The sequence below is a fragment of the Sporosarcina sp. HYO08 genome (assembly GCF_001563475.1).
Classification (GTDB): domain Bacteria; phylum Bacillota; class Bacilli; order Bacillales_A; family Planococcaceae; genus Sporosarcina.
The window spans coordinates 519,042-576,712 of the sequence record NZ_LPUT01000001.1 but is presented as its reverse complement, the minus strand read 5'-3'; the positions used below and the strand labels follow the sequence as shown (position 1 = coordinate 576,712).

General features: G+C 42.4%; 64 protein-coding genes (1 of these 64 only partly in view). 3 read left to right on the top strand and 61 right to left on the bottom strand.

All coding sequences use genetic code 11. The features are described from left to right. Positions 1 to 219: 219 nt before the first annotated feature. The 19 genes from AU377_RS02885 to mce form a co-directional block, all read right to left on the bottom strand. Entirely contained in the window at positions 220 to 420 is a 201-nt protein-coding gene (locus tag AU377_RS02885) for a cold-shock protein (RefSeq protein WP_025783429.1), read from the bottom strand. Between the two features lie 254 nt (positions 421 to 674). Continuing rightward, the gene (locus AU377_RS02880) at positions 675 to 1,214 is read right to left on the bottom strand and encodes a hypothetical protein (RefSeq protein WP_067403784.1); all 540 of its coding nucleotides are present in this window, start codon (positions 1,212 to 1,214) and stop codon (positions 675 to 677) included. A 135-nt stretch (positions 1,215 to 1,349) separates the two neighbouring features. Further along, positions 1,350 to 1,757 (bottom strand): hypothetical protein, encoded by a 408-nt coding sequence (locus AU377_RS02875; protein WP_067403782.1) that lies wholly within the window; start codon positions 1,755 to 1,757, stop codon positions 1,350 to 1,352. A gap of 250 nt (positions 1,758 to 2,007) precedes the next feature. After that, positions 2,008 to 2,691, bottom strand: a complete 684-nt coding sequence (locus tag AU377_RS02870) for an MOSC domain-containing protein (protein ID WP_067403780.1) — start codon at positions 2,689 to 2,691, stop codon at positions 2,008 to 2,010. A 63-nt stretch (positions 2,692 to 2,754) separates the two neighbouring features. Continuing rightward, the gene (locus AU377_RS02865) at positions 2,755 to 2,934 is read right to left on the bottom strand and encodes a hypothetical protein (protein WP_067403777.1); all 180 of its coding nucleotides are present in this window, start codon (positions 2,932 to 2,934) and stop codon (positions 2,755 to 2,757) included. A gap of 194 nt (positions 2,935 to 3,128) precedes the next feature. Continuing rightward, on the bottom strand, positions 3,129 to 4,127 hold the full coding sequence (locus AU377_RS02860) for an anti sigma factor C-terminal domain-containing protein (RefSeq protein ID WP_067403774.1): 999 nt from the start codon (positions 4,125 to 4,127) through the stop codon (positions 3,129 to 3,131). Then, positions 4,114 to 4,626 (bottom strand): RNA polymerase sigma factor, encoded by a 513-nt coding sequence (locus AU377_RS02855; protein ID WP_067403771.1) that lies wholly within the window; start codon positions 4,624 to 4,626, stop codon positions 4,114 to 4,116. Before AU377_RS02855 ends, AU377_RS02860 begins: the two co-directional genes overlap by 14 nt. Before the next feature lie 215 nt (positions 4,627 to 4,841). Then, complete coding sequence (locus AU377_RS02850) at positions 4,842 to 5,408, bottom strand: TetR/AcrR family transcriptional regulator (RefSeq protein WP_067403767.1); 567 nt, start codon at positions 5,406 to 5,408, stop codon at positions 4,842 to 4,844. Between the two features lie 26 nt (positions 5,409 to 5,434). Next, a complete protein-coding gene (locus tag AU377_RS02845; RefSeq protein ID WP_067403764.1) occupies positions 5,435 to 6,835 on the bottom strand; it encodes an RND family transporter in 1,401 nt (466 codons plus the stop codon). Beyond that, entirely contained in the window at positions 6,822 to 7,937 is a 1,116-nt protein-coding gene (locus AU377_RS02840) for an MMPL family transporter (protein WP_067403762.1), read from the bottom strand. The genes AU377_RS02845 and AU377_RS02840 overlap by 14 nt, the downstream gene beginning before the upstream one ends. 378 nt (positions 7,938 to 8,315) lie before the next feature. Further along, the gene (locus AU377_RS02835) at positions 8,316 to 8,933 is read right to left on the bottom strand and encodes a hypothetical protein (protein WP_067403759.1); all 618 of its coding nucleotides are present in this window, start codon (positions 8,931 to 8,933) and stop codon (positions 8,316 to 8,318) included. 548 nt (positions 8,934 to 9,481) lie between these two features. After that, on the bottom strand, positions 9,482 to 9,874 hold the full coding sequence (locus AU377_RS02830) for a hypothetical protein (RefSeq protein WP_156450354.1): 393 nt from the start codon (positions 9,872 to 9,874) through the stop codon (positions 9,482 to 9,484). A gap of 74 nt (positions 9,875 to 9,948) precedes the next feature. After that, positions 9,949 to 11,055 (bottom strand): DUF2325 domain-containing protein, encoded by a 1,107-nt coding sequence (locus AU377_RS02825; protein WP_067403753.1) that lies wholly within the window; start codon positions 11,053 to 11,055, stop codon positions 9,949 to 9,951. A 204-nt stretch (positions 11,056 to 11,259) separates the two neighbouring features. Then, positions 11,260 to 12,207, bottom strand: coding sequence for a ribonuclease Z (gene rnz, locus AU377_RS02820; RefSeq protein ID WP_067403750.1), 948 nt, complete (start codon positions 12,205 to 12,207; stop codon positions 11,260 to 11,262). 17 nt (positions 12,208 to 12,224) lie between these two features. Further along, entirely contained in the window at positions 12,225 to 13,409 is a 1,185-nt protein-coding gene (locus tag AU377_RS02815) for a DNA polymerase IV (protein WP_067403746.1), read from the bottom strand. A 90-nt stretch (positions 13,410 to 13,499) separates the two neighbouring features. After that, on the bottom strand, positions 13,500 to 13,976 hold the full coding sequence (locus AU377_RS02810) for a chemotaxis protein CheW (protein ID WP_067403744.1): 477 nt from the start codon (positions 13,974 to 13,976) through the stop codon (positions 13,500 to 13,502). 42 nt (positions 13,977 to 14,018) lie between these two features. After that, complete coding sequence (locus AU377_RS02805; RefSeq protein WP_067403741.1) at positions 14,019 to 15,140, bottom strand: M20/M25/M40 family metallo-hydrolase; 1,122 nt, start codon at positions 15,138 to 15,140, stop codon at positions 14,019 to 14,021. 12 nt (positions 15,141 to 15,152) lie between these two features. Beyond that, positions 15,153 to 16,700, bottom strand: coding sequence for an acyl-CoA carboxylase subunit beta (locus AU377_RS02800; RefSeq protein ID WP_067403738.1), 1,548 nt, complete (start codon positions 16,698 to 16,700; stop codon positions 15,153 to 15,155). Next, positions 16,684 to 17,115: a methylmalonyl-CoA epimerase gene (mce, locus tag AU377_RS02795; protein ID WP_067403735.1), complete on the bottom strand. Its 432-nt coding sequence runs from the start codon at positions 17,113 to 17,115 to the stop codon at positions 16,684 to 16,686. Before mce ends, AU377_RS02800 begins: the two co-directional genes overlap by 17 nt. Positions 17,116 to 17,230: 115 nt before the next feature. On the opposite strand from mce, the gene prli42 reads away from it, so the two are divergent. Continuing rightward, a complete protein-coding gene (prli42, locus tag AU377_RS15430) occupies positions 17,231 to 17,329 on the top strand; it encodes a stressosome-associated protein Prli42 (RefSeq protein WP_156450353.1) in 99 nt (32 codons plus the stop codon). A gap of 150 nt (positions 17,330 to 17,479) precedes the next feature. Here prli42 and AU377_RS02785 read toward each other — a convergent pair whose 3' ends face one another. The 13 genes from AU377_RS02785 to AU377_RS02725 form a co-directional block, all read right to left on the bottom strand. Further along, positions 17,480 to 17,872: a hypothetical protein gene (locus AU377_RS02785; RefSeq protein ID WP_067403729.1), complete on the bottom strand. Its 393-nt coding sequence runs from the start codon at positions 17,870 to 17,872 to the stop codon at positions 17,480 to 17,482. 193 nt (positions 17,873 to 18,065) lie between these two features. After that, positions 18,066 to 18,506, bottom strand: coding sequence for a BrxA/BrxB family bacilliredoxin (locus tag AU377_RS02780; protein WP_067403726.1), 441 nt, complete (start codon positions 18,504 to 18,506; stop codon positions 18,066 to 18,068). A gap of 89 nt (positions 18,507 to 18,595) precedes the next feature. After that, the gene (gene meaB / locus AU377_RS02775; protein ID WP_067403957.1) at positions 18,596 to 19,636 is read right to left on the bottom strand and encodes a methylmalonyl Co-A mutase-associated GTPase MeaB; all 1,041 of its coding nucleotides are present in this window, start codon (positions 19,634 to 19,636) and stop codon (positions 18,596 to 18,598) included. Positions 19,637 to 19,677: 41 nt separating this feature from the next. Further along, entirely contained in the window at positions 19,678 to 21,825 is a 2,148-nt protein-coding gene (gene scpA / locus AU377_RS02770; RefSeq protein WP_067403724.1) for a methylmalonyl-CoA mutase, read from the bottom strand. Beyond that, positions 21,825 to 23,495: a methylmalonyl-CoA mutase family protein gene (locus AU377_RS02765; RefSeq protein ID WP_067403721.1), complete on the bottom strand. Its 1,671-nt coding sequence runs from the start codon at positions 23,493 to 23,495 to the stop codon at positions 21,825 to 21,827. The genes scpA and AU377_RS02765 overlap by 1 nt, the downstream gene beginning before the upstream one ends. Before the next feature lie 129 nt (positions 23,496 to 23,624). Next, positions 23,625 to 24,926: a dihydrolipoamide acetyltransferase family protein gene (locus AU377_RS02760; RefSeq protein ID WP_067403718.1), complete on the bottom strand. Its 1,302-nt coding sequence runs from the start codon at positions 24,924 to 24,926 to the stop codon at positions 23,625 to 23,627. Between the two features lie 19 nt (positions 24,927 to 24,945). Next, on the bottom strand, positions 24,946 to 25,929 hold the full coding sequence (locus AU377_RS02755; protein ID WP_067403714.1) for an alpha-ketoacid dehydrogenase subunit beta: 984 nt from the start codon (positions 25,927 to 25,929) through the stop codon (positions 24,946 to 24,948). Continuing rightward, positions 25,929 to 26,936: a thiamine pyrophosphate-dependent dehydrogenase E1 component subunit alpha gene (locus AU377_RS02750; RefSeq protein ID WP_067403711.1), complete on the bottom strand. Its 1,008-nt coding sequence runs from the start codon at positions 26,934 to 26,936 to the stop codon at positions 25,929 to 25,931. The genes AU377_RS02755 and AU377_RS02750 overlap by 1 nt, the downstream gene beginning before the upstream one ends. Before the next feature lie 31 nt (positions 26,937 to 26,967). Beyond that, positions 26,968 to 28,395 carry a dihydrolipoyl dehydrogenase gene (gene lpdA, locus AU377_RS02745; RefSeq protein ID WP_067403708.1) on the bottom strand — a complete coding sequence of 476 codons (1,428 nt, stop codon included), beginning with the start codon at positions 28,393 to 28,395 and terminating at the stop codon, positions 26,968 to 26,970. After that, positions 28,385 to 29,503, bottom strand: coding sequence for a butyrate kinase (gene buk, locus AU377_RS02740; RefSeq protein ID WP_067403705.1), 1,119 nt, complete (start codon positions 29,501 to 29,503; stop codon positions 28,385 to 28,387). Before buk ends, lpdA begins: the two co-directional genes overlap by 11 nt. Positions 29,504 to 29,607: 104 nt before the next feature. Further along, complete coding sequence (locus AU377_RS02735; protein WP_067403702.1) at positions 29,608 to 30,711, bottom strand: Glu/Leu/Phe/Val dehydrogenase; 1,104 nt, start codon at positions 30,709 to 30,711, stop codon at positions 29,608 to 29,610. Positions 30,712 to 30,756: 45 nt separating this feature from the next. Continuing rightward, the gene (yqiS, locus tag AU377_RS02730) at positions 30,757 to 31,680 is read right to left on the bottom strand and encodes a phosphate butyryltransferase (protein ID WP_067403699.1); all 924 of its coding nucleotides are present in this window, start codon (positions 31,678 to 31,680) and stop codon (positions 30,757 to 30,759) included. A 23-nt stretch (positions 31,681 to 31,703) separates the two neighbouring features. Further along, positions 31,704 to 33,743, bottom strand: a complete 2,040-nt coding sequence (locus tag AU377_RS02725; protein WP_067403695.1) for a sigma 54-interacting transcriptional regulator — start codon at positions 33,741 to 33,743, stop codon at positions 31,704 to 31,706. Positions 33,744 to 33,898: 155 nt separating this feature from the next. On the opposite strand from AU377_RS02725, the gene AU377_RS02720 reads away from it, so the two are divergent. Further along, entirely contained in the window at positions 33,899 to 34,132 is a 234-nt protein-coding gene (locus AU377_RS02720; RefSeq protein ID WP_067403693.1) for a DUF2627 domain-containing protein, read from the top strand. 60 nt (positions 34,133 to 34,192) lie between these two features. On the opposite strand, the gene AU377_RS02715 is transcribed toward AU377_RS02720, so the two are convergent. The 23 genes from AU377_RS02715 to AU377_RS02610 all read right to left on the bottom strand — a co-directional run bounded on the left by AU377_RS02715 (position 34,193) and on the right by AU377_RS02610 (position 53,254). After that, on the bottom strand, positions 34,193 to 34,900 hold the full coding sequence (locus tag AU377_RS02715; protein ID WP_067403690.1) for a glycerophosphodiester phosphodiesterase family protein: 708 nt from the start codon (positions 34,898 to 34,900) through the stop codon (positions 34,193 to 34,195). Positions 34,901 to 35,016: 116 nt separating this feature from the next. Beyond that, on the bottom strand, positions 35,017 to 35,820 hold the full coding sequence (spo0A, locus tag AU377_RS02710; RefSeq protein WP_067403688.1) for a sporulation transcription factor Spo0A: 804 nt from the start codon (positions 35,818 to 35,820) through the stop codon (positions 35,017 to 35,019). Between the two features lie 283 nt (positions 35,821 to 36,103). Next, positions 36,104 to 37,057, bottom strand: a complete 954-nt coding sequence (locus AU377_RS02705) for a SpoIVB peptidase S55 domain-containing protein (RefSeq protein WP_067403685.1) — start codon at positions 37,055 to 37,057, stop codon at positions 36,104 to 36,106. Between the two features lie 244 nt (positions 37,058 to 37,301). Then, a complete protein-coding gene (recN, locus tag AU377_RS02700) occupies positions 37,302 to 39,005 on the bottom strand; it encodes a DNA repair protein RecN (protein ID WP_067403682.1) in 1,704 nt (567 codons plus the stop codon). Between the two features lie 51 nt (positions 39,006 to 39,056). Beyond that, on the bottom strand, positions 39,057 to 39,506 hold the full coding sequence (gene argR / locus AU377_RS02695; RefSeq protein WP_067403678.1) for a transcriptional regulator ArgR: 450 nt from the start codon (positions 39,504 to 39,506) through the stop codon (positions 39,057 to 39,059). Between the two features lie 88 nt (positions 39,507 to 39,594). Beyond that, positions 39,595 to 40,416: a TlyA family RNA methyltransferase gene (locus tag AU377_RS02690; RefSeq protein WP_067403674.1), complete on the bottom strand. Its 822-nt coding sequence runs from the start codon at positions 40,414 to 40,416 to the stop codon at positions 39,595 to 39,597. Then, on the bottom strand, positions 40,413 to 42,314 hold the full coding sequence (gene dxs, locus AU377_RS02685; RefSeq protein ID WP_067403671.1) for a 1-deoxy-D-xylulose-5-phosphate synthase: 1,902 nt from the start codon (positions 42,312 to 42,314) through the stop codon (positions 40,413 to 40,415). Before dxs ends, AU377_RS02690 begins: the two co-directional genes overlap by 4 nt. A gap of 115 nt (positions 42,315 to 42,429) precedes the next feature. After that, a complete protein-coding gene (locus AU377_RS02680; protein ID WP_067403668.1) occupies positions 42,430 to 43,314 on the bottom strand; it encodes a polyprenyl synthetase family protein in 885 nt (294 codons plus the stop codon). Continuing rightward, entirely contained in the window at positions 43,307 to 43,549 is a 243-nt protein-coding gene (locus AU377_RS02675; protein WP_082731881.1) for an exodeoxyribonuclease VII small subunit, read from the bottom strand. The genes AU377_RS02680 and AU377_RS02675 overlap by 8 nt, the downstream gene beginning before the upstream one ends. After that, positions 43,550 to 44,905, bottom strand: coding sequence for an exodeoxyribonuclease VII large subunit (gene xseA / locus AU377_RS02670; protein WP_067403664.1), 1,356 nt, complete (start codon positions 44,903 to 44,905; stop codon positions 43,550 to 43,552). It abuts the gene before it with no gap. A 71-nt stretch (positions 44,906 to 44,976) separates the two neighbouring features. Beyond that, the gene (gene folD / locus AU377_RS02665) at positions 44,977 to 45,846 is read right to left on the bottom strand and encodes a bifunctional methylenetetrahydrofolate dehydrogenase/methenyltetrahydrofolate cyclohydrolase FolD (RefSeq protein WP_067403661.1); all 870 of its coding nucleotides are present in this window, start codon (positions 45,844 to 45,846) and stop codon (positions 44,977 to 44,979) included. A 23-nt stretch (positions 45,847 to 45,869) separates the two neighbouring features. Then, positions 45,870 to 46,247, bottom strand: a complete 378-nt coding sequence (gene nusB / locus AU377_RS02660; protein ID WP_067403658.1) for a transcription antitermination factor NusB — start codon at positions 46,245 to 46,247, stop codon at positions 45,870 to 45,872. 145 nt (positions 46,248 to 46,392) lie between these two features. Next, a complete protein-coding gene (locus AU377_RS02655; RefSeq protein ID WP_067403656.1) occupies positions 46,393 to 46,797 on the bottom strand; it encodes an Asp23/Gls24 family envelope stress response protein in 405 nt (134 codons plus the stop codon). Between the two features lie 15 nt (positions 46,798 to 46,812). Next, positions 46,813 to 48,159: an acetyl-CoA carboxylase biotin carboxylase subunit gene (gene accC / locus AU377_RS02650; protein WP_067403653.1), complete on the bottom strand. Its 1,347-nt coding sequence runs from the start codon at positions 48,157 to 48,159 to the stop codon at positions 46,813 to 46,815. A gap of 14 nt (positions 48,160 to 48,173) precedes the next feature. Continuing rightward, complete coding sequence (accB, locus tag AU377_RS02645) at positions 48,174 to 48,674, bottom strand: acetyl-CoA carboxylase biotin carboxyl carrier protein (protein WP_067403650.1); 501 nt, start codon at positions 48,672 to 48,674, stop codon at positions 48,174 to 48,176. A 128-nt stretch (positions 48,675 to 48,802) separates the two neighbouring features. After that, positions 48,803 to 49,351 carry a SpoIIIAH-like family protein gene (locus tag AU377_RS02640; RefSeq protein WP_067403648.1) on the bottom strand — a complete coding sequence of 183 codons (549 nt, stop codon included), beginning with the start codon at positions 49,349 to 49,351 and terminating at the stop codon, positions 48,803 to 48,805. Then, positions 49,338 to 49,763 carry a hypothetical protein gene (locus tag AU377_RS02635; protein WP_067403645.1) on the bottom strand — a complete coding sequence of 142 codons (426 nt, stop codon included), beginning with the start codon at positions 49,761 to 49,763 and terminating at the stop codon, positions 49,338 to 49,340. Before AU377_RS02635 ends, AU377_RS02640 begins: the two co-directional genes overlap by 14 nt. 70 nt (positions 49,764 to 49,833) lie before the next feature. Then, on the bottom strand, positions 49,834 to 50,010 hold the full coding sequence (locus AU377_RS15425; protein ID WP_156450352.1) for a hypothetical protein: 177 nt from the start codon (positions 50,008 to 50,010) through the stop codon (positions 49,834 to 49,836). Then, positions 50,007 to 50,906 carry a hypothetical protein gene (locus AU377_RS02630; protein ID WP_067403642.1) on the bottom strand — a complete coding sequence of 300 codons (900 nt, stop codon included), beginning with the start codon at positions 50,904 to 50,906 and terminating at the stop codon, positions 50,007 to 50,009. Before AU377_RS02630 ends, AU377_RS15425 begins: the two co-directional genes overlap by 4 nt. 16 nt (positions 50,907 to 50,922) lie before the next feature. Continuing rightward, the gene (locus AU377_RS02625) at positions 50,923 to 51,300 is read right to left on the bottom strand and encodes a hypothetical protein (protein WP_067403640.1); all 378 of its coding nucleotides are present in this window, start codon (positions 51,298 to 51,300) and stop codon (positions 50,923 to 50,925) included. Then, the gene (locus AU377_RS02620) at positions 51,301 to 51,510 is read right to left on the bottom strand and encodes a SpoIIIAC/SpoIIIAD family protein (RefSeq protein ID WP_067403637.1); all 210 of its coding nucleotides are present in this window, start codon (positions 51,508 to 51,510) and stop codon (positions 51,301 to 51,303) included. Between the two features lie 107 nt (positions 51,511 to 51,617). Further along, positions 51,618 to 52,175, bottom strand: a complete 558-nt coding sequence (gene efp, locus AU377_RS02615) for an elongation factor P (protein WP_067403634.1) — start codon at positions 52,173 to 52,175, stop codon at positions 51,618 to 51,620. Between the two features lie 20 nt (positions 52,176 to 52,195). Further along, entirely contained in the window at positions 52,196 to 53,254 is a 1,059-nt protein-coding gene (locus tag AU377_RS02610) for a Xaa-Pro peptidase family protein (protein WP_067403632.1), read from the bottom strand. Positions 53,255 to 53,512: 258 nt separating this feature from the next. Here AU377_RS02610 and AU377_RS02605 point away from each other — a divergent pair, with 258 nt between their 5' ends. Further along, entirely contained in the window at positions 53,513 to 54,493 is a 981-nt protein-coding gene (locus AU377_RS02605) for a DUF1385 domain-containing protein (protein WP_067403952.1), read from the top strand. A gap of 122 nt (positions 54,494 to 54,615) precedes the next feature. Here the strand turns inward: AU377_RS02605 and AU377_RS15615 are convergent, their stop codons facing one another. From AU377_RS15615 to AU377_RS02580, 6 genes are all read right to left on the bottom strand, one after another. Beyond that, positions 54,616 to 54,789, bottom strand: a complete 174-nt coding sequence (locus AU377_RS15615) for a hypothetical protein (protein ID WP_172794010.1) — start codon at positions 54,787 to 54,789, stop codon at positions 54,616 to 54,618. Between the two features lie 106 nt (positions 54,790 to 54,895). After that, complete coding sequence (locus AU377_RS02600) at positions 54,896 to 55,231, bottom strand: hypothetical protein (RefSeq protein WP_067403629.1); 336 nt, start codon at positions 55,229 to 55,231, stop codon at positions 54,896 to 54,898. Between the two features lie 128 nt (positions 55,232 to 55,359). Next, entirely contained in the window at positions 55,360 to 55,794 is a 435-nt protein-coding gene (locus AU377_RS02595; RefSeq protein WP_067403626.1) for an SMI1/KNR4 family protein, read from the bottom strand. A 94-nt stretch (positions 55,795 to 55,888) separates the two neighbouring features. Then, a complete protein-coding gene (locus AU377_RS02590; protein WP_067403624.1) occupies positions 55,889 to 56,272 on the bottom strand; it encodes a hypothetical protein in 384 nt (127 codons plus the stop codon). A 127-nt stretch (positions 56,273 to 56,399) separates the two neighbouring features. Further along, a complete protein-coding gene (locus tag AU377_RS02585; RefSeq protein WP_067403621.1) occupies positions 56,400 to 57,041 on the bottom strand; it encodes an HD domain-containing protein in 642 nt (213 codons plus the stop codon). A gap of 246 nt (positions 57,042 to 57,287) precedes the next feature. After that, on the bottom strand, positions 57,288 to 57,671 hold the 3' portion of the coding sequence (locus tag AU377_RS02580) for a peptide-methionine (S)-S-oxide reductase (protein ID WP_067403620.1). It continues 87 nt past the right edge of the window; 384 of the gene's 471 nt are visible here — the last part of the coding sequence; the start codon falls outside the window, past its right edge; its stop codon occupies positions 57,288 to 57,290.

Here is a 57,671-nt window from a genome sequence, read left to right as displayed (position 1 = left end):
ATAAAATTGACAATCTCCTGTATAACTCATCGCTTTCCTCATTTTTTCTAACGTCACTGTGACCTGCTTAAATCTTATTTTGATCATATTCAGATGGTGAAAAGCGTAAAAGCCAACAGTGAATGGAAACTGTTCGCTCAATGATGACTTTATGTTAAACCCCATTTAAAACAAGTACATAAAAAAGACCCTACGAGTAGGGTCTTTTCCTAGCTATTATTAAGCTTTTTGAACGTTTGTAGCTTGTAGGCCACGTTGTCCTTGCTCAATTTCAAATGTTACACTTTGACCTTCGTCTAAAGATTTGAAACCTTCGCTTTGAATTGCTGAGAAATGTACGAATACGTCTTCTCCTGCTTCACGCTCGATGAATCCAAAACCTTTTTCTGCATTAAACCACTTAACTGTACCTTGTTCCATAATTATTGCCTCCTAGTGCGGATCTCCACACAAAATGTTACTATCCTTGCTCAAATACCTTAGACGAAAAACAAAATATATTCTCGATCTGATAAACAAAAATAATTCTTCTTAAGAATAACACCTGGATGACGAAATAGCAAATAGAATGAAGTTCGTTTTTTTATAACGCCTATAAAACCAACTTGTTTCCCTTGCTTCCATCAACTTTTGAAACTCTTTCTTTAACGATTTGGCGATTGTTTAACTTGTGTTTAATAATCAATAGAATTAGCTATCCGAACTAAAGTTTCAGGAGTAATCTTTTCGGACATTCTTTTATCTACACTAAACCTGTATTGCAAATTATCTTTTTCAAAAACCAATAAGATTGTACCTCCTGTGCTCAACAAGTATGCAGTGTTTCCACCCTTGAGTCTAAATTCCTTTGTAACTTCTTTATCCAGTATCTTGAAACTATCCTTGACTGCCACATTAATCATGAAATTATTCTTTGGTGATTGTTCATTTATGAACTCCATTTCAAAAATATCTTTGCCGTCCCCTTCATTAAATCGTGCAAATACGTGAGTAAAGATAACAGGAGAGACTCTTAATGGCAACTGTAAATTCTGTTTATAATGGTGTTCAAAATCTCTTAAAGCTTCCCCGACAGGTTTATATCCAATTTCAAGATAACTTTCTTCAATAGTTCGAGGTTGGAATTTAGAGTTTGCATGTACTTTTCCGTAATATGCTCCACCAATCACAGTACACATAAGTATAAGCAGAATAAACTTGTTCAGGTAAATCACCCTTTATTCATTTTTTGTATTATTTTACCCATGTCTATTCGTACTATCCTTATTCAAGTAAGTCGCCCATTTGTGGAGAATTATGAACCATGCCTTCAAAAACGGTGTCCTGATAAATGGCTAAAAACGCTGCTACTACTTGATAAACTTTTTTATTAGTGCCAATACGGAAAAATGAATGACTCCACCTAACATACCGAATATGAACATGAAAATTGTCGGAAAAAGATCATATAGAACAACGCTCGCTAGAAGCCCCGCCAAACTGCCGAAACCTGCATATAAAAGTGTCTTTACCCTATTCGAGTAATTTTTGGTTCTTGCGGAAAAGTCGATGTACAATGAAACGGGAAATGCTGCAAACGCAAAGAACGGAAACGAATAAAGAGCTACTACCAAGACAGTTGGACCAAAACTCCAAGAGTCTTGAAAAGCTATAATCGAATAAGTTGCCAAGATCCCTCCAAAGAGTACGGGAGAAATTAAAATCGCTAAAAAGTAGAGAGAAAAACGGTCAAATGTCTCTTTATAGTTTGTTGTCATATTGAATTGCCTCTCTTTCCTTCCCTATGCACTCAGGAAATCATTTCGAAGAATTCCTTTCTCAGAGATTTACATTTAATTTCCAAAAAAGTCTGATCATTCATAGCTGTTTCATTAATAATCACGCTCGATTATTGAAGTATGACCTACTTATCTATTGCTGCTTTTTGTTTGTTTATTTAGCTCATCGATTTTCTTTTCAATTCTATCGAGTTGTTGTTTTCGCTTATTGTTAGTTCGGAACTTTTCATCATTTATTCCCCGTCAATCGTTCGCTCGTATCTACCTCATTGCCACTAAGTCGTTTTTGAAATGTTTTTCTCCAACTTTCCGACAACTCATTCACCTCTAGCAACTTCCGAATTCCCTCCAAGTTGTTCTGATCATGATACATGAGCTGGTTCGCCTCTGTCACAGTAATCGTCAAAGCTGGCTGTGAAATACGCACCAACACGTCTGTTGGGGAGACCATTCCTTCTTTTAATACACGGAAATAGAATCCGGTATACCCTGTATGTTGGACAAGTAAAGACATGTCTTTCCGTTCGTGGACGAGTGATAATTTGTAGCAAGGTTGACGCGGCTGACTTACTTGTACGACCGCTTCGCCAATTTTGAAAGAATCCCCGATATGCACCTCATCCTCCGTCAACCCCTGAAGCGTCAAGTTTTCGCCGAATGCCCCTGCATCCAATGGCTTTCCTAACGTCTTTTCCCAATATGGGTAATGCTCTGACGGATAAACACAGACAGCTTTTTCGACACCGCCGTGATGAACCAGATCGCCTTGACCGTCGCCGGTAAAATTCAATGTGGACAAAAAAACGGGCGACGAAACCGGAGTTTTATGAATACCCGTCGTCACTTCCCTTTTCCCGAACTGCAAATTACGTGGTTTGCCGATATTTAATGAAAGAATCCCAATATTTTGCAACGGTCACTCCCCCTTAAAATAAGTATAATCTTGAAATTAGGGTTTATTAAATGAAACTCCCCATTAGTAGGAACATCGAGAAAGGATCAACAATCCAATAACAAGAATAACCAATGTAATAATTTTCGTAAGACAGCCACCATTTCCTAATGCATTTGGGTCACCAACCATTGAACGATTAACGGCATCAGCAAAAATTATCATAGGATTTCTTTCCCGTTTTTCTTTTTTGTCTCTCGCCATCAAGTTAGACCTCCTGTTCATTGAAGCCAATATCTATTAGAAGTTTAGCAGAACATTCGATTTTTTACCGCAACAAATTTCCACTTAAGTTCTTCACTAGTTTTCCGCAACACAAAAAGGAGCCCAAAGAGCCCCTTTACTTGAACTAAAGCACCTGTTACTTTAATTACAAACTTTGTTATAAAAATAGATCTTCAGTCTGGTTTAATCGTGACCCCCAGCACAGATGCCCGAATCATATCTACACCATTTAACTCGACTAAATCCGATGCTGTTCCTGTGATCACCACACCTATGATCCCAATGTTTTCTCCAACTATTTCGGCAGAATCTCCTTTTAGGTTGTTCGATATACGATTAAATTCCCTAAAATATTTTCCATTTTTATAAGTTAAACCCCTTTGTACATTCTCAATAAAATCTTCTTCACTCATTGAAGAATGAACAGGGTTTGCTGCAAACCCATAAATTTGAGTAGCGAGTTCAGGTAAATCATCATTCTTATCATTTAACCATTCAATGTCTTTTTCCGAATAAGTATCTACCCAGTACCATTTAAGCGTTAGATTCTCTGGAATTAATTTACGTACTTCTTCCGGTGTATATTTTTGGTTAAATGAAACCCCTAGTTCGACCAAAGCGTCATCTGCGAAATGATTTAAGCTATTTAAGTCGTTACGAATTTGACTGTATTTCACATCTGGATGATAAAAACTCATCATCCTTTGCTTTGTCTCACGGTCGTAGTACCTTACGAGCCCATCCACTTTATCTTCTATCTGGATAGGAGAATGATTACCCGTAAAACGACTTACTCCTCCAAACAGGCTATACGTCAGTATGTAATTACTCCAATCTACTGGAATTCCTTCAACCTCTTTGTAGCGATTAAAAGTTAAAATCCCCTCAAATACACCATTCGATTCATTCTGGCTGCCTAATTCCTCAACGTTTGGATTCGTAATTTGACCAAACAATTCAATATCACGCAATGCTTTTTCTTGACTCCCTCTTATCGTAAATAGCCAAGAAAAACTTACAGTGAAACAGAGAAAAAGTACCACTAATAAAGAGATCAGGATATTGCGTAAAATGGTTTTTCTTTTTGCCTTTTTCACTATCCCAGCAATATTACCTACTGAATTCCCTTCGAATAAATCATTCAATTCCTGTTCCTTTTTAGTCTCTGTCATGTTTTCCCTCCTCCTCATACAGTTTTTTAAAAGATTGTCTGGCACGAAATAAATAGGTTTTCAACGTTCCAGGATTTAAATCAAGCATCTGGGCAATTTCTTTGTAACTTAATCCAAGCACGTACTTCAACAGGAGTAATTGTTTATGTAAGGGAGAAAGCCGATTCAGTATGTTATAAATTTCCTTTTTCATCTCCGTCTGTTGAACATATTCTTCTGGTAAGAATGAATCGTCTACGAGATCAAAATCCTCGAAAGACACATTCACCTCTTTTTGCTGCTTGCGACATAAGTCATAGTACTGGTTAATTGCTACTCGAAATAGCCAACTATAAGCTTTGTTCGGATCGACTGAATCAATATATAAAATAAATTTATATAAAGCTTCTTGGATAATATCCTCAGCATCCCGGGGATTTGCGCCATTTTTAATTAAATACTTAAAAATAATTGCTGTTTTTTCATGCAAAAATAAGTACAGTTCCTCCTGCCTGCTCAATTACACACCTCCCATTCAGTTATAAGACCCTTAACAAACAAAAAAGTTAACACTTATTATGAAAAAATAAAAAGTATGATTCTAAAATCGAACCATACTGAGTCTGGACTTGAAAAAAGACAGTTGAAGAAGCTTTGTGAAAAGTAAAAGAGCGAACAGTAAATAGGCACGGCTCGCTCTTTATAGTTGCTATACATTTTTGTGACTCGTGCTAGTTACCCATCGATCGCCGCAAACACTGTTTTGGCATGCTTCCTCGCAATGTCCTTTTTCGCTTCTGCCGTTAACTCATTAAATGATTGTTCGTTCGGCAAAATGACAGTACTGAGAAAAATCCCGCCCAACTGTCTTGCACAAAAATCGGTATCGACTTGCTGATTTTTCAGTTCAAAATGAACGTCCAATCCTTTTTTTAAGCTTGTGAAAATTATTTCCGGCAAGTTAATTTCATCGACAAGATTTCCCCTTAAACTTTCAGACAAAAGCATCTTCACCAAATCGGAATTCTTGGATAACAATTCTAGCCGATCTTCAATAATTTTCATGAAAAACAGTTCCGTATCTTTCTCTTTTGCCATTTCCAGCACATGGGAGTCAAACTTTTTTTCCAGAACGTTTTTAATGACTGTAATAAAAAGATTTTCCTTTGTCGAATACCTCCGATACAACGTCACTTCCGCAACGCCTGCTTCTTTCGCAACTTCTTGTGTTGTTGCCTGCAATCCTTTTTTTATAAAAACTGAAATTGCACCTTGAAATATTCGTTCGGTTACATTTCGCAACTTTCATCACCGCCACTATGATTAAATTATGTCGTCTGTTTCATTTTCACATATCGATCTAAAATAATCAAAATGGGTGGCAGTACGACAATTGTAGAAAACAGTGCAAGTGAAATATTGATCAAAGTCATCAAACCAAAATCTCTTAAAATGATAAAATCGGAAGCAACTAATGCGCTAAATCCTCCAATGCTTGTGAGTGCCGTTGCAAAGATCGCTTTACCAATCGTTCGATTCGTCATTTGTATTGCCTGCTCTTTCGGATGTCCTTTTTCCCGCTCTTCAAAATAGCGCTCCATGATTAAAATCGTAAATTCTGTGCCAACTCCAATAATGAGTGCACCTAGTGTAGCAGTAAGCGGCGTGTAACTAATCCCAAGAGCATACATGATCGCACCCGACCAACCGACAATGAAAAGGATCGGCAATAACGGGATCATTGCTTTTACTGGATGTCTGTATAAAAGGAGTAACCCTAAAAACACAAAAGCAGCCCCGAGCAACGTCATTTGATATCTTCCACTCACTAATCCATGGATCATCTCCACATCTAGCACCGCTTTGCCTGTTACGGTTGTATCCAGTTCATCGATCGCGTGTTTCTTCAAGTAATGATTCAATTCCCCTAAAAACTTTTCAAGATCCGCTGCTTCTAAATGTTTGATGCTGACCGTAATGACCCCTTTTGAATGATCTTGATTCACAAAAAGCTTTGCTTGGTCTTCCGGCAGTTCAGAAAATTGTTCACGGGCCTCATCGCCGCTTGGGAGCTCACCTTCATTCATTTTCTTCAGAATACCTGTCATCGACTTTGTATCGACAACGACTTCTGGAAATTCTGTCGGCAAGGTCTTTGTCATTTGATCAATCCATACGAGAGACGCATCGGAAAGAACGTCCTCACCTTCGTAGACAAGGGAAACTTGATCCGTCGACCCTAAAATATCGCGTAGCTTATGAATGTCTGCCAGTTCTTTAGAATCTTGCGGCATAAAAGTTTCTACATCTGTTTGTACTTTCGCATCTAAATCTACAAAAATACCAAATGCCGCAGCCGCAAAGGCTAAAAGGATAATCCCCCACCTAAAGACAAGTGTTTTTTTCGTAAACCATTCTAGAAAACGATCAATAGCAATGACTCGTTTAGCCTTTTTTCGTTTCGCCTGCCCTTTTTTCTTTGTTGAAAAAAAGTGATCGCGAACGAAAAGAATGGGTAACAAGAGAAACAGCGCGAATAGAAAACTAATAACCATCCCGACTGTTAACATTTTCCCGAAATCTTGGATCATCGGCACAGGCGATGTGGAAAGGGCAATGAATCCTAAAACCGTTGCAACCATCGCAGTGAAAATAGCCGGTACCATTTTTTGAATCGTTACTGCTAAACTTTTTTTCGCTCGATCACGAGCGTTGTTAAAATTCGTCATTGTTAGCCTCCTCACCAGTCATCTCTTCGTTGTAACGGTTTTGAAATTGAATGCCGTAATCGATGCCAAGTCCGATTAAAATTGGGAATACGGCCATCGAAACCATTGTAATCGGGATATTGAGCCAGCCCATTGTGCCAATTGTCGCAATGACCGCAACTAAGACAGTCGCTAAAGATAGCAAGCGCCAACTAACATTGAAGACTAAAAATAAAACAATGACCATAAACGTTAAGGCAAGAACGAGCATCTTTTTCATACTGTCTTGCATGGAGGAACGAATCGCATTGTCCAGTACAGGTTTACCCGATACGATTATTTTTGCTGTGTCAATCTTTTCTGCATGTAAATAGTCATTGATCGTCGCTACCACTTCACTTTTCCCAGCATCCGCCGTATTTCCTTTAAAGCGAATCATCATGAGCATATGCCGGTCGTCCACAATCACTTCTTCAAACATCGGTCGAAGTTTGCCCTCATCGTAGACGATATTGTCGAGCGTTGCTTGTTTCGTTGGTAAACCAGGTGTCATGATGTCTGAGTACCCGTGGGTCATGTGCATATTTTCACTAATCGTTTGTAACTTCCCGCCCATTTTTGGAAGTTCTGCCTCTGCGAGGCCGGGCTGCTTCAAGCTTTCTTGCTGCGGGATTTCAAGCCCCGGATTACGTTGGAGATTTTCACCCATCTCTGTTAATTTACTCCCCATTGTATCTAAGCCGTCTCTGATTTCTTCGATCCCTTCCCCAAATTGCACTGCTTGCTTCGATGCAATTTCTTCCACAAGTGTGACGGGACTTACAATACTGTAAATTGAATCATTTGTTTTTAGGGCATTCTCCAACCCTTTCATGTGCGCCAAATTTTCAGGCGTCAGTAACTGATCCGACTCATAAAGCACAATGATCGATTCCCCGCCAAACTCTTTTTCTAGCATAACATTATCTTTGTAAACGTCTGTGCTGCTATTCACTAACGTATCGTTCCCTGTCGCCATCCGTACATTCCTAACCCCGCTTGCCAATAAAATGATGACAATTACGGTAATAAAGATTGACTTCATCGGAAACTTTTGCAATAAACTTGCAAGCCTTTTTAACACATGCCCTTCCCCCTCGTATATGAGTATTAGCAATAACTAACCTATATCGCCACCTCAATTGTAAGTTACCACTAACACTCATGTTAGCAATAAGTATTTCGGTTGTAAAGAAAAAATCTTGTGGGTCACTCAAACAAAAACAGCCCCCAGACCGAATCATCGATCAAGGGGCACATTTCTTTGGCGTCACCGCTTCCGCCATTTAGATGTATTTTCTAACATCCTCAATATCCTCATACCTAAAAATATTAAAAAGCAAAATTTTTAAAGTAACGTTGTCTACAGTTAAAATACCATCTTTAATGTCTTGCGGCACCTTGCCAAACTTTTGAGTTAACAATTGAATAGCTGTTTCGGATAAAACTACCGCCTCTCCTTTTATTTTGATGTTACAAGATGCTTTCCATTTGTAGCATTAAAATAAACCGCTACCATTTTTTCTTTATCGGCATTCCAACCGATTACTAATATCAGGGTGATTTTTGTCTCTGGATCTCTTCTAATCATAAAATTATAGCCTTTTGCCCAATCTTTACCTGGATGAATATCACCTAATTCTATTGCTTTTTTGATTAATTGAGGAGAGTCGTAGTTAATATCTTCCAACTTTATAAACTCTTCTGCGGGATAAGGAGAATCACCTTCCCCGGTTACATCCTTTGCTTCAACAATTTCCCCCTCGTAGATCGTGACTAAAAATATTTTATTGGTATCAGGCACCCCAAAATCAATATTCCAGTATTTTCTTTTACCATTGCCCCCAATTGCTTTCCCAGGCTTATCTCTGTCTATATTAACTCCCTGTAATAATTGAGCGTTTTCATTCCATTCCAAAGCAGAAGGATAAGCTAAATCAATTGCTTGCTTTATTGATAATTCTTGGTGCCCAAAGACTTCTAATGGATCTTCAGCTGATTTTATAGAACGAGTAGTTGCGTTCCAAACAGGAACAATAGAAATGAACATAAGCAGAATAACAATGATTATTTTCCTCATTATTTCACACCTTTTTTCAAGGTGTACTCTTTCCAAATTTCATTCAATTATCCTGCCCCTTTAGTTCAATAAGAAAATGGCTTTACTCCTTCTTGAAGTAAAGCATCACGTTAGTGGAACATACTAAATACTAAAGCAATTAGGTAGAGTGGGACTCCGACAATTAACATCCCAGCAACAAGATAACAAATACTCGTAAAAATAAACTTAAAGAAATCGTAGATAGCTCCGGCTAAATCATCAATAAACCTTGCCATTTCTCTCCTCCATAATCTGCTCCATTAGCACAATAAGAAAAGCATTACTGTTGTTTCAGTAAAGCGTCCGTTAATTATAAGTCGAATAACAACTTATCTACTGTTACTGTAATATGTCATACATTCATCCTCACTATGAACGGCGTTGACAAGAATGTCAATGACAATAAAACACCTATTGTTAACCTCATATGATATTCTTTTAGTAGTTGTATTTCAATCGACTCCTTCAAGTAGAATAATCAGATGGGGAAGATTATTGCAGTACAAGCTTACCGAATAAAACAACCATTATTCCAATCCCCACTCCAAATGCTGCAAATCATTGATCGAAGTCACTTCCGTTCGGATCCACCGCAAATTACCCGCAAATGTTTCGGAGCAGGGAAAGTCAATTCTGCATGCCCGATCCCCTTGTACACATCGAATATGCGCTTTAAAAACTGTCCATTGTTCGGCATCCAGAATGGCCGTTTCATACGGCAGTAATTCAAATCGATACTGTTTCGCTAATGAATCAAAATAATTTCTTGAAACTGTTTTCTTCATGTTTTCGTAGGTATATTCATCCAAGCCCCAACGAATGATAATGGGGCCATCAGACAGGTTGAGTTTAACTTTACAATACCCACCCTCCACATCTTTTGCCACTTTCAATAACTCATAATTCTGCAAGTTAATCACCTAACAGCTTTCTCGATATATCGTAGCGCCAGGCACTTCTAGAACAGCCTCATATAAATATTTTTATTCATTATTCAAAAAAACGAATGAAAAGGAATATACGATTCTTTAATCCCATGCACAATGGCTTTTTTGATTGATGATTGACTTGTTGGTGCAGCACGAAATGGGATGTTGTATTTTTTCGCATAGTCTTTTGCGATTTTGCTGCTTCGGTGAGAGGAATGGGCACTTGCGGAAATAATGAGATCGACGTTGCGAACAGCTGCTTCAAACCGCGATCGATTCTCATCACCGCTTAATGTATGAATGGTGAAATCTGCTTCGTCTGCGAGCGCGATGAAGTCGGAAGATCTGAAATCTGCACCAACAATGACAATGTTCTTATCTTTTAATAGTTGCTCTTCCGCAATATTCCATTTATTTTCCTTATGGTTACTTGATTCTTTGTAATAACTTGAAGGTTTTGGGGTCTGTGTTGCGAGTTCATCGGTATAATCGGGGTATTGCCAAACGACGCGGTAGCTGCTCGGATTATTGCGGAAATAAGCGATCGCTACGACGCTGCCTTGTTGTAGTTGATAACTTTGGATTTCATTGTCTTTAATTAAAAATTGATAAGGCGTTTCGCCGTCGAGTTTAATCGTTTGGATTTTACCATCCATAATCCTTTGATTTGCGACTAAATAGCCGTCAGAAGTCGTTGATAATAGACAATAAGATAATTCTACTCGATTGCATTCATGTGCAGTTGTGCTCTCCCTTCGTTTAATGAAATATAAATTATGGGGATCGTCGCCGATCGCTTCAATATAATCGCCGTGTACAAAACCATGCGTTCGAATAAGTTTTTCAGGGATAAAGACATCGCCGTTTTTCCCTTTCAAAATACCGCCTTTTAGTTTACGATCAAGTGGCACGCCAAGCTCGGCATTCGATTCATTGGTGACAGCTGTCGCTATTATTTTTTGTGAAGAATCTTGCAAAGTAGTCATCGTTTCACTAGAAGTTTCTGTCTCTACCGTTTCGCTTGGCTTTACAATATCCGGTACAGTGCCCCAAATCGAATGGGATAACTTGATGAATTCAAATAGCTGATCCACTTGTTGTTTTGTTTCTTCGATCGATTCATCGGACATTTTTTCAATGAGATGAATGATTTCTTGTTTTATCATTTCCATATCCTGTACACTCCTTTCGATAGGTTTTTGGTTAATCAGTGAAGAGTATAATATCAGTATATTAAAAGCTTAGCATATTTAAGTCTTAATCATCTGATAATTCATCATGCCATTATGAAAACATTCGTGTTGCCCTACCAAAACTCCTTTTGAAAATATAAAAAGCTCCCACCTTTTTGTGAGAGCTCAATCTTCTATAGCGATTCAATCGTCATCAGCCCGAATCACTTCCCCATTTTTCCATTCAAATCTTGCGAAGTCTTCCGCAATATAAAGCGTTGGGAAAATCGCTCGTCCCTGTTTTTTTAAGTTTGCCACGTCACTTGGTAAAAAGCGGGCGCTAATATGATTGGCGATTAACGTTTTGACATCGGCTTTTTTCGCAACAGTTGCTGCATCTCCGATTGTGGAATGACCGAATTCCTTCGCAAGATTTCCTGTTTCATTATCAAATGTTGCCTCATGGACGAGGATATCTGCACCACTTGCTAATTCAACGGCCGCGGCGCAGTAGCTTGTATCTCCTAAAATCGCGACGGTAAACCCTTTTTGCGGTTCCCCGGTAACGTCTTTACTTTGGATCAACCGCCCATCTTCCAACGTAACGTCCTGTCCGTCTTTTAACTGTTTAAGCAGCGGACCTTTCGGCACACCGAGTTCATGGACACGATCGATGAGTAATTTACCGGGCAGCGGTTTTTGTTCGATTCGATAGCCAAGGCAAGGTAAGACGTGCGCTAAGTTCTTCGCAGTGACACGGAAGTTGTCGTCTTCAAAAATAGTTCCTTCCCCAATCTCATGGATGGTGAGCGTATAGTTCAAATGGGTTTTTGTAATCCGAAGTGTTGTGAGCAGCCATTCTTTCAGTCCGACTGGCCCATAAATCTCAAGCTTTTCCTCCCCGCCAAGGAAAGAACGAGAGCCAATCAACCCCGGCAAACCAAAAATATGGTCGCCATGTAAATGGGTAATGAAGATTTTGCTAACCTTTCGTGGTTTTAACGATGTATGTAAAATTTGATGCTGCGTTGCTTCCCCGCAGTCGAAAAGCCAATACCCTTCTCCTTCTGCGGCTAAATTTAAAACAACAGCCGAAGTGTTGCGCATTTTGGACGGCATACCTGCACCAGTTCCTAAAAATTGCAGTTCCATAACAACCTACCATCCTTTCAAAGTTTGCCTCGTTTGACGGACCCAAGCCCAAACTTTTTCTCTAATTGTGAAACCAAATTGTCTAGTTGTTCCTCTTTGGCATGTTGCTCGAAATTATCGATCGACAGCTGTTCGAATATTTCATTCACCGGAATGACATTGGAGACCGTGATCCCAAGGAGCCGAACGGGTTCTTCATCCCAATGGTGTTTGAATAATTCGGAAGCGACACTGTAAATATCTTGTGCTTGATAGATTGGATTTAATACAGTCCGGCTTCGTGTATGATTGCGCCAATCGGCCGAACGTATTTGAATCATGACAACGGAACCGGCGAGCTGTCTTTGTTCGAGCCGCCCCGCAACTTTTTCCGCCAGCCCTTTTAACACCGTTAAACAGCCTGCCATTTCTGTTTCATCGACTGGTAAAGTTGTTGAACTGCCAACGCTTTTCATTTCAGCTGCCGCTTCGGGATCGACGGGACGATAGTCGATGCCGTTTGCCCGTTTCCTTAGACGCTGTCCATTTTTACCAAGTAATGCTTTGACGATCAATTCTTCTGACTGCGCCAACTCGCCAATTGTATAAATACCAAGTTCGTTCAGCTTTTGCTCCGTGCTTTTCCCAACACCATGCATCTCTATGACCGGCAGCGGCCAAAGTTTCGATGGCACTTCCCGTTTACGCAAAATCGTAATACCCATTGGCTTTTTCATATCAGAAGCCGTTTTGGCGAGAAACTTGTTCGGCGCGATCCCAATGGAGCAAGGTAAATCAAGTTCGTTATAAATCCGCTGCTGCATATTTTTCGCGATATCGACCGCATTCGTTAAACCGCCAATATTAGTAATATCAATATACGCTTCATCGATTGAAACAGGTTCTACAAGGTCCGTGTACGAGCGCAATAAAGTGAAAACAGCAGCAGACGCGGTTCGATACTTGTCAAAATCCGGCGGGACGATGACAAGATCCGGACAAAGCCGTTTCGCTTCCCCGACCGTCATCGTTGTGTAAATGCCAAGCGCCCGTGCTTCGTAGGAGCAAGTGACCAAAATGCCGCGCCGTTGTTTCGGATTTCCCGCAACCGCCATCGGGATTCCTTTTAAAGAAGGATCATGCGCCTGCTCGACCGATGCAAAAAAACTGTTCATATCCAAATGTAAAATGACTCTTGTCTGCACTTTGCGATTCGATAGCATTTCATGTCCTTCCTTTCTTCATTTCGGAATTTTCCACAAGAATCAAGCAAAAACCGGGCGGAAGACCCCGACCGGTTTCGCGTATAGTAATTATAGGGCCGCCGCTGCTTGCGTCTCTACATACTCTTCAATTTCATCCATAGCCGTTATCGTTTCCGACAAAATTTCCGGGTCAATCATAGTAATCATTCGGTTTTCTAAATTCGCCACAGCTGTAAAGTAAGGCGTTTTGGAATAAGCGAGCAGCCCTGTCTTCGTTAATGAACTTGTTGGAATATCGAGTATTTCTTTCGCATCAGGGACAAGCAGGCCAATATGGAGACGATCCGTTTGGACGACAACAACACGTGTTTCATCATGCGTTAATGCGCTTTTGTTATATAAAATTTGCTCAAAATCTAAAATTGGAACGAGTTCCCCGCGAATGTTCATGAGTCCTACGACAAAACTTGGAAGATGCGGGATCGGCGTAACTTTTTCTAACCGTTCGATCGAGACGACCGATGCAATGTCCAATGCGTATTCTTCATTGCCACATTGCACGATGACTGTTTTTAAATAGCTCATCAGTTGAACCTTCCTTTTTTATCAATTCGTTTTAGATGGCGATTACTGCTCCGCTGTTACGCGAACAATTTCAAAGAGCAGCTCCGTCAATTTTTCCAGTTCTTCAACGGGCATCCGTTCCTTCGTCGTATGAATTTCTTCATAGCCGACTGATAAAGTCACTGTCGGAATGCCAAATCCATTAAAGACGTTGCCGTCACTCCCACCGCCACTTGTCATTAATTTCGGTGTCCGGCCAATCTTTTCAATCGCTTGAATAGCAGTTTGAATGACTTGTGCTTCTTCTCCAATGCGAAAACCTGGGTACATCAGCTGCACTTCCGTTTCAGCTTGTCCGCCCATCCGCCCTGCAGTTTCTTCGAATGTTTCTACCATGTGCGCCGTTTGTTTATTGAGCTTGTCTTCTTGAAGGGAACGTGCTTCCGATAAAATATGCACTTCATCACACACAATATTAGTCGCGCGTCCGCCTTCAAAACGGCCGATATTCGCGGTCGTTTCTTTGTCGATTCGACCGAGTGTCATTGCCGCAATCGATTTCGCTGCGATATTAATCGCTGATACACCTTTTTCCGGCGCAACGCCCGCATGCGCCGTTTTGCCTCGAATAATCGTTTGAAGTTTTGCTTGGAACGGTGCAGCGGTCACAATGCCGCCCACTTTGCCGTCGCTATCTACGGCGTAGCCATATTTCGCGGTAATGACAGCCGGATCCATTTCTTTCGCACCCGCTAAGCCGCTTTCCTCACCTGCTGTAATGATGAACTGTACATCACCATGCGCTACCTTTTGCTCATTCAGCATCCGTGCCATTTCAAATAATGCAGCGATGCCGGCTTTATCATCCGCACCGAGAATCGTTGTGCCGTCCGAGTAAATATAGCCGTCTTCCCGCAACTCGGGCTTAATGTTTAACCCTGGAACGACTGTATCCATATGACAAGTAAAATAAATTGGGTCTGCAGTCGAAACGGTTCCTTTTTTCGTGGCAATTAAGTTCCCCGCGCCATGTCCATTTTCGTCATCCGAATTATCTTCTTCCACGTCGAAACCGAGTGCTTCCATTTTCTTTGTTAAGACGTCTGCAATTTGCCGTTCGTCCTTCGTTTCAGAATTAATTTGTACTAGTTCCATAAATTCTTCAATTAATCTTTGCTGATTCATCCGAGCATCTCCTTATAGTGGAATATTTCCATGTTTCTTTGCCGGTCTCGTTTCTTGTTTGTTACGCATCATTTCAAGCGCTTGCAGCAGTTTAATACGTGTTTCCCGCGGATCAATGACATCGTCAACCATACCATGCGAAGCGGCGACGTAAGGATTCGAAAACTTATCCCGGTACTCGACAATTTTTTCGGCACGTGTCGCTTCAGGATTGTCGCTTGAATCAATTTCACGTGCGAAAATAATATTGGCTGCCCCTTCCGCACCCATCACAGCAATTTCCGCATTTGGCCATGCAAATACGACATCGGCACCGATCGACTTGGAATTTAACGCAACATAAGCGCCGCCAAATGCTTTTCGTAAAATAACCGTCATTTTTGGCACAGTTGCTTCCGAATACGCATACAAAATTTTTGCGCCGTGACGAATAATACCGCCGTGCTCTTGCTTAACGCCAGGGAAAAAGCCAGTGACATCTTCAAATGTGATGAGTGGAATATTAAACGAGTCGCATGTACGGATAAACCGCGCAATCTTATCGGAGGAATCGATGTCGAGTCCGCCTGCCATCACTCTCGGCTGATTACAAACGAGTCCAACCGTTTCGCCTTTCATCCGCGCAAATCCAACGACGGCATTGCGTGCAAATTCCGCCTGCACTTCCATAAATGATTCGCTGTCTACCACTTGTTCAATGACGCGGCGAATATCGTACGGACGCGTAGTTTCAAATGGGACAACATCCGCTAAATCTGGACGGTAATCGTCTTGCTCATCAAATGGAAGGATCGGCGTTTGTTCTTTGTTATTTTGCGGCAAATAACTAAACAATTTGCGCACATCGGCTAAAACCGTCGCTTCATCTTTTCCGCGGAAATGTGCATTCCCGCTAATTGTATTATGTACTTTCGAACCTCCAAGATCCTCGGAAGAAATTTTTTCACCCGTTACCGTCTCAATGACTTTCGGTCCTGTAATGAACATTTGGCTCGTTTCATCGGTCATAAACACAAAGTCCGTAATCGCCGGGGAATAAACAGCACCGCCTGCACAAGGACCAAGAATAACTGAAATTTGCGGAATGACACCCGAGTAAATAGCATTCCGATAAAAAATCTCGCCATATCCGTCGAGGGACACAACCCCTTCTTGAATGCGCGCGCCGCCGGAATCATTCAGACCGATAAAAGGTGCACCGTTTTTGGCGGCTAAATCCATCACATTGGCGATTTTCATCGCATGCATTTCACCTAAAGCACCGCCAAAAACAGTAAAATCTTGGGAGAATAAATAAACGGATCTGCCATCGATTTTCCCGTAACCCGTCACCACACCATCGCCGGGACCCACTTGCGTATCCATGCCAAAGTCGCGTGTTCGATGGGTAACAAATGGATTTAATTCCACGAACGAATCTTTATCTAACAGTAAATCAATTCGTTCTCGTGCCGTTAATTTCCCTTTTTCATGTTGCTTGGCAATGCGTTCATCGCCGCCGCCCAGTTCAATTTCTCGTTTTTTGTCGTATAACTCATTAATTTTATCGTAAATATCCATTTAAGACCCCCCCTTTGCCACTTTTCTCACACAGTTCATACAAAACGCCGAATGATGATTTCGGATGGAGGAAAGCCACTTCTGCCCCGCCTGCTCCTAATTTCGGCTCTTCTTGCAAAAGTTGAACCCCTTTTTCTTTTAACTCCGCCATTCTCGTGCGAATATCAGGTACGCCAAATGCGATATGGTGAATACCTTCACCGCGCTTTTCAATAAAAGTTGCAACTGGACCCTCTTCCCCAATCGGTTCCAAAAGCTCCAACTTTATATTACCCGCATCTAGAAAAGCGACCCGTACTTTTTGACTTTTCACTTCTTCAATCGCCAGGCATGACAAGCCTAGCGTCTGTATATAATAGTCTAACGAACGATCGATACTTTTTACGGCAATCCCAATATGATCCACTTTTTTCATCGCCCATTCCCCCTTCTTTCCTATTGTACAATTTACTGGAAGCATTCGCTAGCTGTTGAGAAATTCGGGATTTCTGCTAAAATAGAAGTATCTTTGACGTGAGGTGTCTTGAAACATGAGCAATAAAAAAATTCAAAAAATTGTTGTCTATTTAATGATCATCGCAATGGTAGCCTCTAGTTTATTATTTGGGCTTAGCGCAATGTTAGGATAAGTTGATACAAGTGCAAAAACAGTCCTAAACATGTGATTACGTACATGTTTAGGACTGTTTTTGTGTTGATAAAGATCAATGAGAAACTTATATAGTTTCGCTGTTTTTATAATTTGTATCATTTCAGAGCGAAAAACCTTCCTAACTAGTTTACGCCCTCTGTTTTAATTTAAAAATCTCTCGATCATGTTCGGAAATTTTTTTATCGAAATATTCCAGATCTTCCTTCGTCGCAAGCTGTTCAAATTTAGTCATAGTTTCCGAATGGTATTCACTTAATCTAGCCGTTTGCTCGTACATAATTTGTTGTTTGGCACCCATGACGATGACAGTTTCTTTTACTTGCCCTAAATCTTCTTTTACTTGTCCTAGCTCTTCTTTTACTTGCCCTAACTCTTCTTTTACTTGTCCCAAATCTTCTTTTACTTGCCCTAGATCCTTTTCAATTAAATTAACACGGTTGTTTAATTGCTTTAGTTCCTGCTGGATAGGTTGCAATTCTTCTCTTAAAACTGACCTCAAAATTTGCGTGATATCATCCATAATATAATTTCATTCCCTTCGATTATGTTGGCATAGGGGATTCCAAAGAGAATTCTAGAGATCTTATTCATTGGAGATGATGCTAAAATTATAGCATATCCACTTCATCCGGTCGATCACGTGATGAAGCATCAAAATGAATAAAAACAGCCTGTTAATCTGTGCAGATTAACAGGCTGTTTTACATTTGTGATTATACTTCCTCACAGAACTCCTCAAATTGGCTTTGTAAGTTTGCTACTACAGACATTGGGTCATGCCCTTCGATTTCGTGGCGGCCAATTTCCGCAACGAGCTTGCCGTCTTTTAGTAAAGCAAATGACGGTGAGGATGGCAGATGATCTTCGCCGAAGTGCATACGTGCTTGCGCTGTTGCTTCTTTATCTTGTCCAGCAAATACCGTAACAAGATGATCCGGGCGCTTATCATAATGAACTGCATGCGCAGCTGCAGGACGCATAATGCCGCCCGCACATCCGCAAACGGAATTGACTGCGACTAATGTCGTACCAGGTCTTTTGAAAGCTTCTTCTACCTGTTCTGGCGTTTGAAGCTGCTCATATCCGCTAGCTTCCATTTCACCGCGCCCTTGCGTTAAGATTTGGTCCATATATAAATTGAAATCCATGCTCATTGGTGTTGTATCCCCTTTCTTTTTTCATTTTCATCATAGCAAAAGGAAACATTTCCCGCAATCGATGAATCCCCTAAGATCGATTTAAATCATCCCTCATCAAATAACTGATCGATTGCGCTGGTCACCGTTAATTTACCATCCATTAATTCCCTTTCAAGCCCCGCAACTTTTTCTTTCCGATGAGGCTTTGAGAAAAACGAATCGATCAATCGATCATGGATCATCGCATGGAACCAATCTTTCGTCTGCGCTTGTCTTCGTTCTTCCCAGTATGCACTTTCTTCCATCGCTGCTTTAAACGATTGAATCGTTTCCCACACCACATCAAGCCCTGTTTTTTGAATCGATGAAACGGGCATTGCGACCGGTGTCCATCCCGGTGATGCGGGATGCAAAAATCCCAGCAACTGGCGGTATTCTCTCACCGTTTTTTTTGCCAATTTTAAGTTATCGCCATCCGCCTTATGCACAATGATCGCATCGACAAGTTCCATAATTCCTTTTTTCATCCCTTGTAATTCGTCTCCGGCTCCTGTTAGCGCGAGCATGAGGAAAAAGTCCACCATGCCGCGAACGATCGTTTCGCTTTGTCCCACACCAACCGTTTCGATTAACAATACATCGTATCCAGCCGCTTCACATAATAACATCGTTTCCCTCGACTTCTTATGGACACCCCCCAATGTACCAGAAGAAGGCGAAGGCCGAATAAAAGCATTCGGATGCTTCGCAAGCGTCTCCATTCGGGTTTTATCCCCAAGAATACTTCCGCCTGAAAGCGTCGAGCTTGGATCAATCGCGAGTACTGCAACTTTATGTCCTGCTTCCGCGAGCATTAAACCGAAAGCTTCGATAAATGTACTTTTACCAGCTCCTGGTACACCAGTGATCCCGATTCGAATGCTATTGCCTGTATGCGGCATGACATTTAGCAATAATTGCTGTCCCGCTTCCCGGTCAATCGATTTTGTACTTTCTAACAGCGTAATGCCTTTTGCGAGATCGAGCCGTGAACCGCTTAAAATGTTTGTTGTCAGCTCATCGATAGGAATCGAGCGGTCTTTTTTCACAAATCGTTTGCGCGTTGTTTTGTCCATGCCATCATGCGACGCGGGCAGGCCGCCCATTACATGGAGGGCACTCTCTTCAGTCTGTTTGCGATTTTCCGTCACTCGACCACTTCCTCATACCCAAGACGACGATAAATTTCTTCAATCACTTTCTCGGCAGCAACCGGAATAACGGTTCCCGGACCGAAAATCGCGGATGCACCATTTTCACGAAGAAATGCGTAATCTTGTGCAGGAATCACACCGCCGACAACGATCATGATATCTTCCCGCCCAATTTTCACAAGCTCTTCACGAAGGGCAGGAACGAGCGTTTTATGTCCTGCTGCCAGCGAACTAACGCCGATGACATGGACATCATTTTCCGCTGCCTGCAATGCTGTTTCAGCAGGCGTTTGGAACAATGGGCCAATGTCCACGTCGAAACCAAGATCCGCGAATGATGAGGCGATCACTTTCGCACCGCGGTCATGGCCGTCCTGTCCCATTTTAGCGATCAGAATTCGCGGTCTGCGCCCTTCATTTTCGAGAAATTCTTCTGCCATTTCTTTCACATCTTCAATTTCTTCTTGATTTGAAAAATTGGAACTGTAAACCCCGCTCACTGATCGAATCACCGCCTTATGTCTGCCCGATACTTTTTCAATCGCATCCGAAATTTCACCAATCGTCGCACGAGCCCGGGCTGCATCGACTGCCAACGCTAATAGATTGCCAATTCCGCTGCTTGCGGCATCCTTAATCGCCGCAAGCGCTTTCGCTACTTCATGATCGTCACGTTTCGCTTTCATTTCTTGAATGCGGTTCACTTGCTTCTCTCGAACGAGTGTATTATCGATATCTAAAATATCGATCGGTTCTTCCTCAGCTAGACGATATTGATTCACCCCAACAATTGTTTCTGCATTCGAGTCAATTTGCGCTTGTCGTTTCGCCGCAGCCTCTTCAATTTTCATTTTCGGCAAGCCGGTTTCAATTGCTTTTGCCATGCCGCCGAGGTCTTCAATTTCTTCAATTAACTGCCACGCTTTTTCCATGAGCTCGTCTGTTAATTTTTCCACATAATACGAACCGCCCCATGGATCGATCACTTTTGTCATCATCGTTTCTTCTTGCAAGAACAGTTGTGTGTTCCGCGCGATGCGCGCTGAAAAGTCGGTTGGCAGCGCAATGGCTTCGTCTAATGCATTTGTATGAAGCGATTGTGTATGCCCCATGGCGGCCGCATTCGCCTCGATCAATGTTCTAGTGACATTATTGAACGGATCTTGTTCGGTTAAACTCCAGCCCGACGTTTGCGAATGCGTGCGCAGCGCAAGCGATTTCGGATTTTTCGGATCGAAGGACTGCATCATTTGTGCCCAAATTTTACGCGCGGCACGCATTTTGGCAATTTCCATAAAATAATTCATACCGATTGCCCAGAAAAACGATAATCTAGGTGCAAATGAATCAATATCAATGCCAGCTTTTAATCCCGTTCGAACATACTCCAATCCATCCGCCAGTGTATAGGCAAGTTCAATATCCGCCGTTGCCCCCGCTTCCTGCATATGATAGCCAGAAATCGAAATCGAGTTGAATTTCGGCATATTTTGTGAGGTATATTCGAAAATATCAGCAATAATTTTCATCGACATGTCGGGCGGGAAAATATACGTATTGCGTACCATATACTCTTTCAAAATATCATTCTGGATCGTCCCTGCGAGCTTTTCTGGCGTAACGCCTTGTTCTTCCGCCGCAACAATATAGAATGCCATAATCGGCAAGACGGCACCGTTCATCGTCATCGATACGGACATTTGATCGAGTGGAATACCGGCAAATAAAATCTTCATATCTTCAACAGAATCGATTGCGACACCCGCTTTTCCGACATCTCCGGTAACGCGCGGATGATCTGAATCGTAACCGCGATGCGTTGCCAAGTCAAAAGCAACCGACAACCCTTTCTGTCCCATCGCCAAGTTTCTTCTATAAAATGCATTGCTTTCCTCGGCAGTAGAAAAGCCCGCATACTGTCGTACGGTCCATGGTCTTGACACGTACATCGTCGGATAAGGCCCCCGCGTATTCGGTGCAATGCCGGGGTAATCATTCAAATGATTGACATTTTCAATGTCATCCTTCGTATAAAACGATTTCACATCGATGCCTTCGTTCGTTGTGAACAAGCTGCGCTTTGGCGCCGCTCCTTGCTGAATCTGATCCAGTTGTACTTTTGTAAAATCTGGTTTCCTCATCACGCACGTCCCCCTTGCCATTTGCTTTTGATGTCTAAGAGTTTGTCAACTTTATGTTGACCGGCATAGAGGAAGCCGTTGATGCCTGCTTGCTGCCATTTTTGCGAAAGCTTATCGTCATATTTTCCAGCAATGTCTAAGATCACATTAGGGACACCCGCTTGCAACAGCCCTTCTACAAATTGTTCGGTTTCGCCAGAAGCTGCACAGACGATTGCATAATCCGGCTTTTCCTGCGCAAGCCACTCTTTTGCCTGCTGTGCGCTTTGAAAAGCTGGGCTCCATGTTGACTGAATACCGCCCGTCGCCAAAAAACCTTCGACGAAGTCAGCACGCGGCTTAAAATTTTTCAATTCGCCAAACGTTAATAACACCGTCTGAGGCTGTGCTACTGCGAACTGTTCCCTCAATTGTTCAAAAGGCTCCGCCAGCCGGTTAGCAATCAGCAGTTGCTGATCATTTTGCGCAAGTGGCTCGGTTAAATCCGCGTACACGTTTGTACCGATTAAAGCCTTTTTCCCAGTCGCCACTTCAACTTGCCGCGCAGCCAATAACTGGGCAAGTTGTCCACTTTTTAAAAATGCATCGGTTCCGCCCGAAGCTTCGATTTCCAAAAAACGCGCCCAAGCCTTTTCGACTAGTTCACTTGTCAAAGCTTCCATAAAATAAGCGCCGCCTGCCGGATCAATCACATGACCGACATGCGTCTCTTTGCGGATGACAAGCTGAATATTGCGCGCTAGGCGAACCGCGCTTTCTGTCGAGCCTGTTAATACATTATGCGGATAAACCGTAATGACATCTGCGCCGCCTAACACAGCCGCAAACGCTTCATTTCCCGCACGGAGTAAATTGACGTGTGGGTCTAATTTCGAATAAGAACGCAAAGACGTTGTCGCTAGGATCGGCACATCTGGTATTTCATTCGCATCGTAAGCTTTTCCGAATGCCTGCCATAATAGGCGAAACGCACGGAATTTCGCAACTTCCATAAAGAAATGCGTATCCACCGCAAATCGGACAAAGAAATCTTTAGCGAAAGCGTCAAATGCACTATATTTTGTTGCGGCTTCTGCTGCTTGCGATAACACAAGCGCCAATTCTGTCACCGCATCCGCCCCGTTATGATGCACCGACCAAGCATCCCCACTTGCCGTTCGCACATTTTCATATCCTGCTGGTAATGTAACTCGAGTATGTAAAATGAGTCCGCTTACATTTTTCCGTTGGGCTACTGGAACTGCGTCAAAAACTGTGAGGATTGGATCATTCGCCTCTACATGTGATAAAACGATTGGCACTTTCACAATCGTTTTAACCAACTGTCCAATCGATGCTTCGTCCCATTGAACCGGCTGCTTTCCATCATAAACAACTGCTTCGTTCCCTCTTGCTAAGGAATTTTGCAAGTTTCCTAGAAAGCTTTTTCCATCCGTACCGATAGTTTCTTGCGCAATGGTCCAGCCGGCATTTTTTTTCGTTACACGGGACTGAATATGTACATTTTCTAACTGCTCTTTTGTATACAACGGTTGAAGGTCAATGCCTTCTATTGTTTTCGTAATAAGCGATTCAAACGGTTTCCCCTTTAATGATTGAACGGCCTGTTTTTCCCAATCAGAAAAATCAGGTTTTTCGAATGATGTTTGTTTCATTTTTTGAATGGTCATCGGTGACATTCCCCTCCCATTTTTGAAGCAGTTTCCTATATATCTATAGTACATGACTTTTAATCGTGTTGAAAGCTAGAAAGTCCCGAAACCAGTTAACCGGCACGGGACTTTCAAGACTTTTATAAATTAATAAACAGAGGTATTTTCTGCTGTCATATTTTCCAGGATTTCTTTCACACGCGCGAGGAACTGACCGCAAATAAGGCCATCTAACACGCGGTGATCGAGTGATAGACAAAGATTGACCATATCACGAACTGCAATCATACCGTCAATAATAACTGGACGCTTAACGATCGATTCGACTTGCAAAATCGCGGCCTGCGGATAATTAATAATCCCCATCGACTGAACAGAACCGAAAGAGCCAGTATTATTCACCGTAAATGTACCGCCTTGCATTTCCGCACTTGTCAGTTTGCCCGTGCGTACTTTTTGTGCAAGTTCATGAATATCGCGGCCGATGCCTTTGATCGTTTTATCATCGGCATGTTGAATGACTGGCACGAACAAAGAATCTTCCTTCGCAACGGCAATTGAGATGTTAATGTCTTTTTTCTGGATAATTTTATCGCCCGCCCACATGGAATTCATCATCGGGAATTCTTTCAATGCTTGGGAAACAGCTTTAACGAAAAAGGCGAAATACGTTAAATTGAAACCTTCTTTTTGTTTAAAATCATTTTTCAATCCGTCACGTAGTTTCACAAGATTCGTCACGTCGACTTCAATCATCATCCACGCGTGCGGCGCTTCATGCTTCGAACGAAGCATATTGTTCGCGATGGCACGGCGTACGCCAGAAACCGGGATTTCAACATCCCCCGCCATCGTCGGAACGTTGACCGGTTCAGCCGGCTTTGGAGCTGGCGCAGTTTCGATTGTCTGCGCTGCGGGTTGGACAGGTGCCACGACTTCTGTTTGCTCGGCTTCTGGTGCTGTCGGAATGGTGCCGCTGTCAATCAGCTTTTGCAAATCTTTGCGCGTAATTCTTCCATCGCGTCCTGTCCCTTCGACTAGAGCAAGATCTATGTCATGTTCTTGTGCCATTTTCAGCACTGCAGGTGAAAAGCGTCCCGCTGCTTTCCCTTTTGTTTGTTTCACAGGAGCAGTCGGCTGCGGTGTTGCCTCTGCTTGTTCGGGTGCAACCGTTTCAGCTGCCGGCAGTTCTGCTGCTATACTGCCGCCTTCCGTCTCAATCGTACAAACAATCGCACCGACTTCCAGCGTATCGCCTTCATTTGCGACTAATTCAACGATTGTCCCTTCGAATGAAGAAGGCACCTCCGCTGTCACTTTATCCGTATTCACTTCCGCAAGCGGATCATATTTGTTCACATGATCGCCCGGCTTGACGAGCCATTTTTCAATCGTACCTTCTGTAACACTTTCGCCGAGTTTCGGCATGTAAATATTTTCAATCGCCAAGATAGCGTCCTCCTTTCTCTTAAAACTCTGCAAGCTCGCGTGCGGCTTGCTCGACTTTGTCTGGATTGATCATGAAGAACCGCTCCATCGTCGGTGCATACGGCATCGACGGGATGTCTGGTCCTGCTAATCGTTTGATCGGTGCGTCAAGTTCAAAGAGACAATGTTCCGCAATAATCGCCGCCACTTCACTCATGACGCTTCCTTCCAAGTTATCTTCCGTCACAAGCAGTACTTTCCCTGTTTTAGATGCCGCTTCAATAATTGCTTCACGATCAAGCGGATATACTGTACGCAAGTCAAGAATATGCGCAGAAATACCATCTTCCGCAAGACGTTCTGCCGCCTGCAACGCAAAGTGAACGCAAAGTCCATACGTAATAATTGTAATATCTTCCCCTTCACGTTTCACATCTGCTTTACCAATTGGGAGTACGTAATCATCTGTTGGCACTTCGCCTTTAATGAGACGGTAAGCACGTTTATGTTCGAAGAATAATACCGGGTCTTCATCACGAATCGCCGCTTTTAATAAACCTTTCGCGTCATACGGCGTAGACGGAATAACAACTTTCAAACCTGGCGTACTGTTAAACATCGATTCAACGGATTGTGAATGATAAAGGGCCCCGTGCACTCCGCCGCCGAACGGGGCACGAACGACAATTGGGCACGTCCAATCATTATTGGAACGATAACGAATTTTTGCAGCTTCTGACACAATTTGGTTAACAGCAGGCATGATAAAGTCTGCAAACTGCATTTCTGCAATCGGACGCATGCCATACATCGCGGCACCAATCCCAACACCCGCGATCGCCGATTCTGCAAGTGGTGTATCGAGTGCACGGTACTCACCAAATTGATTGTAAAGACCTGTCGTTGCTTTAAAAACGCCGCCTTTACGGCCAACGTCTTCCCCTAGAACGAAAACGCGGTCGTCTCGTTCCATTTCTTCTTTCATCGCAAGCGTAATCGCATCAATAAAAGACATGACTGCCATTAGTCGTTCTCCCCCTTTTCAGCGTAGACATGAAGAAGTGCCGATTCAGGCGCAGCGTATGGTGCACTTTCCGCATATTCCGTTGCTTCGTTTACTTCTTTCATAATCGCTTCGTCCATTTCTTTTTCTAGTTCTTCTGTTAGGACGCCCACTTCTTTTAAATAAGCTGCAAATTTCGGCAGCGGGTCAAATTGTTTTTCGTTTTCCAATTCTTCTGCATCACGATATTGACGATGATCGTCATCTGATGAGTGTGCTGTTAAGCGATAGCAGATTGCTTCCACTAGGCTTGGACCTTCGCCGCTTCGTGCACGATCTGCAGCCGTTTTCATCGCTTCATACACAGCGAGCGGATCTGTACCGTCAACAGTCACACCCGGCATGCCGTAGCCAATTGCGCGATCTGAAACATTTTCGCAAGCCAGTTGTTTGTCAACAGGTACTGAAATGGCATATTTGTTATTTTCAACCATAACAACTGTCGGAAGCTTATGAACACCTGCAAAGTTCATGCCTTCGTGGAAGTCGCCTTGGTTGGAAGAACCTTCCCCAAGCGTCACAAACGTGATAAAATCTTCCCCCCGCATTTTAGCGGCAAGTGCAACGCCGACTGCATGCGGCAATTGTGTCGTGACAGGGGATGATCCTGTTAAAATACGATTTTTCCGCTGACCGAAATGGCCGGGCATTTGACGTCCGCCTGAATTCGGATCTTCGGCTTTCGCAAACGCTGACAGCATTAAGTCTTTTGCGGTCATGCCAAAATGCAGGACAACGCCCATGTCTCGGTAATATGGCGCGATCCAGTCTTTGTCGTTATCGAGTGCATAAGCTGCACCCACTTGTGCCGCTTCTTGTCCTTGACAGGATACGACGAATGGAATTTTTCCTGCACGGTTTAATAACCACATCCGCTCGTCAATGCGGCGAGCCATTAACATCGTTTGATAAATGTGCAAAACATCCTCATTTGTTAAACCAAGTTTCTCATGACGTGTTTGAGTCATGTGCATAATCCCCCTTTAAAAAGTTCTATAGTTACATGTGTATTGCGATACCCTCAACAGCTAAAGCAGCTTCACCCATAACTTCAGAAAGTGACGGATGCGGATGGATTGTTGTAGCGATTTCCCACGGCGTTGCATCGAGCACCATCGCAAGACCTGCCTCAGAAATAAGGTCTGTCACGTGCGACCCGATCATGTGGACCCCGAGAATATCATCTGTTTCTTTGTCCGCAACGATTTTTACAAATCCATCTGAATTTCCGTTCACAAGCGCTTTTCCAATCGCCATAAATGGAAATTTACCTACTTTCACATCAAAGCCTTGCGCTTTCGCTTGTTGCTCTGTCAGTCCAACACTAGAAGCTTCCGGACTTGAGTAAATACAGCGGGAGATTTTCGTATAGTCGATTGGTTCATTTTGAATGCCTGCGATATGTTCAACTGCTGCAATGCCCTCATGGGAAGCGACATGCGCAAGCTGCAGCCCGCCAATACAATCACCAATTGCGTAAATATGATGTTCTTTCGTTTGGAACGTCGGTCTCACTTGAATGACGCTATCTTTCACTTCAATTTCCGTGTTTTCAATGCCGATGCCTTCTACATTTGCTTCTCGACCGACTGAGACCAGCATCTTTTCTGCCGTAAATGATTTTTGCTCGCCGTTGATCTCTGCTGATATCGTAATAGAATCTCTCATTTTAGATAGTGAATCAGCAATCACTTTTGCACCAGTGACAAATGTAATGCCTTTTTTGGAAAGAAGTTTTTTCATTTCCTTAGAAATATCTTCATCTTCTGTCGGGATGATACGGTCCGCGTATTCTAAGACGGTTACCTCTACCCCAAAATCATTCAACAGGGATGCCCATTCAATGCCGATGACACCGCCGCCGACAATGAGCATGGATGTTGGCAACGTTTCCATAGACAACGCACCATCTGATGATAAAATTTGTTCTTCATCTATGTCTACTCCTAGCAGCGTACGTGGCCTGGAGCCAGTTGCCAGGATCAAGTTTTTCAAAACAAGCATTTCGTTTTCATCACCGTTGTTCATTTCAACAGAAATGGTTCCAGGCATTGGCGAGAAAATAGAGGGGCCTAGCATTCGGCCTGTTCCTTCAAATACGTCAATCTTGCCTTTTTTCATAAGCGCAGTGACACCGTTATGCAGCTGTTTAATAATGCCGCTTTTTCTTTCTTGTACACGGCTAAAATCGAGCGTCACATCTTTTACGTTGACCCCGAACTGTTCAGCTTGATTTTTAGCTGTATCGTACACTTCGGCACTTTTCAGCAATGCTTTACTCGGAATACATCCCTTATGGAGACATGTACCTCCTAGTTTCTCTTTTTCTACAAGAGCCGTTTTCAACCCCAATTGTGCAGCACGGATCGCAGCGACATAGCCGCCCGTTCCTCCGCCTAAAATGACTACGTCATATTCACGTGCCATACGATTTTGCCTCCTTCAATCCTAGTTCAGATGGATAGTTTTTAGCGTCTTCTTCGCCAGACAAGACGCGGATTGCGCCTTCTGCAAGTGCTTGCAATTCATCTTCACCCGGATAGACAATAATATCTGAAATCCAATCAATTCGATTGGAAATATTTTTGATAAATTCTTTGCCGTACGCAAGACCGCCCGTTAAAATAATGGCGTCTACTTGACCTTTTAGAACAGCAGCAGCACTGCCGATTTCTTTTGCTATTTGATAAGCCATTGCATCATAAACCAGTTTCGCTTCTTCATTTCCTTGTTCTATCATTTTCTCCACACGAACAGCATCGTTTGTCCCTAAGTAACCAACAAGTCCGCCGCGGCCGACAAGTAATTTCATGACTTCGTCACGATACAAATCCCCCGAAAAACTAAGGTCAACGAGCGCACCAGCAGGAACCGTACCTGCTCGCTCGGGACTGAATGGTCCATCGCCATGAAGCCCATTATTGACGTCGATCACTTTTCCATATTCGTGCGCACCGATCGTAATCCCGCCGCCCATATGCGTGACAATGAGACGGAGTTCTTTGTACCTCTTGCCAATTTGTTTGGCGAATCGTCTCGCAACGGCTTTTTGGTTTAATGCGTGGAAAATAGACAGCCGGTCAATGGAAGCAACACCAGAAAGACGGGCAATCGGTGCAAGCTCATCGACGACGACAGGATCGACAATATAGGCCGGAATATTAAGCCCCTTCGCAATTTCGTTCGCTAAAATCCCGCCAAGATTCGATGCGTGCTGTCCCGCGTACCCTTTTTTCAAGTCTTGCAGCATTGCTTCGTTTACGGCATATGTACCGCCTTCAATTGGACGAAGCAGTCCGCCTCTCCCGCAAACAGCGGACAGCTTGGAAATGTTAATACCTTCTTTTTCAAGTGTTTCAAGAATGGTCTGTTTACGAAAAGGATGTTGATCGATGATAGAAGAGAAGCGCGCAATTTCTTCAGATGAATGACGTAATGTCTTTTCCATCAACAGCTTTTTTCCTTCAAAGACACCGATTTTTGTTGATGTGGATCCTGGATTGATCGCCAGGATGCGGAATGATGTGTTTTGCACATGAATACCTCCCCCATATCGATCATGCGCGGGAGGAGAAACTCTCCCCCCTCGTAAGAATCGATTGGATAAAGTGAACCTGCCCTCATGATTTCAGAGGGTTCTTACTGCTGATTTTTACGGGATAGAACACTTTTTTCCTTTTGCAAAAATGTACTGCGTGTTTTTGCTACGCGTGCAATGCGTTCTTCTGCTAAATGGTCCGCAGCAATATGCGTAGGAATATTTTTTTCTTTTGAAATGGCAAAGATCTTTTCAAGCGCATTGTAAATGCCCTCTACACGCTTCATCGCACGCTCGCGGTTATATCCATCTAATTCATCTGCAACGTTAATGACACCGCCGGAATTGATTACATAGTCAGGCGCATACACGATACCCATTTCATGCAACTTGTCGCCATGTTCGGCATCTTTCAGCTGGTTATTGGCAGAACCTGCAATCACTTTCACTTTCAATTGTGGAATCGTTTCATCATTAATGATTGCGCCAAGTGCACAAGGGGCAAAAATATCTGCTTCCTGCGAATAAATTTCACCGATGCCGACTGCTTTTGCGCCAAATGCATTGACTGCACGCTGCACGGCTTCTTCATTAATGTCTGTTATGATTAGTTTTGCGCCTTCTGCATGCAGATGCTCACAAAGCGTATACGCAACATGGCCAACACCTTGTACCGCGATCGTTTTATCTTTTAATGAGTCCGTGCCAAAAGCTTCTTTGGCAGCTGCTTTCATCCCGAGATAAATGCCGTAAGCAGTAACAGGCGAAGGATTGCCCGACGATCCAGCTCCAGCTGATACACCGGTCACATAATCCGTTTCGAGATTAATTAGATCCATATCAAATTCCGTCGTTCCAACATCCTCTGCTGTAATATAGCGACCGTTTAACCCTTCAATGAAACGACCGAACGCACGGAACATTTCATCATTTTTATCTTTTTTCGGATCGCCGATAATGACTGCTTTCCCACCGCCAAGATTTAATCCAGCGGCAGCATTTTTATACGTCATGCCTCGAGCAAGTCTTAGCGCATCTTCAATCGCTTCTTCTTCACTGTCGTATGTCCACATGCGCGCGCCGCCAAGTGCCGGTCCAAGCGTTGTATCGTGAATGGCAATAATTGCCTTTAAACCTGATGCTTTATCGTTACAAATCACCAATTGCTCGTAATCATATTTGTCCATATACTTAAAAATTTCCATTGCTGTTTCCTCCTTGGTGTCTGTTTAGTCGTTACTATTTTTTTGTTAACCTTGATCGTTTGCCGTCTTCGCTGTTAATATGGCCAGTCCGAGCGAGTAGTATTTACTTTCTGCACTATCCGCCCTAGACGTTAATACGATGGGTGCTGCCGCGCCTTGAATAATGGCACCGACTTTTGCGTTTCCGAAGTACATGAAGGATTTGTAAAGAATATTGGCCGCTTCAATGGTCGGCGGCACTAAAATATCCGCACGTCCCGCTACTTCGCTTTCAATGCCTTTTTGCTTAGCGGCTCTCGGTGAAATCGCATTATCGAGTGCAAGCGGTCCTTCAATGGTGCAACCGGCAATTTGCCCCCGCTTGTTCATAACAGCGAGTGCGGCCGCATCGATCGTCGCCTCCATCGCAGCATTCACAGATTCAACAGCAGCAAGCGGTGCGACGATCGGATTTGTAACACCACAAGCATGTGCAGTTGCCACTGCATTTTCTACAATTTGTACTTTTTCCGTTAAATTCGGGGCAATGTTCATCGCAGCATCTGTTACGAAAAGAAGACGCTCATAGCCTGGCATTTCAAAAGCAGCAACATGCGAAAGCACTTTTCCAGACCGTAAACCGTACTCTTTGTGTAAAACTTCTTTTAAAATGATTGTTGACGCCACATTTCCTTTCATTAACACATGCGCTTCACCGCTCGATACCGCTTTCACAGCTTCAGCGGCCGAGTGTGTCATGTTTTCTGTATGATGAATGCGGATATTTGCATCATTAGTTAAAGAAGGAAAATGCGCTGACAATAGCTCCTGAAGCTTCGATTCATCGTCAAATAATAGAAAAGAACCGATGTTTTCTTCGATTGCCTTTTGCACTGCTTCCAACACTGCTTTATCCGCAGCAGCCGCAACCGCAACAACAGGCTTATGTTGTAACCTAGATTGTTTAAGTAATTGATCTAATAAACTCATGCTATACCTCCAAGTAAAATCTATTAGTCTAAATCATATTTTTCTAGTTTATAATAAAGCGATCGAAGCGAAATCCCCAGTCGATTGGCGGCTAACGATTTATTGCCCTCATTTTCACGCAATGCCGTTTCAAGTATGGATTTTTCATAATCGTCCATCATGGAAGCAAGCGTGCTTTTTTCTGGAAGCGTTCGTTTTTCCCCATCTTTTGATGCAAAAGATTTTAGGATATCCTCCAAACCGAGTACTGATTCGCCGGAACCCATGTAAATCATCGCGCGGCTTAAGACATTTTCTAACTCGCGCATATTGCCGGGCCACTCATATTGCTGAAGACGATGGATGGCATCGTCGGTCAACTTTTCAATGGTCATGCCAAACTCTTGGTTTAGTTTGATTAAAAGATGCCCAACAATCGCTGGAATATCCGTTTTCCGCTCGCGAAGCGGCACCATTTGAATCGCCATTCGATTTAACATGTAGTATAACTCTTCGTTAAAACGGCCTTCCAACATTGCCTTCTCCAAGTTTTGAGAAGTAGCAGCAATAATTCGAACAGATGGCCGGATTGATTCCACACCGCCAATTCGAATGATCGTGCCTACCTTCAAATAATTGACAAGCTTTTCTTGGACATGTTGGGGGAGTTCAATGATTTCATCTAAAAACAAAGTACCATTTTTCGTTTCTTCAAAGAGGCCTTGCTGTTCGATCAGATTGCCAAATTTCGAATCTGGCATTTCCTGACCAAAAATTTCTTTTTCGGCTGTCGCTGGATCTAATGCTGCACAATTGACCCGGACAAACTTGTTAAATCTTCGATCGCCTTCACTATGAATGGCATGGGCGTACAATTCTTTTCCAGTACCAGATTCTCCCCGCAGCAAAACAGGAATATCGGATTTTGCAGCGAGTTTCGCCTGTTCAATCGAAAATTCTGTATCTGCCGTTCCCCCATAAATATCTTCAAACGTAAAAGATGCTTCAAGCTTTCGAATGATTGTTCTCGCCTGGTCCAGTGCTGTCATCAGTGAACGCATTTCCGTAATATCATGGATGACCCCAACGCTTCCTTTAAGCTGATGATCAACAAGAATGGGCGCAACATTGACGATCACTTCCCGGTTGTTTTCACCGACTCGCATATGAATGCCACGATAAGGCTTACGCGTTTTTAGTACTTTCATATGAATACTTTCGCCTTCGTTAATATCCGTCGTGGCAGGCTTTCCAATCACCTCTTCTTCGGAAAGTCCAGTAAGTCGGGAATAGGCGGGATTGACGAGCACACCATTTCCTTTGTCATCCACAACTGAAATGGCATCATCGCTAGAATAAATAATCGCTTCCAGCATTCGCTTCACTTGTTTCAAATCCGTAATTTCTTCCGCTAACGATACAACTTCTGAAATGTCCTTAAATACCGCGAAAGCGCCAATGACTTGATCGTCCCGACCGATTAATGGATAACGGGATGTGACAATTTTCAGCCCATTGCCGAGCACTAGCTCCTGATTGACTTCCGCTCTGCCCATTTCCAAAACTCTTGGCAGCTCGGTCGTTGGAATCACTTCTGTAATAGGTCTGCCGATCGCTTGCGCCAACGGAATACCAATCATCTTGGAAGCGCTTTCGTTAAAAAAATCAACAACTCCGTCTTCATTAATGCCGACCATACCTTCTTCGATCGAGTCGAAAACCATCCGTTGTTTATGCATTTCTGCATGTATTCTACTTATATATGTATCATTCTCTCTTAGAAGCCGAACAAGGAGAGTCGCAACCGATCCTGGAATGACGACAGTATTTTGGGGTCTTGCCTGCAATAAGCGTTCGAATACAAGCGCATCCCCTGTCACATCAAAAATGATGTGCAAATCGGGGGTGATGAAAGGTTCCCAATTCACACCATACTGCAATCCTATCTCTTTTGCCTTTTGGATACCGGGCGCTGATAGATCCGTATCGACAATTGCCTTGATCTTCATATCGTCTAACTTTAAGACAAGATCTAGTATGATCGAACCACCTGTCCCTGCTCCGATGATGAGAACGTTTTGCAAAGAACTTCATTTCCCTTCACTTGTACTTGCAATCTTTTGCAATCTTAGGTACATCATACATGATTGCAGTCTTCTTGACAATTAATTATCCCAAGGTAAAATTAAATTTGTTGGAAGAACTTGTGACGATGCATGTTCAATAAGGAGATGTAATCATGGCACGTTTAGCAGCTTTTATTGTTCTGCTTATTCCAGGTTTGATCGCGGCGGGCGGCATTAAATTGATGCGCGACTCGATTTTCGGCATCTTATTTTCGCCGTTTCCATTCATTTGGCTGCAATTTATGATTGGACTTGTTTTATTCTTAGCAGGCATTGGTTTTTTCGCAGGCTTTCTATTACATCGCGACCGTAAAAATGGCAGAGTACAAGCACGATTTAAATCATGACAAAGAGGCTGCACAAAAAGTCAGTTTTCATAGACTTTCTGTGCAGCCCCTTTTGCTTCCTCATGTTAAAAATTTGTTTGGATAATCCGTAATCCAACCGCTAATATAAGGCGGCGGGTCGGTCGTGATCAATTCTTTCCCTGTGACACCATAAATACGAATTTTCTTTCCCGTTGCGGCTAAATTCCCAATATACGGCTCCACTAACAATCTTTTATGGAGATGAAAACCGTCTGCTGCGCTGTATCGTTCCAGCTGCTCCCACTCCACTCCTTTTTTTCGAACGAGAAACCCCGTTTCCATTTTAGGATCAAATTCTTTTACTTTCTCCATTAAGTGATAATCAAAAGAAGAAATATGCACTTGATCTAACAGGGAAACCATCGATAAAATTTCCCTGACCGATTCGGGTCTTTCAGATACAGTTTCTTTTAATTCTACATTAAGCCCTAAGTTGTGCTGTGCGCAAAATGATACGACTTCCATTAAGGTCGGGATCGGGTGGCCGGCGAATAATCGCATTCCTTTTTTTCCAACGCGCACATTTTCAAGGTCATGACTCGACATTTCGGCAATAGATGTTTGAATGCCTGCCAGCCGCCCTAAATCGGGATCATGGATGACGAATGGAACGCCGTCCTCTGATAATTGCACATCAATTTCGAGCCCATCTGCCCCTTGTTCATAAGCTTTCATAAAAGCTTTCATCGTATTCTCAAAAGCCGCACCGGATGCTCCGCGATGTGCATAGACTGGCAATCTTGACAAATTCATTCCCCCTTCAACACTAGTATAAGAGGATTTGCGTCATTTTGATAAAAAAACCTTCTTTTACAAAGCTAGTTTGTAAAAGAAGGTTTTGACATTCAATGAATCTAGCATGGTTAACTTGCCATATGCTCCAAACGAATTTTATCAGCGATCATCGCGATGAACTCACTATTCGTCGGTTTACTCTTCAAATGATGCACCGTATAGCCGAACATTTTCGAGATGACGTCGTAGTTTCCACGATTCCACGCAACTTCAATCGCGTGGCGAATGGCGCGCTCAACACGTGAAGGCGTTGTATTATATTTTTCAGCAATATCTGGATACAATACTTTTGTCACAGAACCAAGCAGATCGACATCTGTGTAAACCATTTGGATTGCCTCGCGTAAAAAGGCATAGCCTTTAATATGTGCTGGAACACCAATTTCCTTAATAATTGAAGTAATCGTCGTATCCAACACTTTTTGACTAATCACACCATTCGTTTGGCTATTCCCAAAAGATTGACTGGAAATCGCTTCTGGTGTAACCGTTTTCTTTGCGCCCGCTACTTGGAAAATTTGATTTGTGAGACGTTCAAACTCGAATGGCTTGAGCATAAAGTAAGATGCACCTAAACTCGCCGCCTGCGTCATGACATCTTCCTGTCCAAAGGCTGTTAACATAATGACTTGTAAATTAGTAAACTTCTCTTTTCCGCTAATCGTTTCAAGAACAGCGATTCCGTCTAAATGTGGCATAATAATGTCCAACAACAAAACGTCCGGAACATTTTCCTCAAGTTGAGAAAGACAGGCATTCCCATTATGAGCTGTCCATATGACGTCAATATCAGAATGACTGTCAAAGTAAGAAATCATTGTTTTTACCAATTCTTTGTTATCGTCTGCAATTGCAATTTTTACCTTTTCCATACATCGTTCTCCTCCCATATTCCCCATGATCATTCAATGAAGAATGTAAAAAACGGCAAAAGTAGTCACAACCTTATGAATTTAATCATAAATAGAACTTTCGACAAAGTCTATATCAACCCTTCCGAAACTTTCGGAAATGATTCTAATGGCATATGCTTTCGCTAACATTCGACGGTTTTTTCACTTTTTTATAAAAATTCCATTCTTCGTCAATTTTATCAATATGTAAAAAAAGGTCAACCCATTGTACAGGTTGACCCAGCGCAACACATGCATGAATTTATTTTTCCCCTCTCAGCATCGTGTCTAAAAAAAGACCTGCTCCTTTTTCTGGCTCATCGACAAACATATGTGTGACTGCTCCGGCAAATTTCCCATTTTGAATAACAGGACTTCCGCTCATCCCCTGTAAGATCCCGCCTGTCGTTTTGAGCAGCTTTGGATCTGTTAGGACAAATTGGAACTGTTCCGTTTCTACAGACGTGATCTCAATGGCAAAAGATTCCACGTTTGTTCCTTTTACAGTTGTAAAAATTTCTGCTTTCCCTACTTTTAATTCCGATGGTTGCATAATTTCAAGCGGTTCTGTTAACACTTTTTGTTGGGCATCATTCCATGCACCAAATATGCCATAGACCCCGTTTGAACGAATTGTTCCTAAGAAGTCCTCATCTTCAACAATGGTTGAAATTTTATACCCCGGAATACCCGGCACACTTTTCTTAATCTGACCGATTTCAGACAAGAAAATGGAGCCTGATTTGAAGGACGGCGGTGATTTTAAAGCACTGTCAATAATTTGATGGCCAAGTGCCCCGTATGTTCCTTTTTCAGGATCGACATACGTTAACGTCCCCGTTCCTTCTGTACGGTCTTTCAAGAAGGGGAAAAGACGCTGCATTGCTTCACTGTCCGCTTTCAATTGGCTCGCTTCACCTTTTCGCGAAACATGGAGAGTGACTTCTTTTTTGTCAGTTAACGCCTTTTCAAAATCAGTTAACACGAGTATATCGGCATCGTCAACTTTTTCAATCAAATCTCCAGCCTTTAGCCATTCGTCTTTGTGAATCATGACATCATTCGTGACAAAGACGCCTTGCAGGTCCATTTTAATGCCGATTGAATGCCCCATCGGGATGAGTGATCCATCGTGAGCATAAGCGGCATGAAATGGCAGCATAAGCAAAAGTAAAGAAAAGGAAACGGCCAGCTTCAACTGTCTACTCCATCCCATAGTTCACCTCCTCAAATAAGATATCATTGGTATGTCCGTTCAATCGAATGTTATGAAAGGGTAAAACAAGTAAAAATGTAAAAAGCAATTGCAACAACGCTCCACACGGTTTGGTAATAAATTGTAGTCATCAAAAACGAAGTGCCTGGCACCACTGACCACTAAAAATCGTATCAAAAAAGATGATGATACGATTTTTTAACAGTGTGTAGCGGTGTCAGGCACTTCTAGAACAACTCCATTTTTACAGTTGTTGCCGAAAAACTTTTTTTCGTTCATTGGCCAAATTTAGCAGTTCTTCTGCATGTTTGAGTGTTAGTGACGTAATTTCCGAACCGGATAACATCCGAGATAACTCTTTCGTTCTTTCAGACCTGACCACATCATGAATCGCTGTTTGGGTACGGTCGTTCTGAATTTCTTTTTGTATTAAATAATGATGATCTGCCATCGCAGCAACTTGCGGCAAATGAGAAATACAAAGAACCTGGGAGTTCGTTGCAATCATTGCAATTTTTTCCGCGATTGCCTGCGCCACCCGACCGCTTACGCCCGTATCCACCTCATCGAAAATAATGGCCGTCACACCTTGATGTTTCGAAAAGATTGTCTTTAAGGCGAGCATAATTCTCGAGATCTCTCCACCCGAAGCGACTTTTGTCAATGATTTCAAAGGTTCACCAAAGTTTGTGGAAATCATAAAAGAAACATCATCTTGCCCATTCGCATCAAAAGTACTTGCCGGCTTTTTATCAATTTTCACTTGAAACGATGCTTTTTCCATATGAAGATCTTTCAGTTGTGCCATAATAGCAGTTTCTAACGCCAAAGCCATCTTTTTCCGAATAATCGTAAGTTCATTCGCTTCCACGACGAGATCTTGCATCAAATGCTCTAATTTTTCTTGTTCCTGTGCAATTCGTTCGTCACGATTGAGCAAATTTTCAAGTGCTTCCGCAATTTCTTCACGGTAAATTAATATATCCTCAATCGTCTTTCCATACTTTCTTTTTAAAGATAACAACAGCGCCAATCGACTTTCCACCACATCCAGTCGATTCGGATCAAATTCCATTTGATCGAGCTTGTTTTTTACATCATATGCCGTTTCTTGCAAAGAATAAAAACAAGTCGACACCGTTTCCGCATACGGAAGGATTTCTTTATCGACCGTCGCTGCATCCTCTAGATCACTCATTGCAGAGCCGACCCAGTCCAGTGCATGCATATCCCCGCTAATGGACTCGTACGCTGTGTTTAGACGTTCATAGATCCGATGAAAATGCTGAAGCTTAAGCTTTTCTTCTTCCAATTCTTCCTCTTCACCAACAAACAGAGAAGCTTCTTCAATTTCTTGCAGTTGAAAAGTATACAGATCAATTCGCTGCGCAATTTGCTGCTCATTTTCATCCGCTTCATCGACTTTTCTTTTTAATTTTTGATATTGATGATAAAGCTCGGTATAATTTTTCAACGAATGCAGAAGCGTTTCACCAGCAAATTGATCCAACAGATGGATGTGCCGTCGTTCATGCATGAGTTCTTGGTTTTCATGTTGTCCATGAATATCAATTAAATACGAGCCAATTTCTCTCAAAATCGCAATTGTTACCATTTTTCCATTAATACGGCAAACGGATTTGCCATTTACATTTAAATCCCTTCGCAGGATGACAGCGCCGTCTTCAACTTCAATGCCGAAATCTAGTAATTTATCGATCGCCGGGTGATTTTCATGGATGACAAATAAACCTTGAAGTTCCGCTTTTTTCGCACCATGCCGGATAAACTCTGCCGATCCTCTGCCGCCCGCCAGCAATTGGACAGCATCGATAATAATGGATTTCCCGGCACCGGTTTCTCCCGTTAAAACGGTCAAGCCTTCTTCAAAGGATATTTCTAAATGCTCGATAATCGCGAAGTTTTTAATGGAAATTTCACTCAACATTTCCATATCCCTCCCAAAACAAAACACCTAAACTAATTTAATGTACAGCTATTAGAGCATTGCCAGCAATTTATCTTTCACAACTGCTGTCAGCGATTCTTCGCGGCAAATGATCAAACATGTATCATCCCCGCAAATGGTTCCAAGCATCTCATCCCAGCCGACATGATCCAATAGTGAACCGACTGCATGCGCATTGCCTGGAAGCGTTTTAACGATTAAAAAATGTCCTGCTCCGTCAATGCCGATAAAAGCATCGGTGAGCATCCGCTGTAGTTTTTCTTCTGTATTGTACTTATGGACAGGAGGCAAACTATATTTGTATCTCCCATCTGGCAATGGAACTTTGATTAAATGCAGTTCTTTAATGTCACGTGAAACAGTTGCTTGTGTCACTTCAACGCCTGTTTTTTTAAGATGATCGACAAGCTGATCTTGCGTTTCAATTTCATGATTTGAAATAATGTCTCGAATGCGTAAATGCCGCTGCCCTTTATTCAATTTGATCACTCCGATGTTAAATGATGTTAATGCCAAGCCTTAAGGCGTTGCTAGGAATCGAGAAGAAAAGCGCGCAAAAAAATGCGCGCTACAGTAGTTCTTTATAGGCATCTTGAACAAGTGCTTCGAATTCGGTCTCTCCGAATGGATTTTCGGGATTCTGCTCGGATACGAGATGAAAAAGAAATTCAATATTTCCTTCGCCGCCTGTTACAGGAGAAAAAGAAATTCCTCGTAAGCTAAAACCTGTCCCGACCGCATTGTCCGCAATTTTTCGCAATACTTCTAAATGAACCGACCGTTCTTTGACAACACCTTTTTTTCCGACTTTCCCTTTTCCAGCCTCAAATTGAGGTTTTACAAGTGCAATCACATCACCTTGTTCCGCCAATATTTGTTTTAAAGGCGGTAAAATAAGGGTTAATGAAATGAATGACACATCAATCGTTGCAAATTGGGGAACTCCTTCTGTAAATAGCTCAGGCGTTGCGTGGCGGAAGTTCGTTCTCTCCATAACCGTAACGCGTGGGTCTTGACGAATTTTCCAAGCAAGCTGGTTATACCCGACGTCAAGTGCATAGCAGTGCTTTGCGCCGTTTTGAAGCGCACAATCCGTAAATCCGCCAGTGGAAGAACCGATATCTAAAATGATTTTTCCGTTGACATCAACATCGAATTGCTCAAGCGCCTTTTCGAGCTTTAACCCGCCCCGGCTAACATATTTTAAAGTCGACCCTTTGACGATTAAAGGCGAATCGATCGGGATTTTTTCACCCGGTTTATCTAACCGTGTTTCAGCAGAAAAAACGATCCCAGCCATAATGGAACGTTTTGCCTGTTCCCTCGTTTCAACGAGACCTTTTTCAACTAAAAGGACATCGACTCGTTCTTTCGGTTGCTTCTCTTTCATACGCGTTCTCTCTCCGTTGCATGTTTACCGATAAATTCTTCCATTAAGTCGACAATATGGCCAGCCGTCATACTGATTTCAGCCAACAGTTCTTCGACTTTTCCATGTTCGATGTATTCGTCTGGAATACCCATCCGTCGAATCGGTGCTGTATGTCTAGATGTATCATGCGCATATTCCAGCACAGCACTTCCAAAACCACCCGCAAGGACAGCTTCTTCGACTGTTAAAATTGGCATACCAGAATCAAACAGCTCGTCTAGCATTTTCGTGTCTAATGGCTTGATAAATCTTGCATTAATCACTTTCACATGCAAGCCTTTTTTAGCCAATTGGTCAGCTGCTTCCATTGCCATTGGAATGGTCGTTCCAAATGTCAAAATCGCGCCGTCACTGCCGTCCCGCAGCACTTCCCATGTGCCGATCGGAATGGCGTGCAATTGGTCATCCATCGGAACACCAAGTCCGTTTCCTCTCGGATAACGTAACGCAATTGGACCATCTTTATAGTCAATCGCCGTTTTCACCATATGCTGCCCTTCGTTTTCATCTTTTGGCATCATGATGACAAGATTTGGTAAATGTCTTAAAAAAGCAATGTCAAAGACCCCTTGATGCGTCTCGCCGTCAGCCCCGACTAACCCCGCACGATCAATGCCGATAAACACATTTAACTTTTGCCGCGAGATATCATGCAGCACTTGGTCGTATGCACGCTGCAAAAACGTTGAGTAGATCGATAAAAACGGTTTCATGCCTTGTGTCGCAATGCCTGCTGCCATCGTTGCCGCATGCTGTTCTGCAATACCGACATCATAAAATCGCTTCGGGAACTCCGCTGCAAAGCCTTCTAGTTTCGAACCGACTGGCATGGCCGGCGTAATGGCTACGACCCGATCATCTTCCCGTGCGATTTTTCGAACCGTTTCTGCAACAAGTCCGCTCCAGGAAGGTGCCGTGGCAGTCGATTTGACAAAGTCACCGGTGTCGATTTTATACGGACCCGTTCCATGCCATGTGCCAATTTTATCATTTTCGGCAGGGCGAAATCCTTTTCCTTTTTTCGTCAGGACATGCAAAAGAACAGGACCCTTCATTTTCTTAGCGTATTGAATATTCCGCTCCAAATCATTATAATCATGGCCGTCAATTGGACCAAGATACGTAAAACCAAGCTCTTCGAAAAACACGCCCGAGACGACCAAGTATTTTAAACTATCTTTTACGCGCTCTGCCGCTGCAGCAACTCTTCCGCCTACCGCTGGAATTTTTTTCATGATAAATTCTAATTCCTCTTTAGCAGATTTGTACTTGCCAGCTGTTCTGAGTTTACCGAGGACGGTATGAAGTGCACCTACGTTCGGCGCAATCGACATTTCATTATCATTTAAAATGACAATCATATTCGTTTTCTCATGGCCGATATGATTAAGCGCCTCAAGTGCCATACCGCCCGTTAACGCACCATCCCCAATGACAGGAATGACATAATTCGACTTTCCTTGCACATCGCGCGCAGCCGCCATCCCCATCGCAGCAGATAATGACGTTGAACTATGACCGGTTTCCCAAACGTCATGTTCACTTTCAATCATTTTAGGAAAACCGCATAAGCCTTTATACTGCCTAAGCGTATCAAAATCATTTGCGCGTCCTGTCAGGATTTTATGCACATACGCTTGATGTCCGACATCCCAAATGATTTTATCTTCGGGACTATCAAAGTTTCGATGGAGCGCGATCGTCAGTTCGACTACACCAAGATTGGGGCCAATATGACCGCCAGTTACAGACAATTTTTCAATTAAAAACTTCCGAATCGACTCGGCAAGTTTTGTCATCTGTTCTTTGTCGAGCTTCTTAAGAAAAGATGGATTCGTAATTTTTGTTACATCCATCACTATCACACACCTTCGTCTAAATATTGCTATTGGATTTACACTGCATCTATTATAACAGGCTAGGCGGTTAGTACAACAATTTCAAAATGATACGGTTAAGTGCCCTGAATGGTTAGGACTGGCGTTCTACAATATAATCCGCAAATAATGCCAAAAGCGATGTTTCAACTTCTAAAAAAGCAAGCGCTTCTTTTGCAGACTGATGATGTGCCATCAATCGTTCTTGTGCCCCGTCCAATCCTAATAAAGCTGGATACGTCGACTTTTCACTTGCTGTATCACTGCCCGCTGTCTTCCCAAGCTGTTCTGTTGTTGCTGTCACATCCAAGATGTCATCTTGGATTTGGAAGGCAAGGCCGATATGATAGGCATATTCTTTTAAGTTTTCCGCTTTTTCCGATTCCAGGCCCGCAAGAATAGCGCCAGCTTCAATACAAAATGAGAGAAGAGCTCCTGTTTTATGGATATGAATCTGCTCTAGTTCAGAAAGAGAGAGCTTTTTTTGTTCGCCTTCTAAGTCAAGCATTTGTCCGCCAACCATACCCGCTGCTCCCGAGGCAGTCCCTAATAGATGCATCAGCCGCAAAGCATCTGCTGGATTCGTTTCTTTTAACTCTGATAACATTTGAAATGCCAATGCCTGGAGTGCATCTCCCGCAAGTACTGCAACAGCTTCTCCAAATACTTTGTGATTCGTTAATTTCCCGCGGCGGTAATCATCATCATCCATGCTAGGCAGGTCATCATGGATGAGCGAGTATGTATGAATAAGTTCAATCGCACCGGCAACCGCTAGCGCATCTTTTGAATCTGCCTGTAAATCCTTCAATGTGGCGAGCACTAACAATGGACGAATCCGTTTACCGCCTGCATTGATTGAATAAGCCATTGACTCTTTTAATGTTTTTGACAGATTGACCCCATCCAACACCGTATGAAGTTTTTCATCGATCAGCGGAAGATTGTCATTAATAAATTTTGATAACTCTTTATGCATTCGAATTGCCCCCCTTTGTTGGATCAAAAGCTTTCTCGTTGCCATCTCGATCAATGATCGAAATGAGTTGTTTTTCAGCATCTTGTAATTTACTATGGCAGAACGATGAGAGTTCCATTCCTTTTTTATAAAGCGTAATCGCTTCTTCAAGCGGAACTTCCCCGCTTTCCAACTTTTGAACAATTTCCTCTAACGACTGCATCGCTTCTTCAAAGCGGATCTCCTCTTTCTCCACCTATATATCCCCCTCGCCTGCTCGTGTAACAGATTGGACTTTTGCATCCACTGTTCCGTCCTGTAATTGAATTTGTATAGTTGTATCAACTTCCATGGACTCAACCCGGTTCGCGACTTCCCCGTCCCGGTAGACAATCGCATAACCGCGTTCCATAATTGTTAATGGATTTAAAGCTTGCAACATTCGTAATGATGATTGAAAACGTTCTTTCTCTCTGCGAAGATCTTGAAACGCCGCCCTTGAGAGACGTTCCGTTAACAATGTTAAATGCCGATCCTCTTCACGGATCCGGTGTTGCGGCGAAAAAGAGGCGAGCAGACCCTGGTATTTTTGGAACTGGGCCGTTCTACTTCCTAGTATTTCCTGCCGACTCCGTATGAGTCTTCCTTCCAAACCGCTTAGCCGTTCGGTAAATGGGCGATAGAGTCGATCTGGAAATTGAAGAGGATAGGCGCTTTGCAACGTATGAAGCCGCTTTCGCTGGTGTTTCAATTGATGGGATAAAGCCCTATACAACGCCCGCTTCCGATCTAACATGCGTTCGAACAGCTCTTCTTGTGCGGGGACTGCCATTTCGGCCGCCGCAGTTGGCGTTGGGGCTCTGCGATCAGAAACAAAATCGGCAATCGTTGTATCCGTTTCATGACCGACAGCACTAATGACGGGAATTTTACAGGAAAAAATGGCCCTTGCCACAGATTCTTCATTAAAAGCCCATAAGTCTTCAATGGAACCGCCGCCGCGCCCCACAATGAGCACGTCAATCGCTCCATGATTTTCGGCTTGCTCGATGGATTTTATAATAGACGGCGCTGCCTGCGGGCCTTGCACAACGGCTGGAAATAAAACAATGTCAGCCAGCGGATAACGCCTCGTAATCGTTGAACAAATATCTTGAATGGCAGCTCCGGATGACGCAGTGACAACACCGACTTTGGCCGGAAACGTCGGCAGCGGCATTTTAAAGCGCGGATCAAATAAGCCTTCCTTTTGAAGCGATTCTTTCAATTGTTCGAAGGCAAGATACAATGCGCCAATGCCGTCCGGCTGCATCGTTTGCACATACAATTGATATTGTCCACTCGCTTCATATACAGTGACGTCTCCAGTAATAAGAACGTTCATCCCCTCTTCAGGTTTGAACTTCAACTGCCCTGCATGTGATCTGAACATCGCCGACTGAATGCGGCTATGCTCATCTTTGAGCGTAAAGTAAATATGACCGCTTGGGTGTCGTTTGACGTTTGACAGCTCGCCTTTTACATAGACATTGCGCAAATGGGGATCCGCATCAAATTTTCGTTTTATGTATTTGGTAAGCGCTCTTACCGATAAATATGGATTTTCAGACAATGGAATCACCTCCAACCCGCACAGTAGAAAGGGCTGTCCCAGCATGTTGGGACAGCCCCTTTTTGACCTTCTTACTGTCCGCAGCGACCTTCTTTGCTCGCTTTTTCCGCACTATGAAGTGTGTTTTTCAGAAGCATCGTAATGGTCATCGGCCCTACACCGCCAGGTACTGGTGTAATCGCAGAAGCGACTTCTTTTGCTGATGCAAAGTCGACGTCTCCGCAAAGCTTGCCGTTTTCATCTCGGTTCATACCGACATCAATAACAATCGCACCTTCTTTAATTTGATCGCCGGTAATGAATTTAGCTTGACCGATTGCGACGATTAAAATGTCAGCTTGTTTTGTAAAAGCTGTTAAATCTTTCGTTCTTGAATGGCAATACGTGACCGTTGCATCACGTTGCAATAATAATTGTCCCATTGGCTTTCCGACAATATTGCTGCGCCCAACGATGACCGCATGTTTACCGCTAATATCCGTACCTGTACGCTCCAATAGTTTCACAATGCCATATGGTGTACAGGATAAAAACGCACGCTGGCCAATAATCATCTTCCCGACATTTTCAGGATGGAAGCCATCGACATCTTTCGCAGGATCAATCGCACGGATGACCGCATTTTCATCAATTTGTTTCGGCAATGGAAGTTGCACAAGAATGCCATGAATGGAGTCATCCTGATTGAGTCTTTCAACGTGTGCGAGCAGTTCTTCTTGGGAAATGGTTTCTGGCAGCTCAATAAGCTCAGACTTCATCCCTACAGCGACGCTAGATTTTTGTTTGTTTGTGACATACGTACGCGAAGCTTGGTCATTGCCTACGAGCACGACCGCAAGTCCTGGCTGACAGCCTTTTTCTTGTAATGTTGCAACACGTTCTTTAATTTCTTCTCGGATTTCTTGTCCAATGGCAACGCCATCGATGATTTTTCCAGACATTTTACTTCCTCCAACTATTTGGTTTATTTTTCTTCAAACTTTGATAGGACACCGTTCACAAATCGACCTGCTTTTTCATCGCTAAATGTTTTACATAGCTCGATTGCCTCATTTAAGATGACTTTATGCGGTGTTTCTTGGTAAAGCAATTCGTAGGCAGCAAGTCGCAAGACGGTTCGCTCAATTTTAGGAAGGCGATCTAATGACCAATTTTCTAGTTTTCCAACGAGTGTTTCGTCAATTTCTTCTTTTCTCTCTACTGTTCCACGGACAATTTGTTCATAAAACCGATCCATGGGCTTCTCTGTAATATAGGCAATCGCTTCATCAAGCGAAAGATCCGTATTTTCAAGCTGAAATAGTGTCTGAATCGCCTTTTCACGTGCTTCTCGTCGTTTCATAATTTTTTTCTCCTTCACTACCATATCTCTAATGCAATATCATATCACAAAGCGACCATCAAGATATAGTGTGACAAATTCAATCTCCAGCCATACATTCGCAAGATGAAAAGCATCATCCAATTGGACGATGCTTATCCCATGCTTAACGAGTAGTCAAATCTACCGCTTCAGGTTCGATACCTGTGATATGGACATTAACTTCTTTTGTCTCAAGCGATGTCATATGGAAAATGGTGTGCCTAATTTCATGTTGAATTTCCTCAGCAACAGCAGGTATGCTCACGCCATATTCCAACACGCAGTAAACATCTATGATTAAGCCGTCTTCTGTCCATAGCGTTTTCACACCTTTTCCGTACATCACTTTTCCTAATTTCTCCGCAACGCCTGCCGCAAAATTCCCTTGCGTTCTCACAACGCCTTTCACTTCCCCGGCGGCGATGCCAATAATCACTTCAAGAACTTCGGGTGCAAGCTGAATACGCCCCAGCTTCGCATCCCCTGTCGGAGCCATTCCAACGAATGATGGAATTTTTTTTTCAACCATTCGAATTCTCCTTTCTTAGTCCAGAACTGAATGTTTCTCAAGAAACTTCGTATCAAAATCTCCCGATTGGAAAACTTCATGATCCATTAAATGCAAATGGAAAGGAATTGTCGTTTCAACACCTTCGATGACAAATTCCTCCAAAGCTCTTTTCATCCGTTTAACCGCTTCTTCCCGCGTCTCGGCATGGACAATGAGCTTCGCTACCATAGAATCGTAAAACGGTGGGATTGTATACCCCGTATACATGGCAGAATCAACGCGCACGCCTAAACCGCCCGGCGGTAAGTACATCGTTACTTTACCTGGTGATGGCATGAAGTTTTTATAAGGGTTTTCAGCGTTGATCCGGCACTCAATAGACCAGCCGTTGATCTTAATGTCTTCTTGTCGAATCGATAATTCCCTGCCCGACGCAATTTTCAGCTGTTCTTTGATCAAATCAACACCCGTAATCATTTCTGTCACCGGATGTTCAACTTGGATACGTGTGTTCATTTCCATAAAGTAAAACTGCTGATTGATATGATCAAAAATAAATTCAACCGTTCCCGCACCCTCGTAATTGACAGCTTGCGCTGCTTTCACTGCTGCTTCCCCCATCTCCTTGCGAAGCTCAGGTGTTAAAGCAGGTGATGGCCCTTCCTCCACAAGCTTTTGCATACGGCGCTGGATAGAGCAGTCACGCTCTCCAAGATGAATCGTATGACCAAATTTATCAGCAAGTACTTGTACTTCAACGTGGCGGAACACTTCAATATATTTTTCGATATAGACGCCTGGGTTGCCAAAAGCCGCTGCTGCTTCTTTTTGCGTAATCGAAATGCCTTTTATCAATTCTTCACGATCTTTTGCAATACGAATCCCTTTTCCGCCGCCGCCTGCTGTTGCTTTAATGATGACCGGAAAACCGATAACCTCTGCAATTTGGAGCGCTTCGTCTGCATCGGCGACAATGCCGTCTGACCCTGGAACAATTGGCACACCAGCTCGCTCCATTGTGTCACGTGCAACGTCTTTTGTGCCCATTTGCGAAATCGCATCTGAAGTTGGACCGATAAATTCAATATTGACTTCTTCACAAAGCTCCGCAAAGTCTGCATTTTCAGCCAGAAATCCGTAACCCGGGTGAATGCCGTCACAGCCTGTAAGCTTGGCGATACTAATAATATTGGAAAAATTTAAATAGCTGTCTTTTGACAGCTTAGAGCCGATGCAATACGCTTCATCCGCAAGTTCTACATGCAACGCTTCTTGATCGGCTTCGGAATAAACTGCAACCGTTTGAATCCCAAGTTCTTTACACGCGCGAATAATACGAACCGCAATTTCACCACGGTTGGCGATTAATATTTTTTTCATTTACAAAAACCTCCTCAATTTGCTTTTACAAGGAAGAGGGGTTGTCCGTATTCCACTAGTTGTCCGTCGTTGACAAGCACTTCAACAATTTCCCCTGAAATTTCCGCTTCGATTTCATTGAATAACTTCATTGCCTCAACGATACAAACAACGGAATCGGCTTGTACTTTGTCACCTTTTTGTACGTATGGCGGTGTATCGGGTGAAGATGATGCGTAAAAAGTACCAACCATCGGCGAAGTGATTTTATGTAGTGATGCATCATTTGCAGCTGTTTCAACCGGTGCTTGTACAGGCACTTCTTCTTGAACTGCTTGGACTTGTGGCTGAGGGGCCGCGACGACTTCCCGCTGAACAATTGGTGCTGCAACTGTCTCTTGTATAATAGCTGTTGCTTGTTTCCCACTATTTTTTTCTAATTTAATTTTCGTTCCTTCTGATTCAAATGAAAACTTTTCAATTGAAGATTGATCAATGAGTTTAATAATTTCACGGATCTCCTGAATTTTCAACATAATCGATTCTCCTGACTTTAATGATCTTCTACTCTATATTAGACGTTTTCCTTCCTTTTTGAAACAGATATGGGCAATTTGATCAAAAAAAAGCCCTTTTTTTACAGGGCTTTTCGTTTCTATATCGGTCAATCACCAGTGAAGTCAACTTGTACGACTTGCGCATCTTCCCAACTTGTCTTCACATAGTGGATAATTTCTTCTGCCATTTCCGCGGAATGACCATCCTCTGAAGAGAGAACAGTGACATTTACTTTCCCTTCATCCTTTCTTACGAAAGCATCGGGATAGCCGAGCGCTTTAATTTGCATTTCCATTAACGCTTCAGCTGATTCTTGTTTTGTCATTTTAGCCATTTCATCAAAAGCGGCATTCTTTTCTTCAGACGTATAATCCGAAGATAGCATCTTATCCGTCAACTGATCTTTAATTTGACTTCGTTCATCGCGTACTTGCATGCGCATCTCTTCAAATAAGACCCCTTCTGCAAAGACCGGCGTTGTTTTTGTCGGGTCGCTCGCCTTTTCAGTAAGATTTGTTGCATCCCTCGTTTCTTTAGAGAAGATCGCAATCCCGTCAAACGGCATGGGTGCTTTTTCTTTTACGTAATAGATGGAAATGACTGCGACTAGGCTTAACAATGTTAAAAACCAAACTGTTCGCTTATTCGTTTTCATTTGTGTTCCCCCTTTTCTTCATTTCAACGATGACGATGCGATGTTCGGGCAACTGAAGCACGGTTGATAATATACTAGATAGCCTGCTCTGAATTTTGAGATCTCCCGCACCTTCCGCTACGACAAGAATGCCTTGCAGATCGTTCCCCTTCTTAGACGATGCAGTAGCTGGAGAGAAGTAATCGGACAGTGGATCAGCACTTTCACCATTTTTATAATGAAAATATAATTGGATGTCACCGATTCCTTCAATTTGCATCAATGTTTCCTCTAATGCCGCAAGCTCCCGACTTTCCTTCTTCTGCTCTTTCTCCCCCCCGATTCCGCCAAGGCTGGAATTGATGAAAATGATGACAAAGACAATGACAGCCGCGACAAGAATCATATGAAATTTCCGTTTTGGTTTTTCCAATCACATCACCATTTTCACTCATTGAGCCGGCTATTTACCTGTCATCAATGATTCATTTTATGCATTTTCATCAAAGGCTATGACCAAAAAAATTTAAGAGTGAGCGGAGAATCCAAATCCCCATCGCGAGTTTAACAATTGGAATGAGCTCATCCGCCACATCATCCGGTACAACTAGCAAAATCGTCGCTGATAAAATCGTAATGAGCACAACGCCGCTTAGAAAGATTCCATCGTTTCCCCTCATTTCATTGTCGTGATTAATTTGACAAGAATAACTGTAAATAATGCAGTGTAAATCAGTGCGAATGCAATGAGAAAAGATACGGCACAGAGGACGAATAACGTTTTGCCAATATCGTCCAAAACGCCTGTAATATCTTCGTCTGCAAATGGTTCAATGAGCGCGGCAGTCCAACGATATAAAAAAGCGGTAAAAAGTGTTTTTAACGTAGGCACCAACGCGATTGTCCAAATACTCGTAATGAGCCAGCCGCCAGCGAAAATGGCCGCGCCGGATGAATACTTGCCAATCGCCCCTAGACTTTCCGTCATGAATGAGCCGATGAATGGAACATTTTGCCGCACAAGCTCTTTAATCGGTTCACTTGCAAATCCAGACATCGCCCAAGACATTGTTCCGCCTGTTGTGATGAAAATTGAATAAGCTGTGACGAGAGCCGAAACGAGGCCAAGCAGGGTTGTCCGAATGAGATCGGACATTTTACTAAACGACACTTCCGGCAATAATCTCGATGCTAAATCTAATACAATAGCAGCTGTCAATAATGGGATGAGCAGCCGTTCCGTTAAAAAAACAGCACCATTTGCGAAGAGCAGCATGGCGGGCTGGAAGTTTAACATGCCGAATGCCCCACCAGAAGCAATCATCGCTGCCGTTAAAACGGGATAAATGGATAAGAATGTCATCGAGATCGAATGAGCGATCTTTTGAATGAGCACCAAATGTTCAAATGCAGGTTGCAGCACGATCGTAATGACGATGAAAAGCAAGAACATTCTTGTCCACTTCGAAAAAGTTGGAAATAGAAAATCAATAAATAGTGCCATTAAGGTCGCAATGATGACGATGATAAAATTATTTAAGACAGACCCCACAATGTTTTGAAAAAAAGCAATCATGTCATGCCCCGTCCATTCATTTAGATAGTAGCGATGAAAGTAGTTTAATTACGGCCGATGTTTGCTGAATCCATAGTGTCAGAATGGCAATTTTTACAGCGAAATGAGAGAGCGCAGCGAGCGAAGCATAGCCCGCTTCAGCCATATGCTTCGCGATCAATTCCGATAAATAGTAAAGCAGAACACTTCCGATGAGCAGCTTCGCGAATGGATCTGGCAACGGTTCGAACAATTTAGCAAACGTCTTGCCAAAAGGCATAATGACAGTGATCAATAAATGTAAGAGAAAAAAGAAAAAAATAGAGACATATAAAATAGGATGCAATTTCGGTGCCGCAAATGAAAGTAAGAGGAGAACTAGAAATACAACGATGACTTGAAATAGTGTGATCATTTACACCGTCATGGACAGCCATTGGAAAAACTCAGAGATTTCCGTGAAGAAAATTCTAAGGAAGCGAAGCATTTCGGCTGTAATATAAATGTAAGCTAAGAAAAATAGAAAAAAGGAAAATTCTTTTTTGCCGGTTTGCTCGAAGAAAATATGTAATAAGCCAATGACAAGGCCAATTCCGGCAATTCGTAATAGATCCGTCAATTCCATCGTGTACTCCCCCCATGCTCCAACCTATGTACAAATGGTTTTAGATATGAAAAAACACTTTGCTCCTTTTTGCAAGGAACAAAGTGTTTTGGAATGCAATAGATCGATTATGCGCGTGACACATACTCGCCTTCTTCAGTATTAATAATTAGTTTATCGCCAACGTTTACGAAAAATGGCACTTGAACTGTGAGTCCTGTCTCCATTTTCGCCGGCTTTGAGCCGCCGCTCGCTGTGTCGCCTTTAATACCGGGCTCTGTTTCGACTACTTCGAGTGTTACTGTAATTGGAAGCTCTACGCCGAGCACTTCCCCTTTATAAGAAATAATATGAATTTCCATATTTTCTTTCAGGTAATTTAACTCTTCTTCGATTTGGCTAGATGGCAGTTCGATTTGCTCGTAAGATTCATTGTCCATGAATACATGGTCATCACCATTTGCGTATAAATATTGCATACGTCGGTTGTCAATTTGTGCTCTTTCTACTTTTTCACCTGCACGGAATGTTTTTTCATTGACGTTTCCAGTGCGCAGATTACGCAGTTTGGAGCGAACAAACGCTGCTCCTTTACCAGGTTTCACGTGTTGGAAATCCATCACACGCCAAATGTCGCCGTCAAATTCGATTGTAAGTCCTGTTCTAAATTCGTTTACTGAAATCATGTTGTTTCCTCCAATTGTGATTATAGAATGAGTAATTCTTTTGTGGAATGGGTTAAGCGTTCGTTGCCATCTGCCGTGATCAGTATATCATCTTCAATTCGAACGCCGCCAATGCCTGGTAAATAAATGCCTGGTTCTACTGTTACCGTCATGTTCGGCACCAAAACAGTTTCTGAACGGAACGACAGTGCAGGGCCTTCATGAACTTCGAGTCCAATTCCATGACCCGTTGAATGGCCAAATTGCTCACCGTACCCTTTAGATTTAATATAGTCGCGTGCGAATGCATCTGCTTCTATGCCCGTCATACCCGGTTTAATCATTTTTAATGCCAGTTCTTGTGCAGCGAGTGTCACATCGTAAATTCCCCTTAACTTTTCAGATGGTTCACCGACTGCCACGGTACGTGTAATGTCCGATATATAACCGTTGTAAAGTGCACCGAAATCCAAGGTAACAAGTTCGCCTGATTCAATTTTCTTAGATGAAGCGACACCATGCGGCAATGCACCGCGAATTCCCGATGCGACAATAATGTCAAACGATGAGGAAGTTACGCCTTGCTTACGCATGAAAAACTCTAATTCAGTCGCCACGTCTAATTCCGTGATGCCGGGCTTAATATACGAACAAATATGCGTGAACGCATCATCTGCAATTTTGGCGGCTTGCTTTAAGATGACAAGCTCATCTTCTGTTTTAACCATGCGAAGTTTTTCCACAATGCCTGAAACAGGTTTGAGATCGGCTGTTACTTTTTCATGATATTGTTCGTATGTACCAAATGGCATGTGGTCTTTTTCGAAGCCAATCGTTTGAACATTCATTTGTTTCGCTTGTTCGGCGACTTCTTCAATGATTGTTTTTTTGTGTTCTACAATTCGATAGCCTTCAATTTGTTTTTCCGCTTGTTCTGTATACCGAAAATCTGTAATAAACACAGCATCGGTCATCGAAACGAGCGCCACACCTGCTGAACCGGTGAATCCCGTCATATAGCGACGATTGTACGGATTGGTGATCAGCAATGCGTCTACACTATGCTCTTTTAGTGCTTCCCGCAACTTTGTCAGTTTCACTGTTCAAAAACCCCATTTCATTCAAATGGAAAGGAAATGTTTCTTTGGTCGTTTTTTCCTTAACCGTTTTCTACCTTATTTTATCATATCGTACTTTCGGAGCAACTTATTTCTTACTTTCAACTAGTATCAACCAATTCGAAATTTTAATGAAAAATTAGTTTCAATAAAAACAACCTCCAAAGTGGAGCGCAGCCTTAATTTTTAGTACAATAAGGGAATAAGATTTTGTAAGTTGAAAGAAAGTGTGGGATGACAATGAGTAAAGGACAACGATCTCCTGCATACGGAGGCCAAGCACTCGTTGAAGGTGTCATGTTTGGAGGAAAAGATCATACTGTAACGGCCATTCGTCGAAAAGACGATTCTATTGAATATTTTCATTTACGAAAAGAAAAAAATGAATTGCGCACGAAATTGAAAAAAATTCCGTTCGTAAGAGGCATTGTCGCATTGATCGAGTCTGCGGGTATTGGGTCGAAGCATTTGACCTTTTCATCAGACCGATACGATGTGATGCCCGGAGAAGAAGAAAGTCAGCCGGCTGAAGAACCGTCAAAGTTAACAATGATCCTCGGCGTGGCGGTTGTTGGGATTTTATCTTTTATATTTGGGAAGTTCGTGTTTACACTCGTTCCCGTTTTCCTAGCAGAGGCGCTGCAATCGATTGCGCCAGGAAAAACAGCGCAAATTTTGCTTGAAAGTTTGTTTAAGCTTATTCTGCTCCTTGGTTATGTCTCTTTAATTTCGATGACACCGCTCATTAAACGTGTGTTTCAATACCACGGGGCGGAGCATAAAGTCATTAATGCGTATGAAAACAAGATGCCCTTAACAGTGGAAAACGTCCAGGCGCAATCAAGATTACATTATCGATGCGGCAGCAGTTTCATGCTGTTTACGGTCATCGTCGGAATGTTTATTTACTTCCTTGTACCAACGGACCCGCTCTGGCTTCGTTTAGTCAACCGTATTTTACTCATTCCGGTCGTGCTCGGTGTATCTTTTGAAGTGTTGCAACTGACGAATGCTGTGCGTGATATCCCTGTATTAAAATATTTGGGGTATCCAGGCCTATGGCTGCAGCTCATTACAACGAAAGAGCCGGACGATACGCAAGTAGAAGTCGCGATTGCTTCTTTTGAAAAATTATTGGAAATTGAAGATTACGGGGTTGAAGTGTTGGAAACAGTTCCAAGTTCCGCATCTGAATCTTCGTCGACAATTCCTGTGAATTAAAATCGGAAGGCGCTGTTACGGTGCCTTCCGTTTTTGGTTTCAAAGTAAGGTTTGATCCTGTTCTGCGATCCAGTTTTCAATATAACTGCCCGATTGTTGAAGAGTAATACTTTATTTCCATATTACTTATCATTTAGTTCTTTCAATAGCTGAATAATTTTTTGGTTCTGGTTAACCTGTGTTTCATTGCTTGATTTAATTTGGTACATCCAAATTAAAATAAAAATCAGTACTACAACTGGTAAAATAATTGTAAATAATAATGAAAACAAAGCCACTACTGATGCACTCCCCATTATTCCACCTCCGTTTTTACAGACATTGCCTCACAATACAGCCTTATTTTTTAAAAAGGGCGCATTTTCTTATTCCATTATCGCGCCCGCTTGCGAAAATTAAAGTTTAAAGATGATAGTCAAATACAACATATACAAGACGCCACATTATGTACAAAGTAATCATTGCGTTAAAAATAATCGGAACTACCTTTTTTAATTCAATACTAAATTCATTGAGAATAAAGCGGTACAAAAGAAAAAGAATAGTTAAAAAAAAGAAATGAAACAGCGGGACACCAATACTATAAATAAGTTTTGAACCAATACCGATATCACCAGGCGGCGCTCCGGCAGCTGTAAAGCGCACACTGCCAACCCACAATACTAGAATCCATTGAAATCCATACGTCCAAGCCAATGCCCCCGCAAAATAAAATAAATTAGCCAATAGTTTCTTCACTTTACTTCCACCTTAATAACCACTCTTAATACTTGATTAGGTCAGATCCTCACTATGGAAGTGCGCCCGGTTATTGAATACCATTGATAGGATTATAAGCTCTTTTCTTTATAATAAATAACTTCGCCTTACGTTGTAATCTCCCCAGTAATCCAACCCTTAATAAATTTTTCTAATGATGAAGCAACCCACGTCCTACTATCATTTTCATGGTTCCATACATAAATATCTTCCGTTTGAATAGTCCCATTTAATATTCTGTATCCAAATAAATCTCCGCATCCATTGTCAGAAAAAAAGAACAAGTGATTAAATGGCATATAAATATCTTTATAGTCTTCAAAGTTTCTAAAAAACAAATTATCTTTTACGATTTGTGAAGTTGACCATATTAAAGGGCAATTGAAACTGTCAAACACTCCGTTTGTTTCGTTATACAATTCTAACAACTTTTCCGGTACCTCAACGCTTAATTCCACCGTAATTGAATTTATTTCAGCTTTAGAAGCTGGTGGATTGAAAGAGTATTCATTTGATATAGCATTAACATAATCTATCCACATCTTTGCAACATCTCCTTAATCGTGTGGACACTTATTCTTTAACAAGTTGGCCTGTTTGAAGTACGGCACTAATTCCAAATGCGCCCGTTTGTTGTTACTTTGCATTCTTCATACTTTTTATCGTCCTCACATATCCAAGTGCCAGCGAGAGCATGGCTGTATATATTATCGTTCCGCTCATAGTAAATAATGCTGATGATCCGTAACTAATCGGTGGATAGCCGCTATGCGCATTATAGTGCCATTCTGCGCCAGCAAATACCGAGTGGATACTGAATAACGCAATTCCAAACAACGCTAAAGCTAATACAGCTTTTTTTTGAAAAAACATTTTAGCTAAGTTGTCTTTAAAAATAAATGGAAAGGTTGATTGTTCTTTATGCACTTTTTCACTTTCCTTCTTGGCAGATGGAACTAAAAAGAAAATAAGCATACCGCTATAAATCAGTAACAGGACAATAATTTCCGGAATACTCATCACTATACCTCCTTTATCCTTTATTTTAGACGTTTATGGCTTGTAATTAGATTCAGCAATTTAGCCCGATTGCGAACTAGCTAGATTAGAGATTGACGACAGTCACTCACACAATAATGTATATCTTTTAACCTTTATGCTCTTGAATGATCCGCCTTGCAATGCCCGTCAGCTCGCCATGTTCAGTGAAACGTTCATTGAGCATATCCGTAAGAATATGTTCTAGGAAGTACTCTACACAGTTCATATCTTGAAACAGCAGGATTGTCCTTAATGCTTCTTCGTAGATCTCTATAAACAATGGCTCCGGGTTATCCTTTTGAATTTCACCAAATGCTTCATAAAGCAAATCAATTTTATCAGCAACAGATAAAATACGCCCCTCTAACGTTTCATCTTTACCTTCCTTAAAACGCTCCAAATAAATGGATTGAAACTCAGGTGGAAGCTCCTTTTCTACAAACTTTCTTGTCATTTCTTCCTCTACTTCGCTAAATAGCCGCTTCAACTCTTTCGACGCATATTTTACAGGCGTCTTAATATCTCCTGTAAAAAGTTCCGCATAATCATGGTTCAATGCTTTTTCATAAAGGAGCCTCCAATCCACTTTCTGCCCAGCCTCCTCTTCGACGGTTCCAAGAAATTGAGCAATTTTTGTCACCTTAAATGAATGACTCGCGACGGAATGCTCCTGATATTTGAACTTTCCTGGACAACGAATAATTTGTTCTAAATCAGATAAGCTTTTAAAATATTGATGTACACCCATCCTATTCATCACCTTTCTTTACTTTTAGGGCGATCGTATGGAACATACGACCAGAATCCCACGATTATTGAATACTTTTGCGAACAGCGCTATGTTCAATTTAAGCATTGTCTATCAATACTTTACCTTATCTTGACTAAAGTATGCAGGATCGGGATGAATACCTCTAATCAAGCATTTAATATAAAAATCGTGCAGCATTTCCGAAAACTACAGAGTCCATAAACCACCTTATACTATTCTTCCTTACTGATATTTACTTAATAGTTTTTCCGGAATATGACAATAATCATTTGGATACCTAGTTAACCGATCTTGATGTTCTTCTGCACTTCTCACGTAGTTTGTAAGCGGTAATACTTCAACAACGATACGGTCAACATCAGTTCTCTCACTAAGAAATGCCTTCGCCTCTTTTAAATGTTCTGGCTTTTCACTATATACGCCTGTTCTGTATTTCACGCCAACATCCTGTCCTTGTTTATTCAAACTGTAGGGATCAATGATTTCAAAGAAATACCCCATTAATTCCCTAATTGTTACAACCGTGGGATCAAATTCCGTTTTTACACATTCGGCGTACCCATCATAATCCCCCTCAAGTGTATGACTTGTTCCATTAGCCCTTCC

What these genes read in the sequence shown, in the direction of transcription:
- prli42 (WP_156450353.1), top strand. Translation starts at nt 17,231, where the DNA reads ATGAGCAATAAAAAAATTCAAAAAATTGTTGTCTATTTAATGATCATC.
- AU377_RS02835 (WP_067403759.1), bottom strand. Translation starts at nt 8,933, where the DNA reads ATGAGGAAAATAATCATTGTTATTCTGCTTATGTTCATTTCTATTGTT.
- AU377_RS02810 (WP_067403744.1), bottom strand. Translation starts at nt 13,976, where the DNA reads ATGAGCTATTTAAAAACAGTCATCGTGCAATGTGGCAATGAAGAATAC.
- AU377_RS02735 (WP_067403702.1), bottom strand. Translation starts at nt 30,711, where the DNA reads ATGGAAATTTTTAAGTATATGGACAAATATGATTACGAGCAATTGGTG.
- AU377_RS02605 (WP_067403952.1), top strand. Translation starts at nt 53,513, where the DNA reads ATGAGTAAAGGACAACGATCTCCTGCATACGGAGGCCAAGCACTCGTT.
- AU377_RS02750 (WP_067403711.1), bottom strand. Translation starts at nt 26,936, where the DNA reads ATGACTCAAACACGTCATGAGAAACTTGGTTTAACAAATGAGGATGTT.
- efp (WP_067403634.1), bottom strand. Translation starts at nt 52,175, where the DNA reads ATGATTTCAGTAAACGAATTTAGAACAGGACTTACAATCGAATTTGAC.
- yqiS (WP_067403699.1), bottom strand. Translation starts at nt 31,680, where the DNA reads ATGAGTTTATTAGATCAATTACTTAAACAATCTAGGTTACAACATAAG.
- meaB (WP_067403957.1), bottom strand. Translation starts at nt 19,636, where the DNA reads ATGGGCGGCCTGCCCGCGTCGCATGATGGCATGGACAAAACAACGCGC.
- AU377_RS02805 (WP_067403741.1), bottom strand. Translation starts at nt 15,140, where the DNA reads ATGAATCAGCAAAGATTAATTGAAGAATTTATGGAACTAGTACAAATT.
- AU377_RS02755 (WP_067403714.1), bottom strand. Translation starts at nt 25,929, where the DNA reads ATGGCAGTCATGTCTTTTATTGATGCGATTACGCTTGCGATGAAAGAA.
- AU377_RS02590 (WP_067403624.1), bottom strand. Translation starts at nt 56,272, where the DNA reads ATGAGTATTCCGGAAATTATTGTCCTGTTACTGATTTATAGCGGTATG.
- AU377_RS02765 (WP_067403721.1), bottom strand. Translation starts at nt 23,495, where the DNA reads ATGACCATTCAAAAAATGAAACAAACATCATTCGAAAAACCTGATTTT.
- AU377_RS02720 (WP_067403693.1), top strand. Translation starts at nt 33,899, where the DNA reads ATGGCACGTTTAGCAGCTTTTATTGTTCTGCTTATTCCAGGTTTGATC.
- AU377_RS02705 (WP_067403685.1), bottom strand. Translation starts at nt 37,057, where the DNA reads ATGGGATGGAGTAGACAGTTGAAGCTGGCCGTTTCCTTTTCTTTACTT.
- AU377_RS02640 (WP_067403648.1), bottom strand. Translation starts at nt 49,351, where the DNA reads ATGAAAACGAATAAGCGAACAGTTTGGTTTTTAACATTGTTAAGCCTA.
- AU377_RS02780 (WP_067403726.1), bottom strand. Translation starts at nt 18,506, where the DNA reads ATGAGCATGGATTTCAATTTATATATGGACCAAATCTTAACGCAAGGG.
- AU377_RS02620 (WP_067403637.1), bottom strand. Translation starts at nt 51,510, where the DNA reads ATGGAATTGACGGATCTATTACGAATTGCCGGAATTGGCCTTGTCATT.
- scpA (WP_067403724.1), bottom strand. Translation starts at nt 21,825, where the DNA reads ATGAGGAAACCAGATTTTACAAAAGTACAACTGGATCAGATTCAGCAA.
- nusB (WP_067403658.1), bottom strand. Translation starts at nt 46,247, where the DNA reads ATGAAACGACGAGAAGCACGTGAAAAGGCGATTCAGACACTATTTCAG.
- AU377_RS02885 (WP_025783429.1), bottom strand. Translation starts at nt 420, where the DNA reads ATGGAACAAGGTACAGTTAAGTGGTTTAATGCAGAAAAAGGTTTTGGA.
- recN (WP_067403682.1), bottom strand. Translation starts at nt 39,005, where the DNA reads ATGTTGAGTGAAATTTCCATTAAAAACTTCGCGATTATCGAGCATTTA.
- mce (WP_067403735.1), bottom strand. Translation starts at nt 17,115, where the DNA reads ATGAAAAAAGTGGATCATATTGGGATTGCCGTAAAAAGTATCGATCGT.
- AU377_RS02585 (WP_067403621.1), bottom strand. Translation starts at nt 57,041, where the DNA reads ATGGGTGTACATCAATATTTTAAAAGCTTATCTGATTTAGAACAAATT.
- AU377_RS02680 (WP_067403668.1), bottom strand. Translation starts at nt 43,314, where the DNA reads ATGCATAAAGAGTTATCAAAATTTATTAATGACAATCTTCCGCTGATC.
- AU377_RS02875 (WP_067403782.1), bottom strand. Translation starts at nt 1,757, where the DNA reads ATGACAACAAACTATAAAGAGACATTTGACCGTTTTTCTCTCTACTTT.
- accC (WP_067403653.1), bottom strand. Translation starts at nt 48,159, where the DNA reads ATGAAAAAAATATTAATCGCCAACCGTGGTGAAATTGCGGTTCGTATT.
- AU377_RS02630 (WP_067403642.1), bottom strand. Translation starts at nt 50,906, where the DNA reads ATGATTGCTTTTTTTCAAAACATTGTGGGGTCTGTCTTAAATAATTTT.
- AU377_RS15425 (WP_156450352.1), bottom strand. Translation starts at nt 50,010, where the DNA reads ATGAGGGGAAACGATGGAATCTTTCTAAGCGGCGTTGTGCTCATTACG.
- accB (WP_067403650.1), bottom strand. Translation starts at nt 48,674, where the DNA reads ATGTTGAAAATTCAGGAGATCCGTGAAATTATTAAACTCATTGATCAA.
- AU377_RS02845 (WP_067403764.1), bottom strand. Translation starts at nt 6,835, where the DNA reads ATGACGAATTTTAACAACGCTCGTGATCGAGCGAAAAAAAGTTTAGCA.
- AU377_RS02865 (WP_067403777.1), bottom strand. Translation starts at nt 2,934, where the DNA reads ATGGCGAGAGACAAAAAAGAAAAACGGGAAAGAAATCCTATGATAATT.
- AU377_RS02655 (WP_067403656.1), bottom strand. Translation starts at nt 46,797, where the DNA reads ATGGTTGAAAAAAAAATTCCATCATTCGTTGGAATGGCTCCGACAGGG.
- AU377_RS02785 (WP_067403729.1), bottom strand. Translation starts at nt 17,872, where the DNA reads ATGGATGATATCACGCAAATTTTGAGGTCAGTTTTAAGAGAAGAATTG.
- dxs (WP_067403671.1), bottom strand. Translation starts at nt 42,314, where the DNA reads ATGGATGTAACAAAAATTACGAATCCATCTTTTCTTAAGAAGCTCGAC.
- AU377_RS02800 (WP_067403738.1), bottom strand. Translation starts at nt 16,700, where the DNA reads ATGGATATTTACGATAAAATTAATGAGTTATACGACAAAAAACGAGAA.
- AU377_RS02625 (WP_067403640.1), bottom strand. Translation starts at nt 51,300, where the DNA reads ATGATCACACTATTTCAAGTCATCGTTGTATTTCTAGTTCTCCTCTTA.
- AU377_RS15615 (WP_172794010.1), bottom strand. Translation starts at nt 54,789, where the DNA reads ATGGGGAGTGCATCAGTAGTGGCTTTGTTTTCATTATTATTTACAATT.
- AU377_RS02690 (WP_067403674.1), bottom strand. Translation starts at nt 40,416, where the DNA reads ATGAAAGAGAAGCAACCGAAAGAACGAGTCGATGTCCTTTTAGTTGAA.
- AU377_RS02815 (WP_067403746.1), bottom strand. Translation starts at nt 13,409, where the DNA reads ATGCTATCGAATCGCAAAGTGCAGACAAGAGTCATTTTACATTTGGAT.
- rnz (WP_067403750.1), bottom strand. Translation starts at nt 12,207, where the DNA reads ATGGAACTGCAATTTTTAGGAACTGGTGCAGGTATGCCGTCCAAAATG.
- AU377_RS02595 (WP_067403626.1), bottom strand. Translation starts at nt 55,794, where the DNA reads ATGTGGATAGATTATGTTAATGCTATATCAAATGAATACTCTTTCAAT.
- lpdA (WP_067403708.1), bottom strand. Translation starts at nt 28,395, where the DNA reads ATGGCACGTGAATATGACGTAGTCATTTTAGGCGGAGGAACGGGCGGC.
- folD (WP_067403661.1), bottom strand. Translation starts at nt 45,846, where the DNA reads ATGTCTGGAAAAATCATCGATGGCGTTGCCATTGGACAAGAAATCCGA.
- AU377_RS02860 (WP_067403774.1), bottom strand. Translation starts at nt 4,127, where the DNA reads ATGACAGAGACTAAAAAGGAACAGGAATTGAATGATTTATTCGAAGGG.
- spo0A (WP_067403688.1), bottom strand. Translation starts at nt 35,820, where the DNA reads ATGGAAAAGGTAAAAATTGCAATTGCAGACGATAACAAAGAATTGGTA.
- AU377_RS02825 (WP_067403753.1), bottom strand. Translation starts at nt 11,055, where the DNA reads ATGGAAATGATAAAACAAGAAATCATTCATCTCATTGAAAAAATGTCC.